General features: G+C 49.2%; 50 protein-coding genes, 2 tRNA genes and 5 pseudogenes (2 of these 57 only partly in view). 21 read left to right on the forward strand and 36 right to left on the reverse strand.

Annotation, left to right across the window (positions count from 1 at the left end):
• The 6 genes from MON37_RS08965 to MON37_RS08990 all read right to left on the reverse strand — a co-directional run.
• On the reverse strand, positions 1 to 545 hold the 5' portion of the coding sequence (locus tag MON37_RS08965) for a Na(+)-translocating NADH-quinone reductase subunit C (protein WP_009311195.1). The gene continues 232 nt to the left of window position 1, outside the view; only the first 545 of its 777 coding nucleotides appear in the window; it begins with the start codon at positions 543 to 545; its stop codon lies off the left edge, out of view.
• Positions 538 to 1770: an NADH:ubiquinone reductase (Na(+)-transporting) subunit B gene (locus MON37_RS08970; RefSeq protein WP_039409794.1), complete on the reverse strand. Its 1233-nt coding sequence runs from the start codon at positions 1768 to 1770 to the stop codon at positions 538 to 540. Before MON37_RS08970 ends, MON37_RS08965 begins: the two co-directional genes overlap by 8 nt.
• Positions 1771 to 1772: 2 nt before the next feature.
• The gene (locus tag MON37_RS08975) at positions 1773 to 3116 is read right to left on the reverse strand and encodes a Na(+)-translocating NADH-quinone reductase subunit A (protein ID WP_039409791.1); all 1344 of its coding nucleotides are present in this window, start codon (positions 3114 to 3116) and stop codon (positions 1773 to 1775) included.
• Positions 3117 to 3467: 351 nt separating this feature from the next.
• Entirely contained in the window at positions 3468 to 4889 is a 1422-nt protein-coding gene (locus MON37_RS08980) for a sodium:proton antiporter (protein WP_039409789.1), read from the reverse strand.
• 422 nt (positions 4890 to 5311) lie between these two features.
• Positions 5312 to 6736 carry a surface lipoprotein assembly modifier gene (locus MON37_RS08985; RefSeq protein WP_052242839.1) on the reverse strand — a complete coding sequence of 475 codons (1425 nt, stop codon included), beginning with the start codon at positions 6734 to 6736 and terminating at the stop codon, positions 5312 to 5314.
• Between the two features lie 417 nt (positions 6737 to 7153).
• A complete protein-coding gene (locus tag MON37_RS08990; RefSeq protein WP_003762680.1) occupies positions 7154 to 7525 on the reverse strand; it encodes a hypothetical protein in 372 nt (123 codons plus the stop codon).
• A 251-nt stretch (positions 7526 to 7776) separates the two neighbouring features.
• Between MON37_RS08990 and lspA the strand changes: the two genes are divergently transcribed.
• The 4 genes and pseudogenes from lspA (at position 7777) to MON37_RS09010 (ending at position 10949) form a co-directional block, all read left to right on the forward strand.
• Positions 7777 to 8295, forward strand: coding sequence for a signal peptidase II (gene lspA / locus MON37_RS08995; protein ID WP_003776413.1), 519 nt, complete (start codon positions 7777 to 7779; stop codon positions 8293 to 8295).
• Positions 8296 to 8321: 26 nt separating this feature from the next.
• Positions 8322 to 9290, forward strand: a complete 969-nt coding sequence (gene ispH, locus MON37_RS09000; RefSeq protein ID WP_039409784.1) for a 4-hydroxy-3-methylbut-2-enyl diphosphate reductase — start codon at positions 8322 to 8324, stop codon at positions 9288 to 9290.
• A gap of 158 nt (positions 9291 to 9448) precedes the next feature.
• Positions 9449 to 10051 (forward strand): annotated as a pseudogene (locus MON37_RS09005) (IS30 family transposase); the annotation flags it as partial.
• A gap of 50 nt (positions 10052 to 10101) precedes the next feature.
• Positions 10102 to 10949 (forward strand): IS630 family transposase gene (locus tag MON37_RS09010; protein ID WP_242883592.1). Its coding sequence is split into 2 segments (ribosomal slippage): positions 10102 to 10417 and positions 10417 to 10949, totalling 849 coding nucleotides; the frame shifts between segments, so codons are not numbered across the junction.
• 2 nt (positions 10950 to 10951) lie between these two features.
• Here the strand turns inward: MON37_RS09010 and MON37_RS09015 are convergent.
• Positions 10952 to 11351 (reverse strand): annotated as a pseudogene (locus MON37_RS09015) (IS630 transposase-related protein); the annotation flags it as partial.
• A 183-nt stretch (positions 11352 to 11534) separates the two neighbouring features.
• On the opposite strand from MON37_RS09015, the gene MON37_RS09020 reads away from it, so the two are divergent.
• From MON37_RS09020 to ribF, 4 genes and pseudogenes are all read left to right on the forward strand, one after another.
• On the forward strand, positions 11535 to 12500 hold the full coding sequence (locus MON37_RS09020; RefSeq protein ID WP_242883537.1) for an IS30 family transposase: 966 nt from the start codon (positions 11535 to 11537) through the stop codon (positions 12498 to 12500).
• Positions 12501 to 12528: 28 nt separating this feature from the next.
• Positions 12529 to 12849: pseudogene (locus MON37_RS09025) on the forward strand (IS30 family transposase); the annotation flags it as partial.
• Positions 12850 to 12953: 104 nt separating this feature from the next.
• Positions 12954 to 13346: a hypothetical protein gene (locus tag MON37_RS09030; protein ID WP_039405469.1), complete on the forward strand. Its 393-nt coding sequence runs from the start codon at positions 12954 to 12956 to the stop codon at positions 13344 to 13346.
• 104 nt (positions 13347 to 13450) lie between these two features.
• Positions 13451 to 14380, forward strand: coding sequence for a bifunctional riboflavin kinase/FAD synthetase (gene ribF / locus MON37_RS09035; RefSeq protein WP_039405471.1), 930 nt, complete (start codon positions 13451 to 13453; stop codon positions 14378 to 14380).
• Positions 14381 to 14481: 101 nt separating this feature from the next.
• Here ribF and yacG read toward each other — a convergent pair whose 3' ends face one another.
• From yacG to MON37_RS09075, 8 genes are all read right to left on the reverse strand, one after another.
• Positions 14482 to 14676, reverse strand: coding sequence for a DNA gyrase inhibitor YacG (gene yacG, locus MON37_RS09040; protein WP_070440456.1), 195 nt, complete (start codon positions 14674 to 14676; stop codon positions 14482 to 14484).
• Between the two features lie 38 nt (positions 14677 to 14714).
• Entirely contained in the window at positions 14715 to 14996 is a 282-nt protein-coding gene (locus MON37_RS09045; RefSeq protein WP_082013583.1) for a hypothetical protein, read from the reverse strand.
• A gap of 156 nt (positions 14997 to 15152) precedes the next feature.
• A complete protein-coding gene (gene coaE / locus MON37_RS09050; protein WP_039405473.1) occupies positions 15153 to 15782 on the reverse strand; it encodes a dephospho-CoA kinase in 630 nt (209 codons plus the stop codon).
• Between the two features lies 1 nt (position 15783).
• Positions 15784 to 16647 carry a prepilin peptidase gene (locus MON37_RS09055; RefSeq protein WP_039405476.1) on the reverse strand — a complete coding sequence of 288 codons (864 nt, stop codon included), beginning with the start codon at positions 16645 to 16647 and terminating at the stop codon, positions 15784 to 15786.
• 1 nt (position 16648) lies between these two features.
• Complete coding sequence (locus tag MON37_RS09060; RefSeq protein WP_039405479.1) at positions 16649 to 17890, reverse strand: type II secretion system F family protein; 1242 nt, start codon at positions 17888 to 17890, stop codon at positions 16649 to 16651.
• Between the two features lie 71 nt (positions 17891 to 17961).
• Positions 17962 to 19641: a type IV-A pilus assembly ATPase PilB gene (gene pilB / locus MON37_RS09065; RefSeq protein ID WP_039405482.1), complete on the reverse strand. Its 1680-nt coding sequence runs from the start codon at positions 19639 to 19641 to the stop codon at positions 17962 to 17964.
• A gap of 279 nt (positions 19642 to 19920) precedes the next feature.
• On the reverse strand, positions 19921 to 20388 hold the full coding sequence (locus MON37_RS09070) for an outer membrane protein assembly factor BamE (RefSeq protein ID WP_039405485.1): 468 nt from the start codon (positions 20386 to 20388) through the stop codon (positions 19921 to 19923).
• A 67-nt stretch (positions 20389 to 20455) separates the two neighbouring features.
• A complete protein-coding gene (locus MON37_RS09075; RefSeq protein ID WP_039405488.1) occupies positions 20456 to 21553 on the reverse strand; it encodes a YadA family autotransporter adhesin in 1098 nt (365 codons plus the stop codon).
• 823 nt (positions 21554 to 22376) lie between these two features.
• Between MON37_RS09075 and waaA the strand changes: the two genes are divergently transcribed.
• Complete coding sequence (gene waaA / locus MON37_RS09080) at positions 22377 to 23639, forward strand: lipid IV(A) 3-deoxy-D-manno-octulosonic acid transferase (RefSeq protein ID WP_039405492.1); 1263 nt, start codon at positions 22377 to 22379, stop codon at positions 23637 to 23639.
• A 23-nt stretch (positions 23640 to 23662) separates the two neighbouring features.
• On the opposite strand, the pseudogene MON37_RS12510 reads toward waaA, so the two are convergent.
• Together MON37_RS12510 and MON37_RS09085 are read right to left on the reverse strand one after the other, a co-directional pair.
• A pseudogene (locus MON37_RS12510) lies at positions 23663 to 23852 on the reverse strand (IS5/IS1182 family transposase); the annotation flags it as partial.
• A 41-nt stretch (positions 23853 to 23893) separates the two neighbouring features.
• A complete protein-coding gene (locus tag MON37_RS09085) occupies positions 23894 to 24115 on the reverse strand; it encodes a glycine zipper 2TM domain-containing protein (RefSeq protein ID WP_003741122.1) in 222 nt (73 codons plus the stop codon).
• Between the two features lie 121 nt (positions 24116 to 24236).
• Here MON37_RS09085 and MON37_RS12515 point away from each other — a divergent pair.
• A pseudogene (locus tag MON37_RS12515) lies at positions 24237 to 24350 on the forward strand (IS5/IS1182 family transposase); the annotation flags it as partial.
• A 109-nt stretch (positions 24351 to 24459) separates the two neighbouring features.
• Here MON37_RS12515 and aroG read toward each other — a convergent pair.
• Complete coding sequence (gene aroG, locus MON37_RS09095) at positions 24460 to 25509, reverse strand: 3-deoxy-7-phosphoheptulonate synthase AroG (RefSeq protein WP_039405498.1); 1050 nt, start codon at positions 25507 to 25509, stop codon at positions 24460 to 24462.
• A 430-nt stretch (positions 25510 to 25939) separates the two neighbouring features.
• Between aroG and tsaD the strand changes: the two genes are divergently transcribed.
• A complete protein-coding gene (gene tsaD, locus MON37_RS09100) occupies positions 25940 to 27001 on the forward strand; it encodes a tRNA (adenosine(37)-N6)-threonylcarbamoyltransferase complex transferase subunit TsaD (protein WP_039405501.1) in 1062 nt (353 codons plus the stop codon).
• Positions 27002 to 27074: 73 nt separating this feature from the next.
• Here tsaD and MON37_RS09105 read toward each other — a convergent pair whose 3' ends face one another.
• The 3 genes from MON37_RS09105 to grxC form a co-directional block, all read right to left on the reverse strand.
• Positions 27075 to 27995 (reverse strand): hypothetical protein, encoded by a 921-nt coding sequence (locus MON37_RS09105; protein ID WP_242883619.1) that lies wholly within the window; start codon positions 27993 to 27995, stop codon positions 27075 to 27077.
• Between the two features lie 164 nt (positions 27996 to 28159).
• The gene (gene secB / locus MON37_RS09110; protein ID WP_003755109.1) at positions 28160 to 28594 is read right to left on the reverse strand and encodes a protein-export chaperone SecB; all 435 of its coding nucleotides are present in this window, start codon (positions 28592 to 28594) and stop codon (positions 28160 to 28162) included.
• A gap of 25 nt (positions 28595 to 28619) precedes the next feature.
• On the reverse strand, positions 28620 to 28877 hold the full coding sequence (grxC, locus tag MON37_RS09115) for a glutaredoxin 3 (RefSeq protein ID WP_003741129.1): 258 nt from the start codon (positions 28875 to 28877) through the stop codon (positions 28620 to 28622).
• A gap of 487 nt (positions 28878 to 29364) precedes the next feature.
• Between grxC and rng the strand changes: the two genes are divergently transcribed.
• The 3 genes from rng to MON37_RS09130 all read left to right on the forward strand — a co-directional run bounded on the left by rng (position 29365) and on the right by MON37_RS09130 (position 33353).
• A complete protein-coding gene (gene rng, locus MON37_RS09120; RefSeq protein ID WP_039405507.1) occupies positions 29365 to 30858 on the forward strand; it encodes a ribonuclease G in 1494 nt (497 codons plus the stop codon).
• A 257-nt stretch (positions 30859 to 31115) separates the two neighbouring features.
• Positions 31116 to 31787 (forward strand): response regulator, encoded by a 672-nt coding sequence (locus MON37_RS09125; protein ID WP_009312268.1) that lies wholly within the window; start codon positions 31116 to 31118, stop codon positions 31785 to 31787.
• A 231-nt stretch (positions 31788 to 32018) separates the two neighbouring features.
• Positions 32019 to 33353: an ATP-binding protein gene (locus MON37_RS09130; RefSeq protein ID WP_039405512.1), complete on the forward strand. Its 1335-nt coding sequence runs from the start codon at positions 32019 to 32021 to the stop codon at positions 33351 to 33353.
• 62 nt (positions 33354 to 33415) lie between these two features.
• Here the strand turns inward: MON37_RS09130 and fabG are convergent, their stop codons facing one another.
• From fabG to MON37_RS09165, 7 genes are all read right to left on the reverse strand, one after another.
• A complete protein-coding gene (fabG, locus tag MON37_RS09135) occupies positions 33416 to 34162 on the reverse strand; it encodes a 3-oxoacyl-ACP reductase FabG (protein ID WP_003756594.1) in 747 nt (248 codons plus the stop codon).
• Between the two features lie 113 nt (positions 34163 to 34275).
• On the reverse strand, positions 34276 to 35241 hold the full coding sequence (locus MON37_RS09140; RefSeq protein WP_242883531.1) for an IS30 family transposase: 966 nt from the start codon (positions 35239 to 35241) through the stop codon (positions 34276 to 34278).
• Between the two features lie 205 nt (positions 35242 to 35446).
• Positions 35447 to 36487, reverse strand: coding sequence for a WaaS/CpsH family glycosyltransferase (locus MON37_RS09145; protein ID WP_039410355.1), 1041 nt, complete (start codon positions 36485 to 36487; stop codon positions 35447 to 35449).
• Between the two features lie 9 nt (positions 36488 to 36496).
• Entirely contained in the window at positions 36497 to 37507 is a 1011-nt protein-coding gene (locus MON37_RS09150; RefSeq protein ID WP_039410353.1) for a WaaS/CpsH family glycosyltransferase, read from the reverse strand.
• Between the two features lie 143 nt (positions 37508 to 37650).
• On the reverse strand, positions 37651 to 41262 hold the full coding sequence (locus tag MON37_RS09155; RefSeq protein ID WP_039410350.1) for a glycosyltransferase: 3612 nt from the start codon (positions 41260 to 41262) through the stop codon (positions 37651 to 37653).
• A 112-nt stretch (positions 41263 to 41374) separates the two neighbouring features.
• Positions 41375 to 43228 carry a lipid A export permease/ATP-binding protein MsbA gene (msbA, locus tag MON37_RS09160; protein WP_039410347.1) on the reverse strand — a complete coding sequence of 618 codons (1854 nt, stop codon included), beginning with the start codon at positions 43226 to 43228 and terminating at the stop codon, positions 41375 to 41377.
• Positions 43229 to 43410: 182 nt separating this feature from the next.
• Positions 43411 to 44376 (reverse strand): IS30 family transposase, encoded by a 966-nt coding sequence (locus MON37_RS09165; RefSeq protein WP_242883620.1) that lies wholly within the window; start codon positions 44374 to 44376, stop codon positions 43411 to 43413.
• A gap of 260 nt (positions 44377 to 44636) precedes the next feature.
• On the opposite strand from MON37_RS09165, the gene MON37_RS09170 reads away from it, so the two are divergent.
• A protein-coding gene (locus tag MON37_RS09170) for an IS5 family transposase (RefSeq protein WP_234403659.1) occupies positions 44637 to 45429 on the forward strand; the annotation gives its coding sequence in 2 pieces (ribosomal slippage) (positions 44637 to 44900 and positions 44902 to 45429; 792 coding nt in all).
• A gap of 30 nt (positions 45430 to 45459) precedes the next feature.
• Here MON37_RS09170 and fabD read toward each other — a convergent pair.
• Positions 45460 to 46386, reverse strand: coding sequence for an ACP S-malonyltransferase (gene fabD, locus MON37_RS09175; protein WP_039407756.1), 927 nt, complete (start codon positions 46384 to 46386; stop codon positions 45460 to 45462).
• A gap of 19 nt (positions 46387 to 46405) precedes the next feature.
• Positions 46406 to 47695: a DUF1294 domain-containing protein gene (locus MON37_RS09180; RefSeq protein WP_039407759.1), complete on the reverse strand. Its 1290-nt coding sequence runs from the start codon at positions 47693 to 47695 to the stop codon at positions 46406 to 46408.
• 419 nt (positions 47696 to 48114) lie between these two features.
• Between MON37_RS09180 and MON37_RS09185 the strand changes: the two genes are divergently transcribed.
• Both MON37_RS09185 and MON37_RS09190 read left to right on the forward strand, forming a co-directional pair.
• The gene (locus tag MON37_RS09185; protein WP_039407765.1) at positions 48115 to 48945 is read left to right on the forward strand and encodes a factor H binding protein domain-containing protein; all 831 of its coding nucleotides are present in this window, start codon (positions 48115 to 48117) and stop codon (positions 48943 to 48945) included.
• A gap of 350 nt (positions 48946 to 49295) precedes the next feature.
• Positions 49296 to 50102, forward strand: coding sequence for an integrase core domain-containing protein (locus tag MON37_RS09190; RefSeq protein ID WP_242883621.1), 807 nt, complete (start codon positions 49296 to 49298; stop codon positions 50100 to 50102).
• 298 nt (positions 50103 to 50400) lie between these two features.
• Here MON37_RS09190 and MON37_RS09195 read toward each other — a convergent pair.
• The 4 genes from MON37_RS09195 to rnhA all read right to left on the reverse strand — a co-directional run bounded on the left by MON37_RS09195 (position 50401) and on the right by rnhA (position 52560).
• A tRNA-Glu gene (locus tag MON37_RS09195) sits at positions 50401 to 50475 on the reverse strand.
• Positions 50476 to 50491: 16 nt separating this feature from the next.
• Positions 50492 to 50568, reverse strand: a tRNA-Arg gene (locus tag MON37_RS09200).
• A gap of 132 nt (positions 50569 to 50700) precedes the next feature.
• Complete coding sequence (locus MON37_RS09205) at positions 50701 to 52053, reverse strand: deoxyguanosinetriphosphate triphosphohydrolase (RefSeq protein ID WP_039404217.1); 1353 nt, start codon at positions 52051 to 52053, stop codon at positions 50701 to 50703.
• A 57-nt stretch (positions 52054 to 52110) separates the two neighbouring features.
• The gene (gene rnhA / locus MON37_RS09210) at positions 52111 to 52560 is read right to left on the reverse strand and encodes a ribonuclease HI (protein WP_019269872.1); all 450 of its coding nucleotides are present in this window, start codon (positions 52558 to 52560) and stop codon (positions 52111 to 52113) included.
• Positions 52561 to 52692: 132 nt separating this feature from the next.
• Here rnhA and tehB point away from each other — a divergent pair, with 132 nt between their 5' ends.
• The gene (tehB, locus tag MON37_RS09215) at positions 52693 to 53550 is read left to right on the forward strand and encodes an SAM-dependent methyltransferase TehB (RefSeq protein ID WP_039404216.1); all 858 of its coding nucleotides are present in this window, start codon (positions 52693 to 52695) and stop codon (positions 53548 to 53550) included.
• A 213-nt stretch (positions 53551 to 53763) separates the two neighbouring features.
• Here tehB and lolA read toward each other — a convergent pair whose 3' ends face one another.
• Positions 53764 to 54387, reverse strand: a complete 624-nt coding sequence (gene lolA, locus MON37_RS09220; protein WP_003768722.1) for an outer membrane lipoprotein periplasmic chaperone LolA — start codon at positions 54385 to 54387, stop codon at positions 53764 to 53766.
• A 304-nt stretch (positions 54388 to 54691) separates the two neighbouring features.
• On the opposite strand from lolA, the gene MON37_RS09225 reads away from it, so the two are divergent.
• The 3 genes from MON37_RS09225 (at position 54692) to MON37_RS09235 (ending at position 57233) form a co-directional block, all read left to right on the forward strand.
• Positions 54692 to 55519: a ferritin-like domain-containing protein gene (locus MON37_RS09225; protein ID WP_039404215.1), complete on the forward strand. Its 828-nt coding sequence runs from the start codon at positions 54692 to 54694 to the stop codon at positions 55517 to 55519.
• A 45-nt stretch (positions 55520 to 55564) separates the two neighbouring features.
• Positions 55565 to 56524, forward strand: a complete 960-nt coding sequence (locus MON37_RS09230; RefSeq protein WP_039404214.1) for a cation diffusion facilitator family transporter — start codon at positions 55565 to 55567, stop codon at positions 56522 to 56524.
• A 61-nt stretch (positions 56525 to 56585) separates the two neighbouring features.
• Complete coding sequence (locus tag MON37_RS09235; RefSeq protein WP_039404213.1) at positions 56586 to 57233, forward strand: HAD family hydrolase; 648 nt, start codon at positions 56586 to 56588, stop codon at positions 57231 to 57233.
• A 67-nt stretch (positions 57234 to 57300) separates the two neighbouring features.
• Here MON37_RS09235 and MON37_RS09240 read toward each other — a convergent pair whose 3' ends face one another.
• Positions 57301 to 57671: the end of a malic enzyme-like NAD(P)-binding protein gene (locus tag MON37_RS09240; protein ID WP_082013566.1), read on the reverse strand. It continues 910 nt past the right edge of the window; only the last 371 of its 1281 coding nucleotides appear in the window; its start codon lies off the right edge, out of view; the stop codon is at positions 57301 to 57303.

Below are 57671 nucleotides of genomic sequence, written 5' to 3' on the forward strand. Positions count from 1 at the left end.
ATTTCACCGCCCAAGCCTGGAGTCTCGCCTTGGTCGTAATAAGTAATGCCGTTGATGGTGTTGCCGTCGGGTTGGATGGCGACGAAGCCATACATGACCGACCACAAACCGTTGCCGTGCATAGGCAGGATGATTTGGCTGACTTTGCCGTCATCGCCTTTTACCAAATAAACTTCAGTGTATTTGGCGCGGCTTTTGATGCCTGCCAAATCGTCTTCAGGTTTGATTTGGATGCTTTGCGCGGGGTCTTTGGCGGCAACGCGTGCGCTGAAGTCTTTTGGCGCGTCTTTCACATATTCGCCGGTCGCCAAATCAACCACGCGTTGCTCGATGCGGTCGGCAAAGGTTTTGCTGATGTCGGTATTTTTATCGAGCAAACCGGCAACACTCAGGATGTAGCTTTGCTTGTCCTGAACCTTTTGTTTTTCCTGAACCGGTTTCAAGCCGACAACCGCGCCTGCTACGATGACCGAGCAAATCAGGCTGACCGCCAACACCACAATCAGCGTGCCGCTGAAGCTGTCTTTATCGAATTTCTTAGCCATTGCTGCGCGCCTTTCTGCGTTTGATGTTCGCTTGTGCGACGAAATAGTCGAAAATCGGGGCAAACAGGTTGGCAAACAGAATCGCCAACATCATGCCTTCGGGGTAAGCCGGATTGACCACACGGATTAACACGCACATCACGCCGATTAGCGCGCCGTACCACCATTTGCCGACATTGGTAAAGGAAGCGGAAACAGGGTCGGTCGCCATAAACAGCATACCGATGGCGAAGCCGCCGACGACCAGATGCCAGTACCAAGGCATGCTGAACATCGGGTTAGTGTCTGAACCGATAACGTTAAACAGCGAAGACATGGCAATCATACCGATCATCACACCGGCAATAATGCGCCAAGAAGCAATGCGGGCAAACACGATAAACGCGCCGCCGATTAAAAGCGCCAAAGTGGATACTTCGCCGATAGAACCGGGCAAGTTGCCGATAAATGCATCCATCCAAGTGATGGATTTACCGGTAACTGCATTTTGCAAGCCGTCTGCACCGTGTGCCGCCCATTGAGCCAACGCGGTTGCGCCGGAATAGCCGTCAACCGCCATCCAAACGGTGTCGCCGGTAATATTGGCGGGATAAGCGAAGAACAAGAAGGCACGACCTGCCAGTGCAGGGTTCATAAAGTTTTTACCCGTACCGCCGAACACCTCTTTCGCAACCACCACACCGAAGGTAATACCTAAGGCAGCCTGCCATAGCGGCAGTGTAGGTGGAACGATTAAGGCAAACAGAATCGAAGTCACGAAGAAACCTTCGTTGATTTCGTGTTTGCGCACGGTGGCGAACAAAACTTCCCAGAAACCGCCGACGATAAATACGGTCGCATAAATAGGCAGGAAGTAAATCGCGCCGAACAGCATTTTGCCCAACACGCCCGCTTCAGACGACATATTGATACCCAAAGCGTTGGCAAGGGCGTAATGCCAGTCGTTGGCGATGCTTTGTTGCAGCAAATCGGGTGTCAGCGCACCGAATGCCTGCGCGCCGACGTTGTACATGCCGTAAAACATGGCGGGGAACAAAGCCAGCCACACCAAAATCATCATGCGTTTGGAGTCGAGCGCGTCGCGGACGTGTGCCGCTTTGCGCGTTACCGCGCCGGATGTGTAGAAAATCGTCGCCGCAGCTTCATAGAGGGCATACCATTTTTCATGCTTGCCGCCCGGCAGGAAGTGCGGTTCGATTTTTTCCAGAAAATGTTTCAAGCCCATAATCAGCCTTCCTTCTCAATGGTTTCCAGCACCTTGCGCAACAGCGGGCCGTATTCGTATTTGCCCGGGCAGACGAAGCTGCACAAAGCGAGGTCTTCTTCGTCCAATTCCAAGCAACCCAAAGCTTGCGCGCTGTCGGTGTCGCCGACGATTAAATCGCGCAAAAGCAAGGTAGGCAGGATGTCCAGCGGCATCACGCGCTCGTAAGTACCGATGGGAACCATGGCGCGGTCGCCGCCGTTGACGGCTGTCGTGAACTTGAAGAGTTTGTTTTTCAGGAAATGACCGAGGGTCGTACGCGTAATCGAGTATTTGTCCGGCTGCGGCGCAACCCAGCCTAACAGCTCTTTGCTGCGGCCTTCTTCGATAACGGAAATCTGATTGTGATAGCGTCCCAAATAATCATGCGCGCCTTGTGCAATCGCGCCGTTCAATACCGAACCGGAAATCACGCGGTTGTCCGCGTCAACCAATTCGCCGGCGGTAATTTGCGACACCTTCGCACCCAAAACGGTACGCAAGAGGCGCGGTTTGTTGACTTGCGGGCCGCCCAAGGCAACCACGCGCTCGGCGTTCAGACGACCTGTTACGAACAAACGTCCGATGGCAATCACGTCTTGATAATTGATGGTCCAAACGGTTTTATTCGCGCCGACAGGCTCGATGAAATGAATGTGCGTGCCGCTCAAACCCGCAGGATGCGGGCCGCCGAATTCGTGTGTTTCAATGTTGGCGGCGTTTTCAGACGGCACGTCCGCACCGGCTGCTTTACAAACATGGATTTTGCGTTCGGTCAGTCGGCTCAACACCAGCAAACCTCGTCTGAAATCCTCGGCGGCTTCTTTGATCACGACCACAGGGTCTGCCGCCAGTGGATTGGTGTCCATCGCATTGACGAAAATGGCGAACGGCTCGGCATCAACGGCGGGGATTTTGCTGAACGGACGGGTACGCAGCGCAGTCCACAAACCGGATTGAATCAGATTGCGGCGCACTTCTTCGCCGCTTAAGTTTGCCAACGCATCGGGCGCGTAGCGTTCGAACTCGATTTCGTCATCGCCCTCAACGGCAATCACGACCGACTGAAGCACGCGCTTTTCGCCGCGGTGAATCGCAGCGATTTTGCCGGAAGCCGGCGCAGTAAACACCACGCCCGGATTTTTCTTGTCTTCAAACAGCACTTGGCCTTTTTTGACGGCATCGCCTTCCTTGACTTTCATCGAGGGGCGCATACCGACATATTCTTCGCCAAGCAACGCGACTTCGGTAATGGCCGGACCGTCGTAAACGGCTTGCTCCGGTCTGCCCGCGATGGGCAGGTCTAGGCCTTTTTTGATTTTAATCATAGATTTGCATTACTTGTGATGAGTTAAACAGAATAAAATGTTCCAACTTTTCAGACGACGTTTGAAATGGCAAAGCATGGGGAAGGTCGTCTGAAAGTAAAGCCTTACTTACGGAAAACAACAATTAAATGAAAACTGTAAAACGTTTGATTTTAGCAGGAACAGCCCGCCTTATGTCAGATTTACGCAGATTTTTTCCAGCTTCCTGCCCCGAATCCCACGCAAAGCAGCCCTCCAATAAAATTACAAGATATTGATGCCCCAAATTAATCCCTGGCAGAATGCAAAAGGTCGTCTGAAAACCGAATCAATAAGAATCAGGTTTTCAGACGACCTTTTGAAGTTTAGGAATCAGAACAACTGCCAAACGAAGAAGATCAGCGTGTGCAGTATAAACAGCGGAATCAATACCCCTACCGACCACATCATATAACCGAAGAAAGTCGGCATCGGCACGCCGCGCTGCTCGGCAATCGCTTTAACCATAAAGTTCGGCGCATTGCCGATATAAGTGAGCGCGCCCATAAACACCGAACCCATGGATACTGCCAACAGCGAATGGAACAGATGCCCCGTCATCAGCACCTGAGCATCACCGCCCGCCATATTGAAGAACACCAGATAAGTCGGCGCATTATCCAAAAATGCGGACAACAAACCGCTCATCCAGAAATACATCGTATTAATCGGATTGCCCGAAGCGTCATGCACCAACGACACCACCGCGCCCAGCGCACCCGCCTCGCCTGCCTTCAAAATCGCCAAAACAGGGGAAATCGTAATGAAAATACCCAAAAACAGTTTGCCCACTTCGGCAATCGGGTCGAAATTGAATTCATTGCCCGCCCTGACCTGTTTGGGCGTAATCAGCAGCGAAACCATGGTCAGTACCAGCAAAATCACATCGCGCACCAAGTTTTGCAACGCATAGTGGCTGCCTAAAATCTCAAACCCCGGATGATCGGGCTTCCACAAGCCGGACAGCAAAACCGCACCAACCACGCCCGCCAGCAGCAGGAAATTCCATTTGCCGGCAATGCGCAAATCTTCATCGACCTCCTCTTCCTGACGAATCTGTTCCACATTGGCTTCACGCGCGTAATAACGGCTGTCGATAATATAAAACACCAGCAACAGCACCACCGTACTGATCAATACGGGCATCAACATGTGTTTCACCGTCCACATGAAATCCACGCCCTTCAAGAAGCCTAAAAACAGCGGAGGATCGCCCAACGGCGTCAGGCCGCCGCCGATATTTGCCACCAAAAAAATAAAGAATATAACGACATGCACCTTATTCTTGCGGTAATGGTTTGCCTTAAGCAGCGGACGAATCATCAGCATTGCCGCACCGGTCGTCCCCATAAAGGAAGCCATCACCGTCCCCGCCGCCAGCAGCCCGGTATTCAGCGCAGGCGTACCATTGAGCTTACCCCAAACCAAAATTCCGCCCGAAATCGTGTATAAAGCCAAAAGCAGCAGGATAAACGGGATATATTCCTCAACCAGCGCATGGGCAACCGTATGCACACCCGCCCCGAAACCGAACACAACGGCGAACGGAACCAAAAACAGCAGCGTCCAAAACGCTGTAATCTTGCCGAAATGGTGATGCCAGGTATGCGCGAAAAAGAGCGGCCCCAACGCGATAGACAAAAGAATCAACGCGAACGGCGCACCCCAAAACAGACTGAGCGTCGCGCCGTCAAAATCAGCGGCGTGAGACACAGCGGGAAGCAGGATGAGGGATAGAATTGGTAAGCGGCGCATTGTTTTTCCTTGTTTTTTTTTAGTTTTTCTTATGAACGAAAAGCCTAAACAAACACATCCGCACAATGCCGTGAAATCAAACAAAAACGTCTGCAACCAACCTTGGCATCAAGCGGCGGAGTGTTGCCATATGTAAACCTTGTTTGATTGTAAGTGAAAACCCCGCCCCAAACCAGTCAAAATAACCGACCGCCCTACCCTGTTTCCCAATCTTCAAGCCCCTCTTCCGCCCTATCCGCTGAATCATATTTTCAAAATCCTTTTGAAAATAAAATGCTAGGCAAGCAGCAATGTAAACTATCGAAATATAACTTTAGATTTATTCTTTCAAAAATTTACACAATATGCCCTTACTCAAATAAAAAAGCTAAAGGTCGTCTGAAAAATTTCAGACGACCTTTTATTATTCAAACCAAACACAATCAGAACGTTTTACTGAACTCGACAAACATTCTGGTTTTGCCGTATTCATTATATTTGTCGTTACTCCATGTTTTGTGGTGGGCGACGGTCAGGCGCGGGGTGATGCCTTTGAAGTGAAAAGCGCGGTGCCACACGGCGAGCGAAATATCCGCTTCTTTATCGCGGCGGTTTTCCTGACCGCTCAAAAGGCTGGGCGTTTGATAACGGCGTTGCGCCGCACTCAGCCGCAACATGGTGGACAGCCCTTTGCCCCATTCCTGCCCCCATGCGGTACGGAGGCTGTAACGGTCGAAGCTGTCCGATTTGTCTTCTTTATTGCGTTCCTGATAGATGTCGAAACCGCCGACCCAGTATTGGCGGGCGTTTCGGTAATAGACGACGGAATTGCTCAACAGGCGGTTGTTGCTGTCGGAACGGGCGCGTCGGGTATTTTTTAGACGACCCATTTCAACGGCGCTCAAGGTTTGCAGCTTAGGCTGCCACCAGCGGTTGATGTGCAGGCGCGCACCGCTGGAGTAGGTATACGGGTCGTTGCCGTAGAAGCGGCGTTCGTGGAACGGGGTCAAGCCGATGTCGTTGCGCTGGTCGGCGTAGCCTGCGCCTACCGAAAAGCGGGTGGTTACGTCGTTATACTTGGTTTGTTCGGGATAAATTTTGCCGTAATTGTCCGCGCCTGCCGTAACGTACCAGCCTTTGGGCAGCGACCATTTTTTCTCTGCGCCGAGTTGGTAGTTGATGGCGGTAGCGTCGATAGGCTCAGGAAAGGTCCAGTTGCCGTATGTGCGGCGGCTGGGGGCCTGGTTGATGTTTTGTTCGCGGGTAACGCTCAAGCCGGCGTTGAATTTCCACGAATCGCGCTCGCGCAATGCTTTGCGGTAGGATTCGATGCCTTTGACGAGCTGCTCGGGCAGGTTGGCTTCTGCTTTGAGTTTGTCGAACTGGTCGGCGGCAGCTTCGTTTTGCTTGTCTTCAAACAAAGCGGTGGCAAGCTGCCAGCGGACGACGGGGGCATCGGGGTTTTCGGCGATAAATTGACGGTAATACCCGATGGCTTCTTTCATTTTGCCGTCGTCTTGAGCAACCAAGCCGTGCGCGTAGAGCGCCATGTTTTTATCGTGTCCCTGCCATTGTTCGTAAATCGGCAGGACAACCTTGATGCCCGCGATGTTGCGCGACACAACGGCAGAATACATGGCGCGGGAAAGTAATTGGGGATTGTCGAGCAGGGTTTTGGCATCGACGTTGACGACTTTTTCAGACGACGTTTCAGCAGCAGGTTTGGCCGCTTCTGCTTCGACGGGGTCAGGTTCTGCCGTTTTAACCTGCAACTCGGGGGCAGGCTGGTTTTGAGGCTCGGACGGCACGTCGGCGGCTTCCGCTGCGGACACGGCGAGCAGGGAGAGGAGTAAGAGTGTTTTTTTCATGATCTTTGCAATGTGTGAACGGTAGTATTGTAGTGATTGCGTCAATATTTTTTATTTGAGATCGGACAACACCATTTATTCTCTTCGGTACTGTTTTGTCTCAATATTATGTTGAGCGCGGATTTTACCGTGTTTTACAGTAAAACAAAATATTGCGGAGGCAAATAAAACGATACGGCATGATTCGGCTTTGTTCTGTTTCGGCGCAAATCCGCCCTGCCCTGTTGATTGAATGCCGTTTGCCCAATCCTATTGCAAAGGTCGTCTGAAAAGAGGTTTCAGACGACCCGTGTTTTCTTCCAAACGGTTTTTACGGATAAAACAAATGTTGTAAAAACCATAAACAATTGTTAACGCCGCCATGTAAAAAGGTCGTCTGAAACCTCTTTTCAGACGACCTTTCCAGTATTTCTTGATTTAGCGTTTGTCTAAGTCCAAATCAGCTTTGTATTCGATGCGGCCGTGTCCTTTGTTTTCGATGGATACGTCCAATTCTTGTCTGCCACGTTTGAATTTCAAATCGGCATCGTCGTGTTTGATTTCAGATTCGACCACTTGAAAACCTTTGCTGCGCGCGTGGGCGATGACTTTTTTCGCCAAAGACGGAATCGGGTTGCCGCGTGCGGGCAGCTCGGCTTCGTATTCGAATTCGCCGTTGCCCTGACGGTCGGCTTTAACCGTATGCGCGCCTGCGGGAAGGTAAATTTCGGCAGGAAGCGGGGCGGCGAAGGCGGTGGCGGAGAAAAGCGCCAAAATGCCGGTTGCCAATAAAGATTTTGTTTTAGCCATACTGTATCCTTTCGGGGAAGGCATATAAAAACGCCGCCATGTTATCGGCAAGGCAACACCCTATCAAGTAAATAAACCTTGTTTTACGTATGACAGTGTTTTTGCACGCAGCGTTTACGCGGTTTTGCGATAACCCTGCAAAAACCTGCGCCTTGCCTGTAATAAAAGGTTTCAGACGACCTTTTGAAACACGGCTTTTGCGCTTTCGGGTAAAATAGCCGCTTTGTTTTTATTCAGGCAGCCTCAACCAAATGTCTTCCTCCCTTTCCAAAAAAACCGCCTACCTGCTGATTGCGCTGACCGGCATCGCGCTTGACCAACTGACCAAATGGGAAATCCTCGCCCACTTCCAAGAAGGCGAGCGACTCAACATCATCCCTTCCTTATTCGACCTGACCCTTGCCTACAACCCCGGCGCGGCGTTCAGTTTCCTTGCCGACCAAGGCGGCTGGCAGAAATTCTTTTTCTTAGGGCTGGCACTGGTCATCAGCGCCTATCTCGCCCGCGCCATCCTGCGCGACGAGTTCCGCCTTTCGGGCAAAATCGGCGCAGCTATGATTATCGGCGGCGCACTCGGTAACGTCATCGACCGCTTGATTCACGGTCATGTGGTTGATTTCTTACTGTTTTACTGGAAGGATTGGTATTATCCCGCGTTTAACGTTGCCGACAGCTTTATCTGCGTCGGTGCCGTTTTATTGGTTTTGGACGGACTGTTCCACAAAAAACAACCCAAACCAACCGACGAACCAACAACCGACAACCCATAAGGTCGTCTGAAATCCGGACCATACACATGACCCAAAAAACCATCATCCTTGCCAACCCGCGCGGCTTCTGCGCCGGCGTTGACCGCGCTATCAGCATCGTCGAGCGCGCGCTGGAAGAATTCGGCGCACCGGTTTACGTCCGCCACGAAGTCGTCCACAACAAATTCGTCGTGGACAACCTGCGCGAAAAAGGCGCGGTATTCATCGAAGACCTCGCCGACGTACCCAAAGACGCCATCCTGATTTACTCGGCACACGGCGTCTCCAAAGCCGTACAGCAGGAAGCTGCTGAACGTGGGTTCCGCGTATTCGATGCCACCTGCCCGCTCGTGACCAAAGTCCATAAAGAAGTCGCCCGTCTCGACGCGCAAGACTGCGAAATCATCATGATCGGACACAAAGGCCACGTCGAAGTCGAAGGCACCATGGGACAGCTTCCGCCCGGCAGAATGCTGCTGGTCGAGACTGTTGAAGACGTCGCCGGACTGCAAGTCAAAAACCCCGACAAACTCGCCTACGTCAGCCAAACCACCCTCTCCGTCGATGAAACCAAAGACATCATCGCCGCACTGAATGCCCGTTTTCCCAACATCCGCAACCCGCACAAAGAAGACATCTGCTACGCCACGACCAACCGCCAAACCGCCGTTAAAGAATTGGCGGAAGAATGCGACATCGTCATCGTCGTCGGCTCGCCCAACTCTTCCAACAGCAACCGCCTGCGCGAAGTCGCCGCCCAACGCGGCGTCGATGCCTACATGGTTGACAACGCCGGCTACCTGAAACGCGAATGGTTCGAAGGCAAACACAAAGTCGGCGTAACCGCCGGCGCGTCCGCCCCCGAAGTTTTGGTCAGGGAAGTCCTGCAAACCATACAGCAATGGGGACACGAAACCATACGCGAAGGCGAAGGTGCGGAAGAAAGCATCGTCTTCGTCCTCCCCAAAGAGCTGCGGCGCGAAGGCGAAAACAAACAGATATTGAACAAAGGTTAAACTGTTTATCCCATCCTTTTCATCCAAGCGGCAAAACAAAAAGGTCGTCTGAAACCCGTTTTCAGACGACGGCGGATTAGCATTTGAAGTGCAACTTTCCATAACAGAAAAAGGCCAGTATGCGGTAGCATACGGCCTTTCCTGCAAGAAAGATTGCCATGAGCTACACACAACTGACCCAAGACGAACGATACCATATCCAATACCTGTCCCGCCACTGCACCATCGCCGAAATCGCCAAACAGCTCAACCGCCACAAAAGCACCATCAGCCGAGAAATCAAGCGGCACTGCATCCAAGGACAGCAATACAGCGCCGATAAAGCCCAACGGCAAAACCGGCTGACCAAACAGCACCGGCGAAAACCCTATAAGCTCGATTCGCAGCTGGTTCAACACATCGACACCCTTATCCGCCGCAAACTCAGTCCCGAACAAGTATGTGCCTACCTGCATAAACACCACGGGATCACACTCCATCACAGCACCGTTTACCGCTACCTCCGCCAAGACAAAAGCAACGGCGGCACTTTGTGGCAACACCTCAGAATATGCAGCAAACCCTACCGCAAACGCTACGGCAGCACATGGACCAGAGGCAAAGTGCCCGACCGCGTCGGCATAGAAAACCGACCTGCTATCGTCGACCAGAAAACCCGCATCGGCGATTGGGAGGCCGACACCATCGTCGGCAAAAATCAGAAAAGCGCGTTATTGACCTTGGTCGAACGCACTACCCGCTACACCATCATCTGCAAATTATAATCAATTAAAAACAAAATAGTACAATACTCAACTTTGAAGGTCTAACCATGGCATACTCTGCGGACTTAAGAAACAAAGCTTTAAACTATTACGAACAATGCAAAAACATCAGCCAAACCGCAGCAACGTTTAATTTGTCAAGAAACACGCTTTACCTGTGGATTCGCCTTAAAAAACAAACAGGCAGCCTAAAACATCAAGTTACCGGTCTAAATGCCGTAAAATTGGATAGGCAAAAACTGGCTCAATATGTTGAGCAGCACCAGGATGCCTATCTGCATGAAATCGCCAAACATTTTGATTGTACGCCAGCCGCCGTTTGCTATGCACTCAAACAGATGGGGATGACGCGCAAAAAAAGACCACCACTTACAAAGAACAAGACCCGGCCAAAGTAACGCATTATTTGACACAGCTGGCCGAATTTTCCGGCTACCAACGTGTTTATTTGGATGAAACAGGATTTGACCGCTACCTGTTCCGTCCCTATGCCCGCAGCCCGAAAGGGCAAATAGTGAAAGCGCAGATAAGTGGAAAAAGATACCGACGCTTATCTCTGGTGTCCGCACAAGTCGGCAACCGGCTGATTGCTCCGATGGTTTATCAAAATACGATGACCGGAGTCTTTTTTGAAGCGTGGTTTCAGCAATGCCTACTGCCTGCATTGACTCAAAAATCGGTGATTATTTTAGATAATGCGCGATTTCACCGTATGGGTGTTTTACGGGAAATGGCGGGAAAATGGGGACATAAGGTATTGCCTCTTGCACCTTATTCACCTGAGCTCAACCCGATTGAGAAGGTGTGGGCGAATATTAAGCGGTATCTGCGAACCGTATTGTCTGATTACGCCCGATTTGACGATGCGTTACTGTCCTATTTTGATTTTAATTGACTATAAACACGTTGGTAGTCGGAAAATTCGGCCAGCTGTGTCAAATAATGCGTTACTTTGGCCGGGTCTTGTTCTTTGTAAGTGGTGGTCTTTTTTGCGCGTCATCCCCATCTGTTTGAGTGCATAGCAAACGGCGGCTGGCGTACAATCAAAATGTTTGGCGATTTCATGCAGATAGGCATCCTGGTGCTGCTCAACATATTGAGCCAGTTTTTGCCTATCCAATTTTACGGCATTTAGACCGGTAACTTGATGTTTTAGGCTGCCTGTTTGTTTTTTAAGGCGAATCCACAGGTAAAGCGTGTTTCTTGACAAATTAAACGTTGCTGCGGTTTGGCTGATGTTTTTGCATTGTTCGTAATAGTTTAAAGCTTTGTTTCTTAAGTCCGCAGAGTATGCCATGGTTAGACCTTCAAAGTTGAGTATTGTACCATTTTGTTTTTAATTGACTATAAAGAACTTAAAAGCCGAAGACACTGCCCGGGCGGCCATTAGGGGGCGGATTCGCATTTGAAGTGCAACTTTCCATAACAGAAAAAGGCCAGTATGCGGTAGCATACGGCCTTTCCTGCAAGAAAGATTGCCATGAGCTACACACAACTGACCCAAGACGAACGATACCATATCCAATACCTGTCCCGCCACTGCACCATCGCCGAAATCGCCAAACAGCTCAACCGCCACAAAAGCACCATCAGCCGAGAAATCAAGCGGCACTGCATCCAAGGACAGCAATACAGCGCCGAAAAAGCACAGAAGCAAAGCCGGCTGACCAAACAGCACCGGCGAAAACCCTATAAGCTCGATTCGCAGCTGGTTCAACACATCGACACCCTTATCCGCCGCAAACTCAGTCCCGAACAAGTATGTGCCTACCTGCATAAACACCACGGGATCACACTCCATCACAGCACTATTTACCGCTACCTCCGCCAAGACAAAAGCAACGGCGGCACTTTGTGGCAACACCTCAGAATATGCAGCAAACCCTACCGCAAACGCTACGGCAGCACATGGACCAGAGGCAAAGTGCCCGACCGCGTCGGCATAGAGAACCGACCTGCTATCGTCGACCGGAAAACCCGCATCGGCGATTGGGAGGCCGACACCATCGTCGGCAAAAATCAGAAAAGCGCGTTATTGACCTTGGTCGAACGCACTACCCGCTACACCATCATCTGCAAATTAAAGAACTTAAAAGCCGAAGACACTGCCCGGGCGGCCATTAGGGTATTAAAGGCATATAAAGCCAGAGTCCACACCATCACCATGGATAACGGCAAAGAGTTCTACCAACACACCAAAATAGCCAAAGCCTTGAAGGCGAAAACCTATTTTTGCCGCCCTTACCATTCTTGGGAGAAAGGGCTGAATGAGAACACCAATGGACTCATCCGGCAATATTTCCCCAAACAAACCGATTTCCGAAACATCAGCGATCGGGAGATACGCAGGGTTCAAGATGAGTTGAACCACCGGCCGAGAAAAACACTTGGCTACGAAACGCCAAGTGTTTTATTCTTAAATCTGTTCCAACCACTGGTACCCTAGTGTTGCACTTGAAATCCGAATCCAAGGGGTATTAAAGGCATATAAAGCCAGAGTCCACACCATCACCATGGATAACGGCAAAGAGTTCTACCAACACACCAAAATAGCCAAAGCCTTGAAGGCGAAAACCTATTTTTGCCGCCCTTACCATTCTTGGGGGAAAGGGCTGAATGAGAACACCAATGGACTCATCCGGCAATATTTCCCCAAACAAACCGATTTCCGAAACATCAGCGATCGGGAGATACGCAGGGTTCAAGATGAGTTGAACCACCGGCCGAGAAAAACACTTGGCTACGAAACGCCAAGTGTTTTATTCTTAAATCTGTTCCAACCACTGGTACCCTAGTGTTGCACTTGAAATCCGAATCCAAGGACCTTTACCTATTTACCCCTTGCACTCGACCAGCCGTCAGCGTACATTGGTTATCATCACCTTAAAGGGGCAACATCATGAACCCATTACGCTTTTTATCGCTCTCCACCCTCGTCTTCCTGACTGCCTGCGCTGCCACGCCAGAGCAACTCGCCGCACGCGCACAGGCTCGGAAACAGGAAGAACAAAACCTGCAAATCCACTTAGCCGCTCAGTGCGACCCTGAAACCGCCCGATTGATACAAAAACAGTTTGAGCTGGCGGACAACCGCTCCGTTCAAACGACAGAACAGCAAAAATCCTTCCGCTTGAAATATATGGATAAAGTTTCCGACCCCATGTTCCAAGCCTGCTACAAAATGGCATGGCAAAACCACATCTCCCAGCAGCAACTCCAAGAAGCACGCTATTATTACAACTATTACGACCCTTGGGGCTACCCTTTTTACCGTCCGCCGTTTTGGTGGTAAAGACGACACAGGTCGTCTGAAAACATATTCAGACGACCTGTGGTTTATATAAACACCAAGAACGTTTACAATACCCGTCCGTTTACGAACCGCATAAATAACTCATGAAAATCTGGCTCGGTCAGCATCGCATGCCCGACTTCCCTCAGGGAAGTGCCGTTACCATCGGTAATTTCGACGGCGTGCACCTCGGACACAAACACATTCTCCAAAAACTCAAGCAAGAAGCCGATGCACGGGGGCTTCCAGTTGTCGTCGTTATCTTCGAACCACAACCCAAAGAATTTTTTGCCCGACAAACCGGTAAAAAACAGCCCTACCGTATCAGCCCTTTGCGCACCAAACTAAATTTGCTTGAACAAACCGGCTGTGTCGATGCAGTTTGGGTGCTGCGGTTTAACCAAACATTTGCCGATATGGATGCCCAAGACTTTATCAACCTGCTTTTACGCAAGACGTTGAATACGCGTTATCTGCTGATTGGAGATGACTTCCGTTTCGGAGCAGGTCGCCGTGGCGATTTCGAACTTTTGGCAGCACAACCGGATATTCAAACCGATCGCACCCCATCTGTTATCGTAGAAGACATCCGTACCAGCAGTACTGCTGTGCGCAATGCGCTTTCCGACGGTCGATTAGACTATGCCAAAAAACTGCTGGGACACGATTACACTTTAAGCGGCAAAGTCAAACACGGTAAAAAACTCGGCCGCACCATCAACGCTCCCACCGCCAACATCCAACTCCCTCCCCACCATTACGCCTTAAGCGGGGTATTTGTCGTTGAAGCAGACGGCACTTTCGGCACAAAACGCGGCGTGGCAAGTTTCGGATTCAACCCCACTGTCAGCAACAACCGCGCCCAAAAACTTGAAGTCCATTTGTTTGATTTCAATGAAAACATTTATGGACAACGCCTGAACGTCCGTTTTCTGCACAAATTACGCGACGAAAAAAAATTCGACAGTATCGCCGAATTAAAAGTACAAATCGAACAAGACATGAAAAATGCCCGACATTGGTCTGAAACATAAGTTTGGACAGCCATTACCATAATGGCATCCTACCAAGCAAATGCCTACCAAGGAGAAAAAAGCGGGGCTGCATAGCCTCACAAAAACGTATTAAATACAGCTTATTGTAAGCCTCCGACCATTGAATCAGATAAAGTATCATCTTCTTCCGCTGCAACCGTATATTTCTCTTGCGCCCATTCGCCTAAGTCAATCAATCGGCAGCGTTGACTGCAAAAAGGTCGGTATTTACTCTCTTCATTCCATATCACCAGCTTTTGACAAGTCGGACATTTCACAGTCGTTACTTCAGTCATTATTTATTCCTTCCAAATCATTCTTTATTTTATGCTTGTTACGAAAAACCTTCTAAATGACGGCTAATTGCCTCTTCAATAGTTGGATACCAATCCATAAATGAAGACTGTAATTCCTCTAAAACCAACTCATTGAATAAATCATCTAAATTTCTCCAATCCATTGTTTCATTTGGATAGAGAAAATTTGCCATAACGACAGTATGTTTATTGTGGGAGTAATCTGATAGGGCGCAAACCATCAGATACTGCCCTGAATGCTCCAGATAAAAAATTCTTTTTTCTAAGGGAGGTCGATTATTTGGGTATCCATTTTCCATTGTTTAAACTTTTCGCCGTATTGGCTTCCGAGTTCTTAAAATTGAATTATCTGTTTTCCGTCAAGTAAGTCGTCTGAAAAACCAAACACAATTTCAGACGACCTTTTGATTGTTGGATTTCCAATATGCTTTGTCTGTTGATCGGGATATTTCACGTTAGGGCAATGATGTACCAAATTTTGAGTTGCCGGCATATCCCAGATAAAACCTATGCAAGCCCTGAATTTTCTTGGTCAATTCAGATAAAGTCCCTTCATTTTCTAAAACATCATCTGCATAGATCAGCCGCGTTTGGCGTTTGGCTTGTGTGTTCATAATGCGCTTGATCTCTTCTGTGTCCAAACCGCTTCTTTGCTGAACACGAAGAATTTGTGTTGCTTCAGAAACATCAATCACCAATACTCTATCAACAACCGCCAAAAAATCCGGATTTTCAATCAGCAAGGGGACATCGATAATGCCGTATGCTGCATCGGGATAACAGGTTTTTGCTGATTTGATTTCATTTAAAATCAAAGGTAGTAATACCTCTTCCAATTCTTTTTTGGCTTGAGGTCGTCTGAAAACAATATCTCTCAAAGCAGCACGGTTCAGACTGTTTTGAGTATGAAAAACCTTGTCACCAAAAAGACGACGGATAGCCGGTAATGCTATACCGTTATCCGCCGTCAGATTTCGACTCAGGACGTCGGCATCAATGTGCGGGACACCCAAATCAGAAAAGATTTTTGCTGCTTGAGATTTCCCGCTGCCGATACCGCCTGTCAAACCTATCCATAAAGTCATATTAAAACCCTGATTTGGTCAGCCACCAAGTGACGGCACGATGTACCGGCTCGTTAGCTACCAAAATAATCCAGCCGGCAATAGCCAAACTCGGACCGAAAGCAAAATATTGTCCTTTGGCAACCCGTCCGATAATCGCTCCAATCAGACCAATTAATGCTGCCATAAAGACCAATACAGGTAAAATGCCGCCCCCAAGCCATGCACCTAGTGCAGCCAGCAATTTAAAATCGCCGTTACCCATACCGATTTTTCCAGTCAAAAGCTTATAGATGAAACATAACAGCCATAAGCTCATATAGCCGAAAACTGCACCTAAAACGGCGGATTTCAATGGCACGAATGTGCCGTTCAAATTAAACAGCAAACCTAACCATATCAACGGCAGGGTCAGACTGTCAGGTAAATATTGAGTATCCGCATCGATAAAGGTCAATGCAATCAATATTGCAGTCAATATCAACCCACCGAATGCCGCCATCGTCCAGCCATATTGCCACGCCACTACGCCAAACAATATACCGGCCAATAATTCGATTAAGGGATAACGGATGCTGATGGGCGTTTTACACGAACCACATTTACCACCAAGCATCAGATAACTGATAATCGGAATATTTTGCCAAGCCTTTACCGGAGCATGACACTTGGGGCAGCGGGAATCCGGCTTCATCAAATTGAATGGTTGCTGCTCTTCTTCCGTTAATTCAAGTTGCAAATGCTCTTTCGCAAACTGAGTCCAGCCGCGTTCCATCATAACAGGAACGCGGTAAATGACGACATTAAGGAAACTTCCGATTAACAAACCAACAATGACAGATAAAGGAATAGCAAATGGCGCTAATGTATCCAAAGATTCCAGCATATTAACCTACTACGTTACCGAGGTTAAACAGCGGCAGATACATCGCCACGAGGATTGTACCGATAATGGAGCCCAAAACCACCATGATAATGGGTTCCATCAATGCAGATAATTGTGATACGGAGTTATCAACTTCATCCTCGTAAAACTCTGCAGCTTTATTCAGCATATCATCAAGGGAACCGGATTCTTCCCCAATAGCGGTCATTTGAATGACCATATTGGGGAACATATCCGTACTTTGCATGCTCGAAGTTAAAGAAAGACCTTGAGTAACTTTTGCACGAATATCTTGTGTTGCTTCTTCGTAAAGGATATTACCAGCTGCGCCGGCTACCGAATCTAAAACCTCTACTAAAGGGACACCTGCGGCAAACAAGGTGGAAGTCGTCCGAGCCCAACGTGCAATAGTTGCTTTACGAATGATGGGCCCAAAAATAGGCATACGTAAAACCATAGCATCTACACGCTTTTGGAATTCAGGAGATTTTTGATGCAGTTTATATATACCAAAACTGATACCAATTGCAGCAATAATCATAATCCAACCATGCTCAACAAACACGTCAGAAATATTCATGACTGTTTGTGTCATGCCTGGTAATTCAGCTCCCATATTTGAGTAAACCTCTTTAAATGCAGGCAGTACCCAGCGCATCATCACAAAAATCAATGCTATTGCAACAACAACAATAGAAATTGGGTACGTCAACGCAGTTTTCACTTTTTTCTTAATGGCTTGCGTTTTCTCTTTATATACAGCAAGTTTATCCAACAGGCTTTCCAAAACACCGCCAGCTTCGCCGGCCGCAATCAGATTGCAATAAAAACGGTCGAAATATTTTGGATATTTGGCAAATGATTTACCTAATGCACTACCTTGTTCCACATCTGCACGGACTTGCATCAACATTTCAGTCATGGATGGATTGGAGTGTCCGCGTGCGACAATTTCAAAAGCCTGCATTAAAGGCAGACCTGCTTTCATCATGGTGGCAAGTTGACGGGTAAAGACAGTGATGTCTTCCTGAGTAATACGACGCTTTTTGGTTGCCTTTACTTTACTGATACGTAAAGGGCGTATCCCGCGGCGTTGGAGCTTTTTACGCGCTTCTTCTTCGTCTTTGGCGACTACTTCGCCTCGGACTAATTGATCCGTATTGGTATTTTTACCTTCAAACGTAAAACGTTTGCCTTTGTTTTTTTGAGCGAATAAGCCTCTTTTTTGCTCTGCTTGAGCCATTTTGTTACCCCTTGGTTTAATGTTTAAGAATGAAGAAAACAAAAGTCCCCGTATTTCTTCGATTCAATGGTTTAATCGTTAGTGTGAGCAATAACTTCTTCTAATGAAGTCAAACCTTGCATAACTTTTAATAAGCCTGCACGGCGTAAATCGACCATGCCTTCTTTATAGGCCATGTTCATAATATCAACTTCCGTACCATTATTCATAATGACACGTTGCATTTCCTCGGTAATCGGCATTACTTCGTAGACACCGACACGGCCTTTAAAGCCTTTACCACGGCAACTATCGCAACCGACAGGACGGTAGAGTTTCCAATCCTTTGCTAAATCTTCATCTGTAAATCCTGCTTTTTTTAATGCGGGAACTGGAGGACGCTCAACCTCACGCTTACAGCTCGAACACAGACGACGCAATAGTCGTTGCGCCATAATTAAGCTGACGGAACTGGCAATGTTGAATGGGGCAACCCCCATGTTCAACATACGGGATAGGGTCGCAGGCGCGTTATTGGTATGCAACGTTGAAAACACCATATGTCCGGTTTGTGCCGCTTTGATGGCAATATCCGCGGTTTCCAAATCCCGAATCTCACCTACCATGATAATGTCAGGGTCTTGTCGTAAGAAAGATTTCAACGCCGCAGCAAAAGTCAAACCTTGTTTGTCATTGACGTTGACTTGGTTGATGCCGGGCAAATTAATCTCGGCCGGGTCTTCTGCGGTGGAAATATTGACGTCTTCTGTATTTAAAATATTCAAGCAAGTATAAAGTGATACGGTTTTACCGGAGCCTGTCGGACCTGTTACCAATACCATGCCATAAGGCCGATGAATGGCCTCAAGCAGCATTTCTTTTTGGAAGGGTTCAAATCCCAGTTGGTCAATATTTAAAGTTGCTGCATCAGAATTCAGAATACGCATTACCACTTTTTCGCCAAAAAGCGTAGGTAACGTACTTACACGAAAATCAATAGGGCGACCGTGTTTATGGAAAGCAATCTGAATACGACCATCTTGCGGTACGCGTTTTTCCGAAATGTCCAAACGCGCCATTACTTTGATGCGTGAAGCCAGCTGTCCGCGTACAGCAACAGGAGGTTGAACCACTTCCCTTAGCTGTCCATCTACACGAAAACGGACACGAGCCATTTGTTCATAAAATTCGAAATGTATATCGGATGCGCCTGCATTTAGTGCATCTGATAAAGTTTTGTGAATAAAGCGTGGAATAGGCCCATCTTCAGCCTCTTCGTTGTCAATATAAAGCGCCTGAGAGGGCTGAGCAGCTTCTTGTTCTTCACTAATTTCTTTTAAGATGGTGGTAGAACGTTGTCCTAACCACTCCAGCAAAGAACTCAACTGATCATCCGGGACAACTACTAAATCAACCGTCACTCCCGAAGCAAAAGCTATTTTTTGAAAACTTTGGATTTGAGTAGGATCTGAAACCGCCAAATATACCTTTCGGCCGCGACGAAAAATCGGAACGCAGCGATTTTGAACCATCTGCTCCTCAGTTAAGACATCCATAACAATATTGTTACGTGGATAATAATGCAAATCCAATAGCGGATAACTAAAAACTCGCGCAACCAACTCGCCCAAAGACCTTGGGCTGATAATCTTATCCGCAAAAAGCATGGGCAAGATTTCCTGCCCCGTTTTCAATATATTATTGTAATGCTCTGCCTGGGTATTGTTGATTGTCTGGCTTTGAACCAAAACTCGTAATAATCCGATACTCATTATTTGCTATCCGTTCCTTATTTTCTCTTTTTTGCAAAGAGTGTGCTTATTTTATCATTCATTATGCCTAAAACATATCAAGACGTTCTAATATTATTCAACTTTGCTTTTCATTGTGAAAAATATGACACAAACGTCCCTTACCAAATTTTAAGGAATTATTATAAAACAACCGCTGTCCATGCAGAATTCCATTACACTACTATTTAGAAAGGCAAAATAACAAAACCGAGTTTTGCAAAATAACAAAACTCGGTTTTAATTCATAAAATCAAACTATTACTGGCGGATACGTGCAGCAGGAGCAGGAGCCACTTCGCGAATAATCACTTCACGAACTACTTCAGGAGCAGGCTTTTTAGGACCGCAACCTTCTGGCAACCAGAAGAATGATTGGGCATTTTTGTCTTTGTCAAACAAAATCTTGTATTGACAAGTTTTATGCTCACCATTTTCACGGTAATTGAACAAATAATCCCACTCACGAACACCATATAAGCCTTCTTGGAAATGAGGACGACCAATCAATTCGTAAATTTGGTCTTTATTCATACCTGCTTCGATTTGACGGACATTATCCCAATTCGGCCAAGTACCATGCTGAGTACCATCATGACGGAAGGTAGTTTTAGCAGCATCAGGCCATACAGGGTTATCAGTAGTACCTTCTTTGCTGACTTTGCTTAAATTACCACAAGCAGCCAAAGTCAATGCCGCGATAACTGGCAAAATGATTGATAATTTCATGTTTTTTCCTTTATATCGATATCATTCTTCAACTGGGGTCGTCTGAACCGACCAACCCCTTCAGGCCTTACCATTGATAGCCTACGCTACCACCCCAGTTTACGTCTTTGCGTGTATTAACACTGACACCGGTTTTAACAGACCATTTGTTGTTATCTGAGTTATGAGCATAACCCACGGCAATAGCCTGTTCATTGCGATAGCCACCTACTGCAGCAGAAACCATGCTCTTACCTGCTTCATTCGGACGTTGCAAGAAGGCAATCGCAGTCGCACCGGCGATACCTGCACGCAAATCCTTATCCATATCATTCAAGCGGTTACCAATACCATTAACTTGATTTTGTAAATTGGTGATTGCAGTAGAGTTACCTTGCGAACGTGCAGCAACTTGATACAATTGACTACCGTTAATAGCATCAGTACTGGTTGCACTAATACGACCAGCAGCAACATTAGTGATAGTACGCTCACCACCCGCATAGCCAACACTAACGGTAGAACGAGGATTAGTACCTGCAAAACCGCCATAAGATACGCCGTTTACGGTTGCGCTATTAGTACCGACTGCCTCAGCAGTTTCAGAACCTGCACCCAAAGCAACGGAACCTGCATGAGAAGCTGTCGCACGAGAGCCAATAGCCACTGCCGAATTAGCAGAAGCTTTAGACTGCAAGCCATAAGCAACACTTGATTGACCTGACGCAGAAGATGCTGCACCTGTAGCAGTAGAATACATTGCAGAAGCTACAGAACCAGTACCCAAAGCAGTTGCGCCTTGGGCAGTTGCACGAGCTTTTTGACCTGCGGCAGTCGTTACATTACCAACTGCTTGCGCACCTTGACCAAAGGCCGTAGCGGCAATACCGTCTGCATTAGATAGAGTACCAACAGCGGTAGCAGACTCACCCGCAGAAGTGGTGCTGGTACCGATAGCGATACCGCTATGACCTGTTGCCTTTGTATTTACACCGATAGCCATACCAAAACGATCAGTAGCGCCATCGTTGTTGTAGTTAGGACGTTGAACACCAGCATCACTACTGATACTAATGTAATTTTCAGCTGAAGCAGCAGATGCTGCAAACAAACCGAAAGCGGCAAACGATACGGACATTGCCGTATTGAGCGCGGTAAAACGATTCATGTGTGCTTTGTGTTTCATATTTTATCTCCCTGATAAAAACACATAATGATAGTTATCGAAAAGATCGAACCAAAGATAATATATGTTTTGCATATTATGATTGACAAATATTTGCCGCTTATCTAATATACATACCACTTATCCAATACTTACAAAAAAATGTACCCGATTCAATCCATCTAAAACAAATAAATAAGTACAATCAAGATAATGGATTGACTTACAATCCAATCAATCTATACATGATTGTATTATATTGGACCACCTGTCTTCTCATTTATTATTTTTTTTTATCATGGCTTAACACGTTCTCTATATTATTAATTATTAACCGTATTGTTTGTCATGAATATATAACTCAAAATATATTAACAACTGGAACAAATAGAAAAATATATAACACTCTGCAATTTTATGTCTAATTTTTATATAAAAAGCAATTTAAATTTAAAATAAACTAAAAATTTACCAATAAATTTTTTAGAGGCTATTTTTATCTACAAGAATGTTTTCCATACATATATCCACAAATTCCCATCTCTTACCTCTATACCCCAACTTTCACGCATCTTTCTACAACTGAAACATGTTAAAAAAGTGTTGTATTTAGACAAAAATCATCTATCCTCATAGATGATGATCTTTCTAATTTCGTCAATCTTATCTAACAACACCTATTTCCCACTCACTCCAAAATTAAGTATTTCAAAATCACTGGCCTCCCTATTCAGCTATTCTCATTAGCTTTGGATCTGCTCATCTCGTCCCGTTTTAGATTGAATCGTCTATAATCCCCTCCTGATACCTTTTTTATACGCCCATCACATCTTGGAATATCATTATGATACGTTGGTTATACAATCAACTTTGGCATATCGCTCCTTTGTTTATCCGCCGTTATCTAAAAAAGAGAGCTAAAAAATCAACATCCTATTTGGAACACTGGGATGAAAGATTCGGCAAAAAAATGAGCAAGCCCGTGCGTCATCCGATTTGGATTCACGCCGTTTCTGTCGGGGAAACCCGTGCTGCGCAGCCACTCATCGAAGCATTACAGAACTATTTCCCAGATGTCCCTTTATTACTGACTCAAATGACACCGACCGGAAGGCATACGGCGCAAACCCTATATCCCAATGCGCAATGCCGCTATATTCCCTACGACAAACCAGAATGGGTTGGGCAATTTTTAACCGACCATGTCCCTCGTTTCGGTATTTTGATGGAAACAGAAATTTGGCCGAACCTGATGCATATGTGTGCTGAAAAACAGGTGCCGCTTTTTCTTGCTAACGCCCGCCTGTCTGAAAAATCGCAACGGGGATATTTGAAAATACGCGGCTTGGTTGAGCCTGCTATGCGCACCCTGAGCGGATGCTTTGCCCAAACTGCCGAAGATGCAGAACGGTTGCACTTGATTGGGGCTTCTAATGTCCACGTTTGCGGCAACACCAAATATGATGTATCGCTTCCCGAAGGGATGAAAGCACTTGCAGCCGCATTTAAAGAACGGATCGGCAACCGCCCTGTCGTCGTGTGTGCCAGCATCCGTTTCTATAAAGGTCAGGACGAAGCGGAAATGTTGCTTGAAGCATGGAAACGCTATAAAGGGGATGCACTGCTGGTGATTATCCCTCGACACCCCGAGCGTTTTCAGACGACCTTTTCCCTTGCAGAAGATATGGGCTACCGTGTGCAATATCGCAGTGATAACCTTCCTGTCAACAAAGAAACGCAAATATGGGTCGGAGACAGCATGGGAGAACTGTTTGCCTATTATTTGGCTGCGGATATTGCCTTCGTCGGCGGCAGTCTTGTGGATGCGGGCTGTCAGAATGTTATCGAACCGATTTCCTGCGGCATACCGACCTTATTCGGTTGTTCAACCTACAATTTCTCCGCTGTATGCCAAGATGCCATCCATGCAGGGGCGGCAGAGCAGGTTGGTTCTGCTGAAAGATGGTATGAAAAAACCACATCATGGCTTGCCAATCCATCGGAAAAAGAACGTTTCTCCCAAAAAGCCCTTGAGTTTATTGGCAAGCACCAAGGAGCAAGCAAACGCATGGCGGATCAAATCGCCAAAGCAGTCATCCGCCAATAAATCATCCATCCCACTTATTACTATAGTGGATTAACTTTAAACCAGTACGGCGTTACCTCGCCTTGCCGTACTATCTGTACTGTCTGCGGCTTCGTCGCCTTGTCCTGATTTAAATTTAATCCACTATAAAAGGTCGTCTGAAACACGATGCCCTCGTTTCAGACGACCTTTTCTCATGGCCACCCCATCAAACAAAAACCGTTCCGACAAATGAAACGATCGGAACGGTTTGCATAATGATATTAATGAACTACTTAACGATAGCGATGTCCGTGATGAACTTGGCTGCCGATAACGCCGCCCAATGCTGCACCACCCAAAGTAGATCCGGTATCGCCGCCAATCAGGTTACCTGCTACACCACCCAATACTGCGCCGGTAGCGGTATTGCGTTGGGTTTGGTTCATACCTGCACATGCGCTCAAAGAAGCAGCGATAGCAATCAAGGTAACGGTTTTAGTCAAAGCCTTTTTCATGTTGTATTCTCCATCAGTGGGTTAAACAATACGCAGGCAGTATCTCACAAGGTTTCATTAATATGTCTTCTGATAAGTAAAGACTGTTTAAACTACGATAATTTACCCGGAGACTACCCTGAAGCCCTTGTATAGTGGATTAAATTTAAATCAGGACAAGGCGACGAAGCCGCAGACAGTACAAATAGTACGGCAAGGCGAGGCAACGCCGTACTGGTTTAAATTTAATCCACTATAAATAAACAATTTATACAAAACAAAAACAAAAGGTCATCTGAAAAACTGTCTGTTTTTGTTCACACACAGTCTTTTCAGACGACCTCTTTTTTGCCGTTCAAACCGGCTTAAGGCGCGACCCGTTTACGGTTTGCCGCAGCCAAAAGCGCGAGCATTTCTTCGGTGGTATCCCAGCCGATGCAGGCATCGGTAATGCTTTGCCCGTAAACCTCAGGCTTGTCCTGTCTGCCTTCGACTAAATGACTTTCCACCATCACGCCCATAATGTTGTCTTCGCCGTTTTCCAGTTGCGCGGCAACGTCTTGGGCAACTTCCATCTGCCGTCTGTAATCTTTACGGCTGTTTGCGTGGCTGCAATCGACCATCAGCTTGGGCGACAAGCCGGCTTTTATCAATTGCTCCGCCGCCGATTTGACGTGTTCGGTGCTGTAATTCGGTTCTTTACCGCCGCGCAGGATAACGTGGCAGTCGGGATTGCCGCCGGTATGCACAATGGCGGAATGCCCCGCTTTGGTTACAGACAGGAAGTGATGCGGATGACTTGCCGCGCCAATCGCGTCGATGGCGATTTTCAGATTACCGTCCGTACCGTTTTTGAAACCGACCGGACAAGACAGGCCGCTGGCGAGTTCGCGGTGTACCTGGCTCTCCGTCGTCCGCGCACCGATCGCGCCCCAAGAAATCAAGTCCGCGTAATATTGCGGCGTAATCATGTCGAGGAACTCCGTCGAAGCGGGCATGCCCATATTGTTCAGCGTCAGCAGCAAGCTGCGTGCCTGACGCAGGCCGTAGTTGATGTCGAACGTGCCGTCCAAGTGCGGGTCGTTAATCAGACCTTTCCAGCCCACCGTCGTACGCGGTTTTTCAAAATACACGCGCATCACAATCAGCAATTCTTTTTCATATTTCTTGCGCAACACCAGCAAACGTTCGGCGTATTCCAATGCGGCTTTGGGGTCATGGATGGAACACGGACCGATAATCACCAGCAGGCGGTTGTCCTTGCCGTGAACCAAATCGGCGATTTCATGCCGCGTGCGGTGTACCAGCCCCGCCGCTTCCTCGGAAATCGGCAGTTCGTACAAATGGGCAATCGGCGGCAGCAGCTCTTTGACTTCTCTAATCTTAATATCGTCGGTAGGGTATTGTTTGGTCATTTTTATTGCTTTCAAATTCAGATAAATTAAGGCATAGATTACCTTCTTTACCTGTTTTAAACAAGACTTTTTCCAATTATTCAGCAATTTTATTTCAAAAAAATATTTTTTTTGTATTTTAAAGCATTAAAAATCATAAAATATAAAAATATAAGCAACAATATTTCTATTAATTAAATTCAAAAATCAAAATAGCCGACAACCCTTCGACTCAACGTACAGCCCATATACCTAATACAATTAAATTTGAACAACAAAAGCTCAGACAATAAAAATGCTCGGTATAACCGGATAGCAAACCCAACTCCGTATCATATATATATATATATGATATAGCCTCTACCACTGCATATTCCCTAACCGCAAGCAAGCCAAGCCCACCTGAAATCCGTTAAAATACCGCATCCTTATTTTCAGACGACCTCAAACCATGTTGGTACTCGGAATCGAATCATCCTGCGATGAAACAGGCGTTGCGCTGTATGACACCGAACGCGGCCTGTTGGCGCACCATCTTCACACCCAAATGGCGATGCACGCCGAATACGGCGGCGTTGTCCCCGAACTTGCCAGCCGCGACCATATCCGCCGCGTCGTGCCGCTGACGCAGGGCTGTTTGCAGGAAGCGGGCGTTTCCTATGACGACATCGATGCCGTCGCCTACACCCAAGGGCCGGGTTTGGGCGGCGCGCTTCTGGCGGGTTCGGGCTATGCCAACGCCTTGGCGTTTGCCTTGAACAAACCCGTCATTCCCGTCCACCATCTCGAAGGCCATTTGCTCTCCCCGCTTTTGGCGGACGACAAACCCGAATTTCCGTTCGTCGCCCTGCTGGTTTCGGGCGGGCATACGCAGTTTATGGCGGTGCGCGGCATCGGCGACTACACGCTGCTGGGCGAAAGCGTCGATGACGCGGCAGGCGAGGCGTTCGACAAAACCGCCAAACTCTTAGGTTTGCCGTATCCCGGCGGCGCGAAGTTGTCCGAACTGGCGAAGCTGGGCAACCCCGATGCCTTCTCGTTCCCGCGCCCCATGCTCCATTCGCACGATTTACAGATGAGCTTCTCCGGTTTGAAAACCGCCGTGCTGACCGCCGTCGAAAAAGTCCGCGCCGAAAACGGCGGCGAAATTCCCGAGCAAACGCGCAACGACATCTGCCGCGCGTTTCAAGACGCGGTGATTGACGTCCTCGCCGCCAAAGCCAAAAAAGCCTTGTTGGATACCGGTTTCAGAACTTTGGTCGTCGCGGGCGGCGTCGGTGCAAACTGGAAGCTGCGCGACGAATTTTCCCGCTTGAGCGTCAAAAAGCCGTCTGAAAAAGGCAAACCCAAACCTAAGGAAGAAAAAATCAAAGTCTGCTTCCCACCCATGGAATACTGCACCGACAACGGCGCGATGATTGCCTTCGCCGGCGCGATGAGGTTGCAGGAGCGGCAGCCCGCCGGTGCGTTCAACGTCAAACCGCGCTGGCCGCTGTCGGAAATTGTGAAATAGTGTGCGGCAAAGAAAAAAGGTCGTCTGAAAACTTGGATTGGGGTTTTCAGACGACTTTTTTAGAGTATCTCTATTACTCGGTATTTTTTTGTCCTTGCGGCAACTCCTGTTTTTCAACTGTCCACTGACTTTCTGCCGTCTCCTGCTCTTTGAATACATCCTGTCCTCCTTGTTCTTTAAATATTTCCTGTACGTTTAACAACTCTGGTTCTCCACCTGATTTCCGTTGCAGCAATAACTCCTGCTTACGCAAAGATTCTTGCTCTTTCAATAATTCCTGCTGACGTAAAGACTCCTGCTCTTTCAACAATTCCTGTCGGCGTAAAAGTTCTTGTTCCTTCAACAACTCCTGCCTACGCAAAGACTCCTGCTCTTTCAGCAATTCCTGTTGGCGTAAAAGTTCTTGCTCCTTTAATAACTTCTGCCTACGCAAAGACTCCTGCTCTTTCAGCAATTCCTGTTGGCGTAAAAGTTCTTGTTCCTTCAACAACTCCTGCTTACGCAAAGACTCTTGTTCCTTCAGTAATTTTTGTTGATCCAAAAATTGTCGCTCTTGAGGTTGTTCCTGACCTTCAATCTGTTTACTTTCTTGCTGCCGCTTAAATATTTCACCTTTTTTATATACTTGCCCTTTTCCATATGGCCGATAATATTCAACCAGATCACCATTCCATCTGACGAAATAACCCCTGTCTTGTTCATATTTCGGACAAGGCGTATACCAAGAATTATCTCCTTCCGAACAGTAACTCAAATACAGTTTTCCACCTTTTTTCACATACCCCTTCACCTTACCGCTGCCACCGGGACCGTCTGAACGCCCTTCATACCACTCACCCGTAATTATATATTTTGGTGATTGTTTGATATTAAAATATTTACCATAAACACCACCTGGAATATTCTTTACATACCCCCAACTACCTGTAAAATCAGCAGATATTGCATTACCTATGAGCAAAGCAGCATATACCCCAAAAATATATTTTTTCATCGTAACCTTTTTATTTAATAAATAATAAACGTTTTGAATTTTATGACGTTACAGATTTCATGTCTATGCCATTGAGGATGAAATTCGGTAGCCATTCTTCAGAATTATAAAAAAGGTCGTCTGAAACATTTTCAGACGACCTTTTGACAAACAGGGAACGCGGATTATGCGTTGCCTTCTTGTTGTTGCTGGTACATGGCTTCGAAGTTGATCGGAGCAAGCAGTACGGGAGGGAAGCCGGCGCGGGTTACGCTGGTGGAAATGGCTTCGCGTGCGTAAGGGAAGAGGATGTTCGGGCAGGCTACGCCTAAGAGCAGTTGAACGTCTTCTTCAGGGATGTTTTCCAGACGGAAGATGCCGCTTTGGGTTACTTCGTTGAGGAACATGGTGCGTTCGGCGTTGAGTTTGGCGGTTACGGTAACGGTTACGTCAACGTTGTAGTAGCCGTCTTCCAGCTTCTCGCTGTTGGTGGAAACGCGCATATCGACTTCAGGCTCGCCTTGTTCCAAAAAGATTTGGGGGGCGTTGGGCACTTCCAAAGACAGGTCTTTGACGAACAGGCGTTCGATGCTGAATACGGGTTGCAATTCTTCGCTCATTTTGTTTTCCTAGTTGGGTTTAAAGTTACGGGTTTAATAAAGAATCCAGCCTGCCTTCGCGGTGCAGGCCGTACAAATCGGTGAAGCCGCCGACGTGGGTATCGCCGATGAAAATTTGCGGTATGCTGCGCTGCCCTGAAAGCTGCTGCATCTCGGCAAAGGCTTCGGGGCTGCGGTCGACGCGGATTTCGTTGATTTCGGCGACGCCCAGCGAATGCAGCAGCTTTTTGGCCATGGTGCAGTAGGGGCAGAACGCGCCTGTGTACATCGTAACGGTTTGCATGATTGTTTTCAGAGTTCTAATGGGGTTCACTATATGGGCATATGGTTTATTTTACAATACTTGAAATTGGCTATTTTGCCTGAATCTTTGTTTTCGGGGCGTGAGGGCTGCCTGCCGCCCATGTGCCAAAACGCCGTTTTTAAAGTATGATAAACGGCAATCCGAACCGCTTTTGCCATTTATAGTGGATTAACAAAAATCAGGACAAGGCGACGAAGCCGCAGACAGTACAGATAGTACGGAACCGATTCACTTGGTGCTTCAGCACCTTAGAGAATCGTTCTCTTTGAGCTAAGGCGAGGCAACGCCGTACTGGTTTAAAGTTAATCCACTATATTTTCCACAAAACCGATGGCAAGCGGATGGTAGATTAAATTTGAGTCAGAACAGCAACACAATCAGCCGATCATTTTTCAGGTTTGGGCAACATCAGTCTGGTTCAAATTTAATCTACTATATTTCTTATTAAAAATCAGGAACTAAAACCATGCTTTCAGGAATCCCCATCCCGAAGGACGCCGTCCGTCCGCCCGAAACCGTGCTCGTCAACATTACGCCGCAGGAAACACGCGTGGCAGTGTTGGAAGAAAACAATATCTGCGAGCTGCACATCGAACGCAACAGCGGCCACAGTCTGGTCGGCAATATTTATCTGGGCGTGGTGCGCCGCGTGCTGCCCGGCATGCAGAGTGCGTTCATCGACATCGGTTTGGAACGCGCGGCGTTTCTGCACATCGTTGATGTCCTCGAACAACGCCGTAACCCCGAAGAAACCCAACGTATCGAGCATATGCTGTTTGAAGGGCAGTCGGTTTTGGTGCAGGTCATCAAAGACCCGATTAACACCAAAGGCGCGCGTCTTTCCACTCAAATTTCGTTAGCGGGGCGTTTCCTCGTCCACCTTCCGCAGGAAGACCACATCGGCATTTCCCAGCGCATCGAAGACGATGCCGAACGCAACAGCCTGCGCGAACGCCTGACTAATCTATTGCCCGAAGACGCGTGCCACGGCTACATCATCCGCACCAACGCCGAAAACGCCACCGACGAGCAGCTTCTGTCCGACATCCACTACCTGACCAAAGTGTGGGAACACATTCAAGAACAAGCGAAAACTCAGCCGCCGGAAACCCTGCTGTATCAGGATTTGCCTTTGAGCCTGCGCGTGTTGCGCGACATGTTCAGCCTCGACACGCAGAAAATCCTCGTCGATTCAACCGAAAACCACCGCCGCATGACCCGTTTCGCCGAGCAATACGTCCACGGCGCATTGGGCAAGATAGAGCTGTTCAAAGGCGAACGCCCGCTGTTTGAAACCCACAACGTCGAACAGGAAATCAGCCGCGCCCTGCAACCGCGCGTCAACCTCAACTTCGGCAGCTACCTGATTATCGAGTCCACCGAAGCCATGACCACGATAGACGTGAACACCGGCGGCTTCGTCGGCGCGCGCAACTTCGACGAAACCATCTTCCGCACCAACCTCGAAGCCTGCCACACCATCGCCCGCGAATTAAGGCTGCGCAACCTCGGCGGCATCATCATCATCGACTTCATCGACATGGCGCAGGAAGCGCACCGCGAAGCCGTGTTGCAAGAGCTTGCCAAAGCCCTCGCCTTCGACCGCACCCGCGTTACCCTCAACGGTTTCACCAGCTTGGGTTTGGTCGAGCTGACCCGCAAACGTTCGCGCGAAAACCTCAGCCAAATCCTCTGCGAACCCTGCCCGTCCTGCCAAGGCAGGGGTCGTCTGAAAACGCCGCAGACCATCTGCTACGAAATCCAGCGCGAAATCGTCCGCGAAGCCCGCCGTTACGACGTGCAGTCCTTCCGCATCCTCGCCGCGCCCAACGTCATCGACCTCTTCCTCGACGAAGAGTCGCAATCGCTGGCGATGCTCATCGACTTTATCGGCAAACCGATTTCGCTGGCAGTCGAAACCGCCTACACGCAGGAACAATACGATATTGTGTTGCTGTAAAGACAAAAGGTCGTCTGAAAACGGAATCGGGGTTTTCAGACGACCTTTTGGCAAAATCGGCAGACCATTCAAACGCAGTATTCCTTTAGAAGAAAATGTCCACCATACCCGGCAGAACCCACGCCGAAGGAAACCCAATCAAGTACGGAAAAGCAACAAAAGGTCGTCTGAAAACCAGCCGCCCCTTTCAGACGACCTCCCGCTAAACCCCTCCTAATTTTCCCCTGCTATCCTTCCCGCTGATTAAGGAGAACACCATGCGCGTATTGCTTGCAGAAGACGACAATATGATTGCCCAAGCCGTAGCCGCCAACCTCAAAGACAGCGGCTATGCCGTCGATTGGGTCAAAAACGGCAGCCAAGTTTCTACCGCCCTTCAGGCGCAGAACTACGACTTGCTGCTGCTCGACCTCGGCCTGCCCGGCAAAGACGGGTTGGACGTCCTCACCCAAATCCGACACGAAGGCAGCCAAACCCCCGTCCTCATCGTTACCGCCCGCGACGACCTCCACAGCCGCCTCAACGGACTGGACGGCGGCGCCGACGACTACATCGTCAAACCCTTCGACATGGCGGAGCTGCAAGCCCGTATGCGCGCCGTCCTGCGCCGCCACAGCGGCCACAGCCAAACCCTATTAACCAACGGCGCGCTCACCCTCAACCCCGCCACCTACCAAGTCGAAGTCAAAGGACAAGACAAACCCGTCCTCCTGAGCAACAAAGAATTTGCCGTTCTCCAAGCCCTGATGATGCGTCCTGGCATCATCCTCTCCCGCAGCGACCTTGAAGACAAAATCTACGGCTGGGGCGAAGAAGTCGAGAGCAACGCCGTCGATTTCCTCATCCACGCCCTACGCAAAAAGCTCGGCAAAGAACACATCCAAAACGTACGCGGCGTAGGCTGGCTGGTCGCCAAAGAGGTCGTCTGAAACCCCAATCCGCGCATCCATGCCCGCCCATGCCATAATCAATATAGTGGATTAACTTTAAATCAGGACAAGGCGACGAAGCCGCAGACAGTACAGATAGTACGGAACCGATTCACTTGGTGCTTCAGCACCTTAGAGAATCGTTCTCTTTGAGCTAAGGCGAGGCAACGCCGTACCGGTTTAAAGTTAATCCACTATAACAAAACCTAAAACAGCCTCACCAAACACACTATGCATCACTTTATCCAGACCCTCAAACAATCCCTGCAAGTCCGTATCAGCATCGCCCTGATACTGATGTTCCTGCCTTTGTCCATCATCGCAGGCGCATTCTCCTATTACCAAACCTACCATGAAGCCGAAGAGCTTCAGGACGACCTGTTGCGCCAAACCGCCGCCTATATCAACCCCAAAACCACCGACTACACACAAATAGGCAGCGAAAACCACATCCTCATCCAAACCTTCGGACAAGAAGACACCGTCCCCCTGTCCGACACACTCGGCGAAGGATTCCACACCATCAAAGGCAGCGTTGATGACGACGACGATGACGATGATGACGACGAATACCGCGCCTACATCCGCCAAACCCCGCAAGGCAAAATCGCCGTACTCCAAGAAACCGAATACCGCGACGACCTCGCCGCCACCGCCGCCTACCAAAGCGTCCTCCCGCTGCTCATCGCCCTGCCCCTCATGATCCTGCTGACCGTGTGGATCACCTACCGCGCCATGCGCCCCGTCAAAACCCTTTCCGCCTCCCTCGGCAAACGCCGTTCAGACGACCTCTCGCCGCTGGACGGAGAAGGCGTGCCCAGCGAAATACAAGGCTTCGTTACCGCCATCAACCAACTGCTGCAACGCACAGGCGAAAACATCCGCCGCCAGCAACGCTTCATCGCCGATGCCGCCCACGAACTGCGCAGCCCCCTGACCGCCCTCTCCCTTCAGGCAGAACGGCTCACCAAGCTGCCCCAATCGGACGAAGCCCGCGAACAGACCGGACTCATTCTCCAAAGCATACAGCGCAACCGCCACCTGCTCGAGCAGCTCCTGACCCACGCCCGTGCCCAAGGCTCCGAAACTCAACGCAACCTGACCGACATCAGCCTGCAAGCCCAGTTCCGCCGCGTGCTACAAGAACTCATGCCCCTTGCCCTCAACAAACAGCAAGACATCGGCGTCGCCGTCGAAAACGACCTCCGCATCCGTGCCGACGACACCGAAATCTACACCCTCATCAAAACCTTCACCGACAACGCCATCCGCTACACCCCCGCAGGCGGCCGCATCGACATAGGTTTCAGCGAGACCCCGACCACCCTTACCATCTGGGTGGAAGACGACGGTCCCGGCATTCCCGCCGCCGAACGCAGCCGCGTAACCGACGCTTTCTACCGCATACTCGGCACGGAACAACAAGGCACCGGACTCGGACTCTCCATCGCCGACGCCATCGCCAAACGCTACGGCGGCAAACTCATCCTCGCCGACAGCCGCAACTTCGCCCACGGCCTGCTGATACAGGCGGAACTCAACAAGCAACTGCTGCAAGCAGACTAAACAAAACAAAAAGGTCGTCTGAAATCCGTTTTCAGACGACCTTCTTTATTTTCCAAGCCGAATCAAGGCATCAACATGCCGCCGTTGACGTGCAGCGTTTGACCGGTGATGTATTTCGCTTGGTCGGAAGCGAGGAACAAGACCGCATCGGCGATGTCCTGCGCTTCGCCGAATTTGCCCAACGAAGTTTGCGCTTCGAAGGTTTTGCGGGTTTCTTCAGGCAGGGCGCGGGTCATGTCGGTATCGATAAAGCCTGGTGCGACGCAGTTGACGGTAATGCCGCGGCTGCCGACTTCGCGCGCCATGGATTTGGAGAAACCGATCAAGCCTGCTTTTGCCGCGGCATAGTTGGTCTGACCGGCATTACCCATCACGCCGACAACGGATGTAATGTTGATGATGCGGCCGGCACGTTGCTTCATCATGCCGCGCAAGACGGCTTTAGAGGCGCGGAACACGGATTTGAGGTTAACCTGCATGATGTCGTCCCACTCTTCTTCTTTCATACGCATCAGGAGGTTGTCGCGGGTGATGCCGGCGTTGTTGACCAGAATATCCAATTTGCCGAATTCTTTCTCGATGTCGGCAATCAGGTTTTCGATGGTTTCAGGTTCGGCAGAATTCAAAGCACGGCCTTCGCCGCCCCATTGCGCCAAGCGCTCGCTAATCGCTGCCGCGCCGCTTTCGCTGGTTGCCGTACCGATGACTTTGGCACCAGCCGCCGCCAGCGTGTCGGCAATCGCCGCGCCGATACCGCGCGATGCGCCTGTTACCAATGCGACTTTGCCGCTTAAATCTTGTGTGCTCATGTTTACTTCCTTGTTTTGGGAATGGAGTCTGTTGATTTCAGACGACCTTATAGCATAAATAGTGTGATGAATCTAATTTTTGAGGTCCTTGGATTCGGATTTCAAGTGCAACACTAGGGTACCAGTGGTTGGAACAGATTTAAGAATAAAACACTTGGCGTTTCGTAGCCAAGTGTTTTTCTCGGCCGGTGGTTCAACTCATCTTGAACCCTGCGTATCTCCCGATCGCTGATGTTTCGGAAATCGGTTTGTTTGGGGAAATATTGCCGGATGAGTCCATTGGTGTTCTCATTCAGCCCTTTCTCCCAAGAATGGTAAGGGCGGCAAAAATAGGTTTTCGCCTTCAATGCTTTGGCTATTTTGGTGTGTTGGTAGAACTCTTTGCCGTTATCCATGGTGATGGTGTGGACTCTGGCTTTATATGCCTTTAATACCCTAATGGCCGCCCGGGCAGTGTCTTCGGCTTTTAAGTTCTTTAATTTGCAGATGATGGTGTAGCGGGTAACGCGTTCGACCAAGGTCAATAACGCGCTTTTCTGATTTTTGCCGACGATGGTGTCGGCCTCCCAATCGCCGATGCGGGTTTTCTGGTCGACGATAGCAGGTCGGTTCTCTATGCCGACGCGGTTGGGCACTTTGCCTCTGGTCCATGTGCTGCCGTAGCGTTTGCGGTAGGGTTTGCTGCATATTCTGAGATGTTGCCACAAAGTGCCGCCGTTGCTTTTGTCTTGGCGAAGGTAGCGGTAAACGGTGCTGTGATGGAGTGTGATCCCGTGGTGTTTATGCAGGTAGGCACATACTTGTTCGGGACTGAGTTTGCGGCGGATAAGGGTGTCGATGTGTTGAACCAGCTGCGAATCGAGCTTATAGGGTTTTCGCCGGTGCTGTTTGGTCAGCCGGCTTTGCTTCTGTGCTTTTTCGGCGCTGTATTGCTGCCCTTGGATGCAGTGCCGCTTGATTTCGCGGCTGATGGTGCTTTTGTGGCGGTTGAGCTGTTTGGCGATTTCGGCGATGGTGCAGTGGCGGGACAGGTATTGGATATGGTATCGTTCGTCTTGGGTCAGTTGTGTGTAGCTCATGGCAATCTTTCTTGCAGGAAAGGCCGTATGCTACCGCATACTGGCCTTTTTCTGTTATGGAAAGTTGCACTTCAAATGCGAATCCGCCGTCGTCTGAAACAAAATAAGAAGCCTCCGTATTGTCATTCCCGCACAGGCGGGAATGATAGTGCAGGCATTGCCTATTTTATCTGCTATATCGGCAAATTTCAGACGACCTCTCCGTTTATTCGGGCAGGGTTATTTTTTGATGGGGCGGTATGTCTAGAATATAGCGCAACCAGTTGCCGAAACTGTATTTTTGGTAGATTTCGGGCGACAGTTCGCAGTAGGGTTTGGCGACAAATTCTGCCAAACCGTTCAAACTTTTACCATCCCAAACGAAGATGTTGTCGGGGTGGTAGAAATCGTATTTTTTGATTTCGGCGTTGGTGGTAATCAGTTTTTTGCGGTAACCGAGGGCTTCGAAGGGGCGGAACGAGAGGCCGTTGTGAACGGGTGTTTTGAAATCTATCAGGATTTTTGCCTGTTTGGCGGCTTCGAGGTTGTCTGCGAAACTTCTGACGCCGATGAAGATTTTGATGTTTTCCGTAGGATAAAAACGGCGGAGGGTATCTACATCGGTATTCAAACAGCCGATATTGAAGTCGAGCTTCCAGCCCAGCGTTTCGGCCGCTTTGCCGAACGCGGAAATAATCGGGGCGCGGTCGGGCATATGCCAGCCGATGAAATAGAAATCGTTGGGCGGGTTTTCTGGCAGGTTGACGTCGTGGTCGAAATAGAAGTTGGTGGTCGGCAGGAAGGGATGTTTTGGATTTCGCATATCGGCGGGATCAAAAACGTAAATACGGTCGAACCGGTCAGCGCAATCCCAAATAGCCGGAAAGCGATTGATACCGTCCCATTGGTAGTTGACCATACTGCCGGGACGGGTATGGCGTTTAATCATATCTAGAAACTCAGGCGAGTAGATGTCGCCGCGAATAAACAGGGCGTAATCCGCCTTGCCGTGCGCTGCCAGTTTGTTTTCGACGTCTCGGATTAATTGGGCGGATTTAAAGTCTTTTTTGGCATTCTTGTCCCGCAGCACCAGTTGTCTGAATTTGACTTTCAGACGACTGGAAAGGGAAGGATAGCGGAAATTCAGGTTGTCCATGACGACGCTGACGACGTTGAAGCCGTGATGATTTAAGGCGGCTTCGATGACGCGGTAGATTTGGTTGTCGGAGGGCATCCCCAAGATAATCGTTTTTTGTTCGGTCGTCATGGTATCTATTTATGCTTCGTCTGATATGTCGAGGATTCGGCGGACCCAGTTGCCGAAGGCGTATTTGTTTTTTATTTCTTCGGAAACGGGATGGTAAGGTCGTCTGAAAAAGTCTTCCAACCCATCAAGGCTTTCTCCATCCCAAATAAAGATGTTGTCGGGATGATAGAAGTCGCATTCCGTTACTGCCTGATTGCTGGTAATCAGTTTTTTGTCGAAACACAGGGCGTCGAATACGCGGAAAGACAAGCCGTAATTTTCAAATTGGACAAAATCGACGACTGCCAGACAGTTTTTGACCTTTTGCAGGTTTTGCTCAAAGCTTAGGATACTTTGTCTGTCTAAATAGGTAATACCGTCGTTGCCAAAAATTTTACTTGCGCGGTCGTCTTTGCAGTAGATATGGAAATCCAAAGGCAATCCCAGCTTGCGTGCTTCATTAAGAAAAACGGAGGTTTGATGTTCTCTGCCTGCTTCGTAGCCGCCTAAAAAATAAAGACCTTCCGTTTTTCCGTTTCCCTCAATGGGAAAATCGAAATAGAAATTGGTGGTTGCTTTAAAACGGTGTTGGGGGTATTTCTCCACATCGTTTTTATTGAACACCCAGCAGCGGTCAAAATAGGGCAGATATTCGATGATGTCGGGGAAACGGTCGATACCGTCCCATTGGTAGTTGACACATACTTTGCTATGCTCACGAACAGCAGAAATAATTTCTTTGGGATAAATATTGGCGCGAATACAAAGAGCATAGTCTGCTTTGTTTCCTTCCAATGTAGCCAGTTTTTCGGTTATCTGTTTCTGATAGCGGGCATATTTCAGTTTTTTCTTATAATCTCCGTCTTTTTTAATGTGTTTATGATACAAACCGAGAATACGGCAGCCTATGTGCGGATAGTATGAGTCCCTGTCGTCGTAACAGAGATTGATGACATTGAAGCCGTGGAAGCGCAGATTTTTTTCTATGCACTTATCCAACCCGTACATATATGGGGCGACCAGTATGATGGTTTTGTTCATGATTAAGATGTGATGCGGTTAATATCAAGTGCTTCAATGCAGTGAAAATTAGTTTAGACAAAACAACGCCGTACGGGTTCAAAGTTCATTCTCTGTCATTTTCAGATGACCTTTGCTGCCATCGAAAGGGTCGTCTGAAAACATCAATCTGCTTGGTTCGACAGTATTTCTTGATATAGTCCTGCCAATTCGTCTTTTTGTTCCGCAAAAGTCCGAATATGGCTTTTCGGCAGTTCAATGACTGCGCCGTCGTCCATTGCTTGATAGCGTTCGCAAACTTCGGCAATGGCGCGACTCAATTCTTCCACGCCGCTGTCAAACGGAATGACCGTGCCGTTTTCGCCGTCGATAATGTCTTCGGACACACCGCCCGCATCAGTAGCGATTACCCAAACATCACGCAACACTGCCTCTCTGACCGTCAGCCCGAAACTTTCTTTCCATTGGGTCGGGAACAACAAAACATCGATTTCCGAGAAGAAGTGGTCGATGGTATCTTGGCTGTAAGCAGGTTCGATGCGGAAGCGTTCCACGCCGTCGAAATCGCTGTCAAAGAACGAACGTGCGCCGACGTTGAGCATATTGTCCACGACAACCAGTTCGGTGTTGGGGAAACGGCGTTTCCTGAAGGCTTCCAAAATCAGATGAACGCCTTTGATTTTGGTTTTTCCGCCGACATAGCCGAAGCGGATAACGTCTTTTTTCCGTTTGGATATTTGACCCAAGGGGCGGGTAACGCCGTTTTTGTTGACGAGGACATTCCTACCCAAAGTTCTTTCATGCAGTTCGGCAAAATATCTGCTGGGCGCAAGCAGCATATCGATTTTTGACAAGGCGTGGGCTATGGTTTTGCTCCGTTCGTCTTCGGTATTCCATTGCTCGCGGAAGACTTCATTTTCGTCGAGCATGAACTGGTTCGGACAAATCCACCATGCGTCATGCAGGGTAACGAGGGTTTTGACACCAGCTTCCCGACAAATATCGACCATACCGACACCCATGCTTTGAATGCAATGGATATGGGCGATGTCGGGCTGTACGAGTTTGATGATGTCTTTGACGGCTTCATCAAAACGCGGGTTTTCGTGGGCGGCCGCATCTTCTGAAGGAACGGCAACGCCGAAAACGGTCACTTTGCCGTATTCGTAACGGATGACGCTGTACGACGGCAGCCAGCTCTTCATCGGCAAGGTCGTTACCGCATATATTTCGTAGGCTTCTTCATCGGCAAGCAGTTTGTTCAGTTGCTCGGCAACAATGGTCGCCCCGCCAAACGATTGCGGATAATAGTAAACATTAAACGATAAGACTTTGGTTTTCCCTCTTGTGGCAGATTCAAAACGGACGGCGGGTGCAAGCTGCGTGCTGCCGATGGCTTGCGGGCTGTATGTTTCCGTGACCGTACGGTATGCCGCCTGCGCCATACTGTCGCGCAACTCGGGATTTTGAATCAGGGTGTCGAACGCTTCATGCCATTGCTGTTCGTTGTCCGCCAGAAAACCGTTTTCGCCGTTAACAATCACATCGGCGAAAGCCGCCCTTGGCGAACATACGGACGCCACTTTGGTAATCGATGCTTCAAGGTATTTAATATTGCACTTGGCATCGTTGAAAACGAAGTTTTCCAAAGGCGCGATACTGATGTCGCATTCGGACAAATAGGTCAGGTATTCCGTATAGTTGCAAAACGGGATGCGCTCGATTTGGCTTTGTACATCATCGAAATATTCGGGCAGCTCCAAATAGCCGATGATTCTGAACCTGACATTCGGATTTTCTTTCAATATGTTGGCAAGCGCGGGAGCGGCTTCCAAAAAGTCAATGTTGTGTGTTTTGGTGCCCGAACCGTAAATAATCCGAATCAAGCTGTCTTCTTGTTTTTTCAGACGACCTTCGATGCTGCGTGCCGCTGCCAGCGTTTCATCATCCAACGCGTTTTCAACTACATAAACGGTCTCCAAACCTGCTTCCTTCATGGCTTTTGCCAGCCCCGAAGTCGAAGCGATGCCTTCGTCGCACGCCAACATGGCTTGACGGTAAAGTTTCGCGCCGTTGATCACGCCCTCTCTTTCGGCCGGTTCAAGCGAATTGATGGTGCTGCTGGTTTTCAGGACATCTTCGTCAAAAATCAAATCATCGACATCCCATAATGTTTTGATATTCAGACGACGGCATTCCACAATCAAATCCATCACGCTGTCAAAACCGGGAACGCGGTAGAAAATCACCAAACTTGCCAAAGAAATCTGTTTCTTGGCTTCGTTACTGTCCGTCCATGAAGTCACGGAACAAGGAATACCCAGCTCCTCAAGCATTTCCTGCTTTTGGATAACGCGGTATTTTTTGCATTGCGGAATACTGAGTTCGGCAATGATGGCAACTTTGGGTGCAAGCGTGTCGGCAGCATGTTTGGTCAGTCGCTGGATAAACGTTTGCGGAATCGGGTCTGCCTGAATCGAATGCTCAAAAGCTGATGCAGAACTGACAGCTTTCAATATCTGTTTTACGCTTTTAATCGAATGGGTTTGCTTGTAATGGCGGCGTAAAAACTGATATGCCTTGCCGATACTGCCCTTCTCGCGCACCAAAAGACGGAAGCCTTTGCGGTAGCGGTTGGCAGAGCTGATGGCCTGTTCGGTTTTAACGAAAGGCTTGAATACCTTAACCGTCCACAACCCTTTGTATTTTGCCAATCTCCGGTTTTCTTTATGAATACTTTGCTCCAGCGATTGCTTTTCCTGCTGCAAGGTATCAATTTGTTTTTTCAGCAGTTTGATTTGTTTTTCTTGTTCTTCTAATTGCTCTTCTACGGTACTGTTACGCAACAGCATTTCAATTTGCTGTTGCAGAAATTCAGTCTGTTCGACAGACAGTTCGGTTTGTTGCAGCAGTTTTGCCATTACATGCTGTAATTCTTGGTTTTGATTTTGCATATTGGTATTGTCTTCTCGCAATTGAAGGTTTAATTCTGATAAAGATTGGATTTGTTGTTCTAGTAAGGATATTTTTTGAATACAGTCGGAATATCCCAAATGATGTTGCATAAACAGCGCGCGGTTTTTCTCGTAGACTTTTTGCCAGTCTTCGCGGTTTAAATCAGGGTTTTGTTCCAAGCGGTTAATCAGTGATAACCCGTCACGGCGTTTGCGGTAGCGGAACAATACTTCCGGAATACGGATAACGGTTCCGCCGTTGCTTAAGAGGCGTATCCAAAGATCCCAATCTTCATGTGTTGTCAGGTTTTCATCAAACCCACCCAAAGAGACGAAATCCTCGGCACGATGCATAGAAATGATAGGGATACGGTTCCCCTTCAACAGACTTTCCAAACCGTCATAATCCGGCAGATTCCATAAGCCTTCTTGCGCATCGAAATATTCCGCCAACGGATACACCAGCTTGCAGTCGGGATTGTTTTCCAAAACCGTGAGGCATTTTTCGATGTAATCCGGCAGGATGAGGTCGTCTGAATCGAGAAACAGGAAGTATTTGCCCCCCGCCAGCCGTGCGGCATGGTTTCGGGCGGCAGCAACGCCTTGATTGTTTTGTACGGCGTAACGTATTGCGGGCTTGTCCGCCAGAAACCCCTTCAAATAATCGGCGTGTTCCGGGTCGGAGCCGTCGTCAACAATGATGATTTCAAAATTCTGATGGCTTTGGCTAAGGACGGACTGGATGGTTTCTACAATGTATTCCTTACAGTTGTAGTAAGGGATCATCACAGAGACGGTGGGGGACTGGGCTTGATGATTCATGCGGATAGTTCCTTTCTGTCTGTTCGGCAGCCTTCCTTGTCTTGCGATTCGGTGTTTTCAGACGACCTTTTAGACAAATCGTCCTTCAACTGACCGACGGGTCGTCTGAAAATCAACCTGCTGCCTGCTTCGGCATATTGCGCAGCATGGCATAGTAGCCGTTTTGCGCCATCAATTCATCGTGGGAACCTTGCTCAACGATATGACCGTCGTCCATGACAATAATGCGGTCGGCTTGCTCGACAGTGGTCAGGCGGTGGGCGACGATGATGCTGGTGCGGTTTTCCATCAGGCGTTCGAGGGCTTGTTGGACGAGGCGTTCGGATTCGTTGTCCAGCGCGCTGGTGGCTTCGTCCAAAAGTAAGATAGGGGCATCTTTCAGAATGGCGCGGGCAATGGCGACACGTTGACGCTGACCGCCGGAGAGTTGGTTGCCGTTTGCACCTATCTGTTGATTCAAACCATGCGGCGAGCTTTCAACCAAATCTTGCAAATTCGCGGCTTTGAGGGCTGCCAATACTTCTTCTTCAGTGGCATCGGGACGGCTGTAACGGACGTTTTCCCAAAGCGTGCCTTCAAACAAAAAGACATCTTGCGAAACAAGGGCGAACTGGGAGCGCAGGTTGTCGAGTTTGATGTCTTCGATATTCACATCATCCAAATAAACCGCGCCCGAGCTCGGTTCGACAAAACGCGGAAGCAGGTTGACGGCAGTAGATTTACCGCTGCCTGAGCGGCCGACCAGGGCTACGCGTTCGCCTTTGCGGATATCGAGATTAAAGCTGTCCAAGGCTTTTTTACCGTCTGTGTGGTAGCGGACATCGACGTTATCAAATTTCAGACGACCTTCGACATTGGTCAGGATTTTTGTACCGTTATCTTTTTCAGGCTCGGTATCGAGGAATTGGCAAACGGCATCAGAAGCAATAAACATAGTCTGCATGGGGATGCTGATGTTCGCCAAGTTTTTGATCGGGCTGAGCATTTGCAACATGGCAACGATAAATGCCATAAATTCGCCGATGGTGGTATGCCCCTGCTGACTCTGCCAAAGGGCAATAAAGATAACGACGGCCAAAGCAAACGAAGCAATCAGTTCGCTGAACGGGGAACGTGCCGCAGTCGCTTGAGTGATTTTTTTACCGAGACGGACGATGGTGTCGTTGACAGCGGTGAAGCGTTCGGCAGCCTGACGTTGGCCGCCGAAGAGTTTGACCACGCGGTGTCCTTGATGGACTTCGTTGACGACATTATTCATGGTACCGATACTGAGTTGCGCTCCCGCAATAATGTCTTTCAGACGATTACGGTAATAGCGGGACAACAAAGACAGCAGCGGGAACATCAGGGCGACGACCAAGCTGAGCTGCCAGTTCAAATAAAGCAGGACGCAGACCAAACCGATGACAATCATGGTGTCGCGGGTCAGCACGATAAATACATTGCTGGCGTTGCTGATGGATTGTTCCGCCATTTGCACCATATTCATCAAAACCGTACCGGACGGGGTTTCCTGATGGAATTTGGAAGAAAGTTGCAGCATCTTGGCAAACATATCGCGGCGCAGATGACTGATTGCCATGACGGAAACCCAAGTCAAGAGATAGGTACTGACATAGCGGCTGATGCCTCGAATAATGACCAAAAAGATAAAAAATACCGGTACAACCCAGACTTTGTTAGGCGTACCCCAAATCAGGTAGGTAAATTGGTCTTTCCAGTTTTGCAGCGTGGCGACGATGCCGCCTGCTGTATTGAGTTCGGGCGGCGCGGAAGGCGGGGCGAAGCCTTGGTTGACCAAGGGTGCAATGAAGGCGGCGAGGTAGCTTTCGGTGGCGGCAACGCCGAAGATAGCAATTAAAGCAAAGATGATGCGTGTTTTATAAGGGCGGATATAAGCCATCAAGCGCATGAAGCTGCGCGAATCTTCTTGGGTAAACAGGCCGAAGGTCAGTTTTTCTATCATTGGCTCGGTGTTCCAGATTAATGCAGATTGAATATTTTATTAATCTGTCGGATTGGTAAAGCCTATGATTATATCGCAATGAAGTTACCGATGCGACGAAATTGCTGTTTTTAAATGAATAACAATTTTTATTTCTGTAAAGTTTTTTCAGACGACCTTGGATTCGGATTTCAAGTGCAACACTAGGGTACCAGTGGTTGGAACAGATTCAAGAATAAAACACTTGGCGTTTCGTAGCCAAGTGTTTTTCTCGGCCGGTGGTTCAACTCATCTTGAACCCTGCGTATCTCCCGATCGCTGATGTTTCGGAAATCGGTTTGTTTGGGGAAATATTGCCGGATGAGTCCATTGGTGTTCTCATTCAGCCCTTTCTCCCAAGAATGGTAAGGGCGGCAAAAATAGGTTTTCGCCTTCAATGCTTTGGCTATTTTGGTGTGTTGGTAGAACTCTTTGCCGTTATCCATGGTGATGGTGTGGACTCTGGCTTTATATGCCTTTAATACCCTAATGGCCGCCCGGGCAGTGTCTTCGGCTTTTAAGTTCTTTAATTTGCAGATGATGGTGTAGCGGGTAGTGCGTTCGACCAAGGTCAATAACGCGCTTTTCTGATTTTTGCCGACGATGGTGTCGGCCTCCCAATCGCCGATGCGGGTTTTCCGGTCGACGATAGCAGGTCGGTTCTCTATGCCGACGCGGTCGGGCACTTTGCCTCTGGTCCATGTGCTGCCGTAGCGTTTGCGGTAGGGTTTGCTGCATATTCTGAGGTGTTGCCACAAAGTGCCGCCGTTGCTTTTGTCTTGGCGAAGGTAGCGGTAAATGGTGCTGTGATGGAGTGTGATCCCGTGGTGTTTGCGTAAGTAAGCGCATACTTGTTCGGGACTGAGTTTGCGGTGGATAAGGGTGTCGATGTGTTGAACCAGCTGCGAATCGAGCTTATAGGGTTTTCGCCGGTGCTGTTTGGTCAGCCGGCTTTGCTTCTGTGCTTTTTCGGCGCTGTATTGCTGTCCTTGGATGCAGTGCCGCTTGATTTCGCGGCTGATGGTGCTTTTGTGGCGGTTGAGCTGTTTGGCGATTTCGGCGATGGTGCAGTAGCGGGACAGGTATTGGATATGGTATCGTTCGTCTTGGGTCAGTTGTGTGTAGCCCATGGCAATCTTTCTTGCAGGAAAGGCCGTATGCTACCGCATACTGGCCTTTTTCTGTTATGGAAAGTTGCACTTCAAATGCGAATCCGCCGACCTTAAATGTTCAAAATAAATTGATAGTGGATTGAAATAAGAAACACCCTCCTGCTGCCAGTCCCTCCCCTATCCAAACACAATCAACAGACATTAAAAAACGACCTTTCGTTAAGAAAGGTCGTCTGAGAACGTGCTCATTGTCTCAGCCTCTGCTGTAAACTATCGGCATGAACAGAAAAACCTACCCAAGCGATATCAGTCGCGAGCAATTTGCGCCTCTCCTTCCCCTGCTGGAAAGTGCCCGTAAACGCACAGCGCCACGCCAGGTGGACTTGTACGATGTCTTTTGTGCCATTCTCTACCTGCAACGCACTGGCTGCTCCTGGCGCGCTTTGCCGGGCGACTTCCCCAAATGGCGCACCGTGCATTCCTACTTCCAGAGATGGACCGAACCACGCGAGAGTGGCATCAGCATCCTTGAGGAAGCATTAAAAAAATCAGGTAGTTGCGGAGCACCGCAAGCAGGGGCGCCATGAAGCAACTACTTTCCTGATTATTGATGCGCAGAGTGTGAAGAACACGGATACCGCCATGGAAAAAGGCTACGATGCGGGCAAGAAGGTTAGCGGTATCAAGCGACATATAGCGGTTGACACGCAAGGTTTGCCGCATGCCCTTGCGGTAACGACGGCGGATGTTACGGATAGAAAAGGCTGCCTGGTGGCATTGGAACGTGGGCGGGATAATCTTGGTGCGATACAAAAAATCCTTGCTGACGGTGGTTACACGGGTAAGGCATTTGCTTCGTCGGTACAGGAGTTGATTGGTGCGGAGGTAGAGATTGCCAAACGAAACGAATTGCACCGTTTTGCAGTATTGCCGAAGCGATGGGTAGTAGAGCGCAGCTTTTCCTGGTTGGAAAAGAACAGGCGGCTTTGGAAAAACTGCGAGCGTAAGTTGAGTACCAGTCTGCAAATGGTAGCTTTGGCTTTCTTGGGAGTCCTGCTACGAAGACTATGAACACGCTCTGAAACAGACAAGGCGGCAAACTTAATGCGCTTCGATAAAGGCAGCAACTTGTTCGGAATTGGTCAAAGCGCTGCACACGGCTTCTTTGTTGATACGTTTTGCCAAACCTGCCAACACTTTGCCCGGTCCGCATTCGGCTGACTCGGCAATGCCTTCAGCAACCAGCGCATTGACGGTTTCCGTCCAGCGCACAGGGCTGTAAAGTTGGCGGACAAGTGCGTCTTTGATTTTCTCTGCATCATCGTAAGCGGCAACATCGGCATTATGGATGACGCGGATTTGCGGTTGTTTGATTTCGACGGTTTTGAGTGCTTCGGCAAGTTTTTCCGCAGCAGGCTTCATCAGACTGCAATGCGAAGGAACGGATACAGGCAGCGGCAGCGCGCGTTTGGCTCCTGCTTCTTTGGCGGCGTTCATGGCGCGCTCGACGGCGGCGGCATTACCCGCGATCACGACTTGTCCGGGCGAATTGAAGTTGACGGCTTCGACCACTTCGCCTTGCGCGGCTTCTGCACAAATGGCTTTAACCTGTTCGTCTTCCAAGCCAAGGATCGCCGCCATCGCACCTACGCCCTGCGGTACGGCAGACTGCATCAGTTCGGCACGCAGGCGGACGAGTTTGACTGCATCTGCAAAATCCAATGCACCGGCGGCAACGAGTGCGGTGTATTCACCGAGACTGTGGCCGGCAACGACGGCAGGCGTTTTGCCACCCGCTTCAAGATAAGCACGGTAAACGGCAACGCCGGCGGCAAGCATGATAGGCTGCGTATTCACAGTTTGCCCGATGAGGTCCGCATCCGTACCGTTAATCATCGCCCACAAATCTTGACCCAATACGGCGGAAGCTTCGTCGAAGGTGTTTTTTACGACCGATTGTCCTGCGAAACCGTCCATCATATTGAGGCTTTGCGAACCCTGACCGGGGAAGAAAAATGCAAAAGACATGATATTCCTTTGTTTCAGTTTAGTTTTTCAGAAAATTCGTCAGAGGATTATCGGCGTAATGTATCAGCAGGGCATAGGTAATGGCAACATTTATTGCCACTGTCAGCCAGAAAATCTGAACAAAAGGAACTTTCTTGGTTTTGTGGCGGAACGCGGCGCGCGCAACCAATGCACCGGGCCAGCCGCCCAGCAGGCTGAATGCGTGCAGTTTATTTTCTGGGATACGGTTTTGGTATTCGTTTTTACGTCTGATTTTGCGCGCGGACTCCATCGCCGTCTGCTTGTCCTGTTGATAGAGGATGAAGGCGGCGATACTGATAAGGACGTAAATGAAAAACAGTTTATTGGAAAGTACGGCGACAACGGTCAGGAAAACGACGGCGATGACGCTGTTGATCAGGAGTGCCTGCATATCGATATTGAGCCTGTTGTAGTCGGGTGGCAATTCGTCAAACAGGAATGCTTCGTCGCCCAGCCGGACAACCTTGACGGCTTGTTGGCGGTTGCCTTCTATCGGGCGGTTGCAGTAGAAACTGACGCGCTGTCCTGTTTGCGGACGGCAGGTATTGTAATGGTACGCGCTGATGTGGAAGAAAATATTTTGGGATTCGTCGCCGAAACGGATAAAACCGTAGCCTTTGGCATCATCCCATGTGGTAATCGTACCGCTCATAACCTGATTGGGCGGCAGCAGATTCTTTTGGGCGGATTTCGGAGCGGGATAACGGGTTTCGGCAACCAACGGCTGCTCAATTTTGACTTCAACTTTAGGACCGTGTTCCGGACGGAAAAAGTGTACGGTTTGACCTTGCGCTTTTTGGGCGGGCGCAGCGTGTATCGATTCAGGCTCGGGTTCGGACTCAGGCGTACTGAGGATAACGGCATTGACCAGCAGCCATTGTCCGTTGGGATGGCGGCGGAGCGTGCCTTCAAGGCGGTTGCCCGCCCTAGGCGTACGGGTTTGGTCGGCAAGAAACTGTCCCAGCACAAACACCGGCTGCCCTTCGTTTGAAACATCCATTCCATAACCACCATTCTTCGACCAATCCCAGTCGGTCAGTGTAATGACCGCGCTGTCATTGTTTTTATAACCCGGATTGACGCGCTCGACATCCCTTGCGACGGCGCGGTTGTTTTCCGTTTCTATTTGAAAGCTGACACGGTGTCCGGTTTCAGGTTCTTGATAATCGGGGTGGAGGGATTGGCGGTTGGCAAAGATGCGTTGCGAAGACTCGTCGCAAATAATGGAGCCGCGGCTCATTTCCCCGAACCAATGGGCGATTGTCCCGTAATGTTTATTATGGTTCATTTTATTTTTATATTAAGGAAAAAATGTATTGGATAACCAGCTTTCCAATTATACCGATTTATCATAATTTATGCATAATTTAACCATAATGAATAAAAGGTCGTCTGAAACAGTGTCGGTTTGAAGCAACGACACATTTTCAGACGACCTTTTTTGCGTGAAAAGAATTAGGAGGTATCTACAAGCATTGAGTTGTGCATTTGAAAAATAAATTGACGCATACAAAAAGCTTCCCCCCTCCCTGCTTCAATGTAATCAAATGAAAAACTCCCTCTTAACCCCCTATCAAAAAACTGACCAAAGTCTAAAATAACTTCTTGAAAAATTATAAAAAACATAAGAGAATGGACATCTTCGCACCCGAAGAAAATCTTTACATTATCCTTTACATTGTCCATAAACGAGCTTAGGGAAATATCATGACATACCTATCACGCGCCTTCTCTTTGTCTATACTCGCAGTCGCACTTGCCGCCTGTGGCAGCAGCGGTGGAGACTCTCCCTCAACCCAAGCAGCAAATAACGCCAAGCCGCAAACGCCTGCAACCACACCGGCCGCAGATCAATCAGGTGGCAGCAGCGGCGATTCACCTACAACCCAAGCAGCAGACAACACCAAACCGCAAACGCCTGCAACTACACCAGCTGAGAACCAATCAGCAGGCAACATTCCAAAAGAACCGACTTTAACCGTAACAACCATGCCGGATGGAAGTGCCAAGCGGATTTACGAACTGCCTTACTCGACAGTTACAGGCATTACAGGAACGAAGCTGCAAGCTGACGGCTACACTGGAGAGGTTACAGATATCCAAATCAGCGGCACCCCGACACTTGAGTCAGCCTTGCCTAAAATGGGCAAGGTGGTTTATAAGGGTATTGCTTTTAACAAATCCACCAATCCCCAAGATGCTGAGATTGTCGCCGGTGCGCGTCCAGGGGATTTGGTATACACCATCGATTTTGACGAACGTACCGGTCATGGGAAAATTTCTGCGCTTCAATTAGATTACGGAGAATTCATACTGGGAAAAGGCAAGCTTGAAAAAATCAATCTGGACGGACAGGAAGTCATGGGCGTGCGAAGCAATGTCGATGTTGACAAGTCAGTCATTTATGATAATCCGAAATATGTTCCGGCAGGCAATTACGAACTGGGCATCTTTGGTCCAAATGCCGACTCGATTGCAGGGAAACTCAAAAATTCGGCCTTCGATATCGGTTTCGGCGGTACGCGGGACGGTAAATAAATACTTTGTACGAAGCAGGAAAATCATATGGCAAATGCCATCTGTTTCTGATCGAATAGCGCATTTTTTGGACTCTCATAAGGTCTGAATGATGAAAGGTCGTCTGAAAACCAAAGCAGCAGGTTTTCAGACGACCTTTCATGTTTTAAGCGGATATAGGGCTGATCATCTTCTTTTGATATGACATTTGCCGTCTGCCTTCACGCACAGGCAGGAATTCATCGGCAAGCTCAAGAAATCTTTGTTTGAAAGGAAATTGCTGCAATTCAAAAATGAATTCCCGCCTGCGCGGGAATAACGTGTAGAAACTAGTAGCGTTGTTTACAGTATTTCCAGGAGAATACTGAAACATGAACATGCACAAAAACACCCGCCTCACCCCGCACCACCGACAAGCCATTTGGCTGGCCTACACGCAGGGGAAGGAAAGCGTCACCTCCCTGGCACGCCGCTACCAAGTCAGCCGCGTCACCATTTACCGCGCCCTTAAAGCCGCAAGGGCCAAGCTGCTCAAACCGCAAACCAGTACCAACAACCGTTTCAAACAGGCAAAGTACGGAATGAAACGCCTGGCCAAGGTAGAACGCAGCATTCAGGAAAAACTCAAAAAGCAGGCCAAACGCTACAATAAATCCTACCCCGGAGAGCTGGTGCATCTCGACACCAAACGGCTGCCGCTGCTCAAAGGGCAGAAAGCCACCGATAAGCGGGATTACCTGTTTGTCGCCATCGACGATTTCTCTAGGGAGCTATACGCCGCCATTTTGCCGGACAAAACCGCAGACAGTGCCGCCAAGTTTCTGACCGAACACCTGATTGATCCCTGCCCATACCTGATTGAGTGCGTTTACTCCGACAACGGTACGGAATACAAAGGCTCGGCCAACCATGCTTTCGGTGTAGCCTGTTATGAGAACGGGATTGGTCAAAAGTTTACTCGGGTTGCCCGTCCGCAGACCAACGGTAAGGCGGAGCGGGTTATCCGTACCCTGATGGAGATGTGGCATGAGAAACAGTTGTTTGACAGTCCGGAACACCGGCGAAAGGAGTTGTGCCGCTTTGTTAATTTCTATAACACTGTGAAGCCGCACCGCAGATTGAACGGCGATACGCCGTTTGAGGTCTTGCAGGCTTATTTTTCTCAACCTGTGGCGTAAACAACGCAACGTTTTCCTACAAGTATTCATTTTTGAAAATGGCATTGGGCATAAAATTTTAATAACTCATGTTATTTCAAAGGTCTCCATCAGTTTTATTCGGTAACAGATATGAGACATATATTTCAGAACAATCCCCACAATAACTGTCAGGACAAACTTAACGGGTACAGCAGTTGAAATATGCGGGCAGATAAAACTTTGGTAACAAGCGCATCAATAAAGCTGAAATCGCGGGCATAGCATTAAAAGATAAAAATAAACCCTTACTATTTTTTAGTAAGGGTTTATTGAAATTTGGCACGCCCACGGGGAATCGAACCCCGGTTACCGCCGTGAAAGGGCGATGTCCTAACCGCTAGACGATGGGCGCGGATGAATAAATTTTTTGGCGCACCCGGAGCGATTCGAACGCCCGACCCTCTGGTTCGTAGCCAGATACTCTATCCAACTGAGCTACGGGTGCATTTTCATCACTTCGCTTCTGCGCTGTGAATCAAGAAGACCGAATATTATAGAAACCCTTCCCTATTGTCCAGCCTTTAAATTCAATTTTTCCAGATAAAATATTAACATTTTGAAAATTAAAGAAATTAAATCACCTTAAAATCCCGGTTCCAGACAAGTCCTGAGCCATTTTGGCGGCGGCATTGTCTGTCATACCGCCGACGAAATCTAAAATTTTCATATATGCCTGATAAAGGCTGTCCGTTTCAAGTATGGGATTATGGTTTTTCAGAAGATCCAAGATTAAAGATTGGCGGACATCTAATTTCTGCTCAACCAGCAAGGCATGGGCAGCAGGGACAAACAAATCGAGTATCGACCCTAAGCACGGGAAAGTGGCAATTTCGGTCATCAGCTTGGTACGGTGGCGAAAGATGCGCGTGCGTGCGAGTTCTTTGGCTTTTTCCAAAGTGTTTTGGACTTCCGGGCTGCACAAGGAAATCAAGTCTTTTCCCTTAAATTCGCCGCTTAATAAATCGGATTGGTGTTTCATGAAGGTTTGCGCGGCATCTTCGATGGCTTTGCCTATGGCAATGCCGCGCAGCATGGCGCAACGTTGGCGGCTGGATTGGGCATGCCATGTACTTTCTTCAAAGGTCAGCTCAGACAAGACGCTTTCGACTTCGGTATCGGTCAGCAACTCAAGCTCCACCGCATCTTCCAAATCCAGCAATGCGTAACAGATGTCGTCTGAAGCCTCCATCAGGTATGACAGCGGATGGCGTACCCATTGGTCGCAGCCTGCTTCGAGCAATCCCAACTCCGCTGCAACTCGGCGGATAAACGGCAGCTCGGTTTGATAAATATTGAATTTGGAACGCCCGCGCGGACCTTGGCTTGTCCACGGATATTTTATCAATGCGCCGATTGATGCCGCACTCAAACGCATTCCGCCCGCATCGGGATACATTTCCAAATTGGCGACAATGCGCAGGCTGTGGGCATTGCCTTCGTAAGTTTGCACGTCGCTCAATTCGGCTTCGCTCAGCGATGTCAGAAAGCGGAGATTTGTTTCCTTTCTGAACCAATGGCGCAATGCGTCCTCACCCGTATGCCCGAACGGAGGGTTACCCAAATCATGCGCCAAACAGGCGACTTGGACGACAGCACCAATATCGCCCGGAGTATTGTTTTCGGGCAGGAATCCGCCGGCTTGCAACATGACGCCGACACGGTTACCCAAACTGCGTCCGACGCTGGCAACTTCGACACTGTGTGTCAGCCGGTTGTGCGTCAGGTCATGTTCGGCAAGCGGGTGGACTTGGGTTTTCCTGCCCAACCGCCTGAATGCGCCGGAAAACACGACTCTATCGTAATCAATGTGGAAATCGGTACGCAGGGCATCGATACCCTCTTGTGTGGACGGCGTAACCGTAGGGATAATTTCGCCGTTTTTTGCGCGGAAGCGTTGCGGGGAAAGCAGTTGGGACCAAGTCATTGCCATTGGGGTAATCCTGTTTGCGGTTGATTGAACATTTTTCAGGCGTTTTCAGACGACCTTTCAGGACGAGGGTTGAAGGAACCGTGCCGCCCCCTGATTCGCCAATGCGTCCGCCTTTTCGTTTTCGGAATGCCCCGCGTGGCCTTTCACCCACGTCCACTGTAATTTGTGTTTATGCGACAAGGCATCGAGTTCTTTCCACAAATCGTCGTTTTTCACTGGTTTTTTGGCGGCGGTTTTCCAGCCGTTTTTCTTCCAGCCGTGTATCCAACCTTCCATACCGTTTTTGACGTATTGCGAGTCGGTACAAATCACGACGCGGCACGGGCGTTTGAGCGCTTTCAGCCCTTCTATGACAGCAGTCAGCTCCATTCGGTTATTAGTGGTTTCGGCCTCGCCGCCGCACAATTCTTTTTCATGATTTCGGTAGCGCATCAATACGCCCCAGCCCCCTGCCCCCGGATTGCCTTTGCAGGCTCCGTCTGTATAAAGGTAAACGGTATCGTCCATATATCGGTTTGTTTTGCAATTTGCACAATAAAGGCATTCATCTTATCACAAGGTTTGAATCCGCCAAGCGGCTTTGCCCCAAACAGGCATATAATATGCACCTTATCGCAAACAGATTGGAAGGAACCGATAATGGACGGACAAATGGCGCTTTTTTGCTATCAGGAACTGCCGGTTTGGCAGGCAGACGAGATTCCCGACGCGCTGCGGGTAGGTCATGCGTTTGACGAAGGGGAATGGGTTTGCCTGAACGTATTGCAAGGTCGTCTGAAATTGACGGAAGCTGATAATGCTTCTGTCGAGCTGACTGCCGAAGACGGCGACCACATGATCGCGCCGCAGCAACAGTTTACGGTCGAGCCTTTGACGGACGACACGGAAATCAAGCTCTCGCTTTATTGCGCGGCAAAGGATTATTTCAATAAGAAATACGGCATGAGCGCGACCCATTCGGCGGTAGTGGCGGCTGAAAATATCGTTCCTGCGGGCAAGGCTTTGGATATGGGCTGCGGTCAGGGGCGTAATGCGCTGTTTTTAGGTTTGAAAGGATTTGACGTAACCGCCGTGGACAACAATCCGCAGGCGGTGCAAAACGTCAACGAGTTGGCGCGCATCGAAGACCTGGACGTGCGGGCGGTAGAATATGATTTGAATGCCGCCAACCTTCAAGATCATTTCGACTATATCGTGGCGACGGTTGTGTTTATGTTCTTGTATCCTCGCTTTGTGCCGCAAGTGATTGCAGATATGCAGGCGCACACCAACCCGGGCGGCTACAACCTGATCGTTTCGGCGATGGACACTGAAGACTTCCCCTGCCCTATGCCTTTTCCGTTTAAATTTAAAGAAGGCGAGTTGCGCGAATACTACCGCGACTGGGAGATTGTCGAATACAAAGAGGAACTCGGCGCCATGCACGCGAAAGATGCGGCGGGCAATCCGATACAGTTTAAGTTTGTTACCATGTTGGCGAAAAAGCCTAAAGTATAAACGAACGGGGTCGTCTGAAATATTTTCAGACGACCTTTTGGTATCCGCTTTGTTACGACGCTTTGAACTTTTCCTACCTGCCATCCGACCGGCAACCTCAAATCCGGATTGTGTCGGCTAGAGGCGGTTTCCACTCAAACACGCATCACCGACAACTTCAAAAACATAAAGGTCGTCTGAAACCTTTCAGACGACCTTTTTATGATCAAACAATCAGTTGCTCAACACATCCACACCTTTGGGCGGGGTGAACTTGAATGCGCCACGCGAGAGGTTGGGCTTGGTGTTCAAACCGCCGAAGCTGATGGAGGTTTGGTTGCCGAAGCTGTCTTTCAACTGCATGGCGGCGAGGTTGTCGCCTTTGAAACCGATGCGGATGTATTGGTAGCCGGCGTTGTTTTTCTTGGGCGTTGCCAAGACGTAGTCGATGCCGTTGGACGAGCCGTCCTCTTTGAGGGAGTAGCTGCTGTCAAGGGCGTTTTTGTTGGAGAGGATGGCGGCGGGGCTGTCGCCGATGGTTTGGTCTTGGGCGGACTTGGTCACTTGTGCCAAATCAACGTCGTAGAGCCAAATGGTTTGACCGTCGCCTACGATGGTTTGTTTGTAGGGTTTGGTGTATTCCCATTTGAAGAGGCCCGGACGCAGGATTTTGAAAGTGCCGTGTGCGGTTTGGGTTTTCTTTTTGCCTTGGACGGTTTGGGTGAAGCTGCCGCTGATGCCGTCGGCGTCGTTGTTGAATTTCTTGAGTGCATCCACTGCGCCTGCCTGTGCGAAACCGATGGTCGCGGTCAGGGCGGAAGCGGCGAGGAATTTGAACAGGTTGTGTTGTTTCATCATTATTTTTCCTTGTTGGAAGGGGTGTGGCGCCCAGTATCGATGTTACAAAATAACAATGCAAGCCGCTTATGGGCGGTTTACATTTTGCAAACAGTGTTTCCCGAAGGCTAATTTTTTGAAGCTGCGGGATTTTTTCCTGCGGAAAAGACAATCGGGTTTCACAATTCTTTAATGTATGCCGACTGCGCAAACTGTGGTATTTAATGGTTTTTGACGCACAACGCCAAATTGTAAAGATTATATTCCTTATATTGTTTTTTTTAAACGCTATAATATTTGTTTTCTGAAAAACGGCGGACTTGGAATGAAACCTGATATCTATGCTTTGCTGGAACTTGCCCTGCTTTCAGACGACCCCGATGAAAAAGGACGGCTGACGGACGAGGCGTTTGCCGCCGTTCAGAACATGGACGGCGCTGAGGCAAACGCTGCGCCGCTGGACTTCCGCCACGCGGGACGGCCGCCGAAGCCTGTTTTGGTTGCGCCGTCGCAACTGACGCCGCGCAAGATGAACACGACCGAAGGCTATGCGGCGATGCTGCACGCGATTGCGCATATCGAGTTCAACGCCATCAATCTGGCTTTGGACGCGGCATACCGTTTCCGCACGCTGCCGTTTCAGTTTGTGCGCGACTGGGTGCGGGTAGCGAAGGAAGAGGTGTACCACTTCCGCCTGATGCGCGAAAGGCTGCGCGCTTTCGGCTTCGATTACGGCGATTTCGAGGCGCACAACCATTTGTGGGACATGGCGTATAAAACCGCCTACGACCCGCTGTTGCGCATGGCGTTGGTGCCGCGCGTATTGGAGGCGCGCGGGCTGGACGTTACGCCGGGGATACGCGCGAAGGTGGAACAGCGCGGCGATTCGGAAACCTGCGGCGTGTTGGACATCATTTACCGCGACGAAGTGGGCCATGTCGCCATCGGCAACCATTGGTATCAACACCTCTGCCGCGAACGCGGTTTGGAACCTGTCGCCCTGTTCCGCAGTCTGATTGCCCGTTACGATATGTTTATCTTCCGCGGCTATGTGAATATCGAAGCGCGGGAAAAAGCGGGCTTCAGCCGCTTCGAATTGGATATGTTGGAAGATTTCGAGCAGGGTTTGAAACAAGGCAAAAAGGTCGTCTGAAAACCCTGCATCCGGATTTTCAGACGACCTCTGTTGAGGAACGTTATGTCTCACCATCACGAACACCATCATCACGCACACGCCCACACGCATACCGCCAACAAAAAAGTATTGCGCGTGTCGTTCATCATCATCGCCGCCTTTATGCTGCTGGAGGCGGTCGGCGGCTGGCTGACCCACTCGCTCGCGCTGCTTTCCGACGCGGGGCATATGTTCAGCGACGCATTTTCCTTAGGCGTGGCGTTGTGGGCGTTCAAACTCGGCGAAAAAGAAACCACGCTGCAAAAGACCTTCGGCTACAAACGTTTTGAAATCCTCACCGCCATGTTTAACGGTTTGTCGCTGGTGGTCATCGCCGTGCTGATTTTCTACGAAGCCGTCAAACGCCTGCTTTATCCGCCCGAAATCGCCACGCTGGGGATGCTCGTCATCAGCGTGATCGGGCTGCTGGTCAACATCGGTGTGGCGGTTTATATGCTGAAAAACAGCGACACCGAAGCCAACGTCAACATGCGCGGCGCGTATCTGCACGTTTTAAGCGACCTTGTCGGCTCAATCGGCGCGATTGCCGCCGCCGTACTCATGATGGCGTTCGGCTGGAAATGGGCGGATCCGCTCGCCAGCGTGTTTGTTGCCGCGCTGGTCGGACGCAGCGGCTGGGGCCTGCTCAAACAAACGCTGCACATCCTCATGGAAGGCGCGCCCGAAAACATCCACACCGACGACCTGCTCGCCGTCATCCGCAACACCGACGGCGTTAAATCCGTCCACGATTTACACGTTTGGACGATTACCAGCAATATCAACGTCCTATCCTGCCACATCGTCGTGGACGGCAGCATAACCGTTGCCGAATCCGAGCAAATCGCCTACCGCATCGAACACGAGTTGTCCCACAAAAACATCGGACACTGCACCATCCAAATCGAAAGCGAACGCCACCCGCATCCTGACAGCGTCTTGTGTGCCAACGAGACCGATAGCGCGCACCATCACCACCACTAACCCCAAAGGTCGTCTGAAACCCTTTTCAGACGACCCCATCGAAAAAACCAAAGGAAAACACATGATACAAGCCGTATTGTTCGACCTCGATGGCACGCTCGCCGACACCGCCCTAGACCTCGGCGGCGCACTCAACACCGTATTGCGCCGCCACAACCTGCCCGAAAAAAGCATCGCGGAAATCCGCCCGTATGCCAGCCACGGCGTGGCCGGCCTTTTGAAAATCGGCGTCGGTATGACTGTCGAACATCCTGATTTCGCAGCATGGCGGCAAGAATGCCTTGAAGCATACAGCCTTTGCTATGCCGACAAAACCACGCTGTTCGACGGCGTGAACGAAATGATTGCCGAACTCGACAGACGCGGCATCAAATGGGGCATCATCACCAACAAACCCATGCGCTTCACCGACAAACTCGTCCCCAAACTCGGCTTCGTCATCCCGCCCGCCGTCGTCGTCAGCGGCGACACCTGCGGCGAATCCAAACCCAGCGTCAAACCCATGCTGTATGCGTGCGAACAAATCCATGCCGACCCGCAACACACGGTTTACGTCGGCGACGCCGAACGCGACATGCAGGCCGGACGCAACGCGGGCATGAAAACCGTACTTGCCGACTGGGGCTATATCGCCGCCGAAGACCAAACCGAAACTTGGCAACCCGACTACCGCATCGCATCGCCTTCGGCATTGCTAAAGATTCTGTAAAACGAAAAAAGGTCGTCTGAAAGTTTTCAGACGACCTTTTCTACATCACATTCAAATTAAAACCGGATTACAGTTTCCATTCGCTCAGTTTGGCAGCATAGGCTTCCAAGTCTGCAATCGGACGGGTTGCCACGCCGCTTTCCATCGCTGCTTTAGCAGTAGCGGAAGCAACGCGCGGCAGCAGGCGGGAGTCGAACGGGGTCGGAATCAGGTATTCCGCACCGAATTCAAATTTCTTACCGTATGCGGCAACCACTTCTTCGGTTACCTCTTCCATTGCCAAATCTGCCAAGGCGTACACGCAGGCGCGTTTCATTTCTTCGTTGATAGTCGTCGCGCCGACATCCAACGCGCCGCGGAAGATGAACGGGAAGCACAATACGTTGTTCACTTGATTCGGGAAGTCGGAACGGCCGGTACCGATGACCACGTCCGGAC

The organism is Morococcus cerebrosus (genome assembly GCF_022749515.1).
Taxonomy (GTDB): Bacteria; Pseudomonadota; Gammaproteobacteria; order Burkholderiales; family Neisseriaceae; genus Neisseria; species Neisseria cerebrosa.

Coding starts and splice junctions, on each gene's coding strand:
- MON37_RS08970 (WP_039409794.1), bottom strand. CDS start 1,770: ATGGGCTTGAAACATTTTCTGGAAAAAATCGAACCGCACTTCCTGCCG.
- MON37_RS08975 (WP_039409791.1), bottom strand. CDS start 3,116: ATGATTAAAATCAAAAAAGGCCTAGACCTGCCCATCGCGGGCAGACCG.
- MON37_RS08980 (WP_039409789.1), bottom strand. CDS start 4,889: ATGCGCCGCTTACCAATTCTATCCCTCATCCTGCTTCCCGCTGTGTCT.
- MON37_RS08985 (WP_052242839.1), bottom strand. CDS start 6,736: ATGAAAAAAACACTCTTACTCCTCTCCCTGCTCGCCGTGTCCGCAGCG.
- MON37_RS08990 (WP_003762680.1), bottom strand. CDS start 7,525: ATGGCTAAAACAAAATCTTTATTGGCAACCGGCATTTTGGCGCTTTTC.
- lspA (WP_003776413.1), top strand. CDS start 7,777: ATGTCTTCCTCCCTTTCCAAAAAAACCGCCTACCTGCTGATTGCGCTG.
- ispH (WP_039409784.1), top strand. CDS start 8,322: ATGACCCAAAAAACCATCATCCTTGCCAACCCGCGCGGCTTCTGCGCC.
- MON37_RS09020 (WP_242883537.1), top strand. CDS start 11,535: ATGAGCTACACACAACTGACCCAAGACGAACGATACCATATCCAATAC.
- MON37_RS09030 (WP_039405469.1), top strand. CDS start 12,954: ATGAACCCATTACGCTTTTTATCGCTCTCCACCCTCGTCTTCCTGACT.
- ribF (WP_039405471.1), top strand. CDS start 13,451: ATGAAAATCTGGCTCGGTCAGCATCGCATGCCCGACTTCCCTCAGGGA.
- yacG (WP_070440456.1), bottom strand. CDS start 14,676: ATGACTGAAGTAACGACTGTGAAATGTCCGACTTGTCAAAAGCTGGTG.
- MON37_RS09045 (WP_082013583.1), bottom strand. CDS start 14,996: ATGGAAAATGGATACCCAAATAATCGACCTCCCTTAGAAAAAAGAATT.
- coaE (WP_039405473.1), bottom strand. CDS start 15,782: ATGACTTTATGGATAGGTTTGACAGGCGGTATCGGCAGCGGGAAATCT.
- MON37_RS09055 (WP_039405476.1), bottom strand. CDS start 16,647: ATGCTGGAATCTTTGGATACATTAGCGCCATTTGCTATTCCTTTATCT.
- MON37_RS09060 (WP_039405479.1), bottom strand. CDS start 17,890: ATGGCTCAAGCAGAGCAAAAAAGAGGCTTATTCGCTCAAAAAAACAAA.
- pilB (WP_039405482.1), bottom strand. CDS start 19,641: ATGAGTATCGGATTATTACGAGTTTTGGTTCAAAGCCAGACAATCAAC.
- MON37_RS09070 (WP_039405485.1), bottom strand. CDS start 20,388: ATGAAATTATCAATCATTTTGCCAGTTATCGCGGCATTGACTTTGGCT.
- MON37_RS09075 (WP_039405488.1), bottom strand. CDS start 21,553: ATGAAACACAAAGCACACATGAATCGTTTTACCGCGCTCAATACGGCA.
- waaA (WP_039405492.1), top strand. CDS start 22,377: ATGATACGTTGGTTATACAATCAACTTTGGCATATCGCTCCTTTGTTT.
- MON37_RS09085 (WP_003741122.1), bottom strand. CDS start 24,115: ATGAAAAAGGCTTTGACTAAAACCGTTACCTTGATTGCTATCGCTGCT.
- aroG (WP_039405498.1), bottom strand. CDS start 25,509: ATGACCAAACAATACCCTACCGACGATATTAAGATTAGAGAAGTCAAA.
- tsaD (WP_039405501.1), top strand. CDS start 25,940: ATGTTGGTACTCGGAATCGAATCATCCTGCGATGAAACAGGCGTTGCG.
- MON37_RS09105 (WP_242883619.1), bottom strand. CDS start 27,995: ATGAAAAAATATATTTTTGGGGTATATGCTGCTTTGCTCATAGGTAAT.
- secB (WP_003755109.1), bottom strand. CDS start 28,594: ATGAGCGAAGAATTGCAACCCGTATTCAGCATCGAACGCCTGTTCGTC.
- grxC (WP_003741129.1), bottom strand. CDS start 28,877: ATGCAAACCGTTACGATGTACACAGGCGCGTTCTGCCCCTACTGCACC.
- rng (WP_039405507.1), top strand. CDS start 29,365: ATGCTTTCAGGAATCCCCATCCCGAAGGACGCCGTCCGTCCGCCCGAA.
- MON37_RS09125 (WP_009312268.1), top strand. CDS start 31,116: ATGCGCGTATTGCTTGCAGAAGACGACAATATGATTGCCCAAGCCGTA.
- MON37_RS09130 (WP_039405512.1), top strand. CDS start 32,019: ATGCATCACTTTATCCAGACCCTCAAACAATCCCTGCAAGTCCGTATC.
- fabG (WP_003756594.1), bottom strand. CDS start 34,162: ATGAGCACACAAGATTTAAGCGGCAAAGTCGCATTGGTAACAGGCGCA.
- MON37_RS09140 (WP_242883531.1), bottom strand. CDS start 35,241: ATGAGCTACACACAACTGACCCAAGACGAACGATACCATATCCAATAC.
- MON37_RS09145 (WP_039410355.1), bottom strand. CDS start 36,487: ATGACGACCGAACAAAAAACGATTATCTTGGGGATGCCCTCCGACAAC.
- MON37_RS09150 (WP_039410353.1), bottom strand. CDS start 37,507: ATGAACAAAACCATCATACTGGTCGCCCCATATATGTACGGGTTGGAT.
- MON37_RS09155 (WP_039410350.1), bottom strand. CDS start 41,262: ATGAATCATCAAGCCCAGTCCCCCACCGTCTCTGTGATGATCCCTTAC.
- msbA (WP_039410347.1), bottom strand. CDS start 43,228: ATGATAGAAAAACTGACCTTCGGCCTGTTTACCCAAGAAGATTCGCGC.
- MON37_RS09165 (WP_242883620.1), bottom strand. CDS start 44,376: ATGGGCTACACACAACTGACCCAAGACGAACGATACCATATCCAATAC.
- fabD (WP_039407756.1), bottom strand. CDS start 46,386: ATGTCTTTTGCATTTTTCTTCCCCGGTCAGGGTTCGCAAAGCCTCAAT.
- MON37_RS09180 (WP_039407759.1), bottom strand. CDS start 47,695: ATGAACCATAATAAACATTACGGGACAATCGCCCATTGGTTCGGGGAA.
- MON37_RS09185 (WP_039407765.1), top strand. CDS start 48,115: ATGACATACCTATCACGCGCCTTCTCTTTGTCTATACTCGCAGTCGCA.
- MON37_RS09190 (WP_242883621.1), top strand. CDS start 49,296: ATGAACATGCACAAAAACACCCGCCTCACCCCGCACCACCGACAAGCC.
- MON37_RS09205 (WP_039404217.1), bottom strand. CDS start 52,053: ATGGCAATGACTTGGTCCCAACTGCTTTCCCCGCAACGCTTCCGCGCA.
- rnhA (WP_019269872.1), bottom strand. CDS start 52,560: ATGGACGATACCGTTTACCTTTATACAGACGGAGCCTGCAAAGGCAAT.
- tehB (WP_039404216.1), top strand. CDS start 52,693: ATGGACGGACAAATGGCGCTTTTTTGCTATCAGGAACTGCCGGTTTGG.
- lolA (WP_003768722.1), bottom strand. CDS start 54,387: ATGATGAAACAACACAACCTGTTCAAATTCCTCGCCGCTTCCGCCCTG.
- MON37_RS09225 (WP_039404215.1), top strand. CDS start 54,692: ATGAAACCTGATATCTATGCTTTGCTGGAACTTGCCCTGCTTTCAGAC.
- MON37_RS09230 (WP_039404214.1), top strand. CDS start 55,565: ATGTCTCACCATCACGAACACCATCATCACGCACACGCCCACACGCAT.
- MON37_RS09235 (WP_039404213.1), top strand. CDS start 56,586: ATGATACAAGCCGTATTGTTCGACCTCGATGGCACGCTCGCCGACACC.